The sequence below is a fragment of the Lentzea sp. NPDC004789 genome (assembly GCF_053601075.1).
In genome coordinates this window covers 1-50,280 of sequence record NZ_JBSGBE010000007.1, presented here as the reverse complement: position 1 = coordinate 50,280, position 50,280 = coordinate 1, and the positions used below count along the sequence as shown (strand labels likewise).

Annotated in this window: 54 protein-coding genes; 19 read left to right on the top strand and 35 right to left on the bottom strand. The window is 68.9% G+C overall.

The window, feature by feature from the left end; genetic code table 11:
- Positions 1-796: 796 nt before the first annotated feature.
- From ACWEIJ_RS17780 to ACWEIJ_RS17770, 3 genes are all read right to left on the bottom strand, one after another.
- Positions 797-1,459, bottom strand: a complete 663-nt coding sequence (locus tag ACWEIJ_RS17780; RefSeq protein ID WP_449838256.1) for a hypothetical protein — start codon at positions 1,457-1,459, stop codon at positions 797-799.
- Positions 1,460-1,544: 85 nt separating this feature from the next.
- On the bottom strand, positions 1,545-2,819 hold the full coding sequence (locus ACWEIJ_RS17775) for a DNA polymerase IV (protein WP_449838255.1): 1,275 nt from the start codon (positions 2,817-2,819) through the stop codon (positions 1,545-1,547).
- 32 nt (positions 2,820-2,851) lie between these two features.
- Complete coding sequence (locus ACWEIJ_RS17770; protein WP_449838254.1) at positions 2,852-3,949, bottom strand: amidohydrolase family protein; 1,098 nt, start codon at positions 3,947-3,949, stop codon at positions 2,852-2,854.
- Between the two features lie 12 nt (positions 3,950-3,961).
- Here ACWEIJ_RS17770 and ACWEIJ_RS17765 point away from each other — a divergent pair, with 12 nt between their 5' ends.
- Positions 3,962-5,272 carry a glutamine synthetase gene (locus tag ACWEIJ_RS17765; RefSeq protein WP_449838253.1) on the top strand — a complete coding sequence of 437 codons (1,311 nt, stop codon included), beginning with the start codon at positions 3,962-3,964 and terminating at the stop codon, positions 5,270-5,272.
- Here the strand turns inward: ACWEIJ_RS17765 and ACWEIJ_RS17760 are convergent.
- The 6 genes from ACWEIJ_RS17760 to ACWEIJ_RS17735 form a co-directional block, all read right to left on the bottom strand.
- The gene (locus ACWEIJ_RS17760) at positions 5,253-5,771 is read right to left on the bottom strand and encodes a sigma-70 family RNA polymerase sigma factor (RefSeq protein WP_449838614.1); all 519 of its coding nucleotides are present in this window, start codon (positions 5,769-5,771) and stop codon (positions 5,253-5,255) included. The genes ACWEIJ_RS17765 and ACWEIJ_RS17760 overlap by 20 nt on opposite strands.
- Before the next feature lie 209 nt (positions 5,772-5,980).
- Positions 5,981-6,658: a sigma factor-like helix-turn-helix DNA-binding protein gene (locus tag ACWEIJ_RS17755; RefSeq protein WP_449838252.1), complete on the bottom strand. Its 678-nt coding sequence runs from the start codon at positions 6,656-6,658 to the stop codon at positions 5,981-5,983.
- A 51-nt stretch (positions 6,659-6,709) separates the two neighbouring features.
- Entirely contained in the window at positions 6,710-7,276 is a 567-nt protein-coding gene (locus tag ACWEIJ_RS17750; protein WP_449838251.1) for a sigma-70 family RNA polymerase sigma factor, read from the bottom strand.
- An 85-nt stretch (positions 7,277-7,361) separates the two neighbouring features.
- Entirely contained in the window at positions 7,362-8,078 is a 717-nt protein-coding gene (locus ACWEIJ_RS17745) for a class I SAM-dependent methyltransferase (RefSeq protein WP_449838250.1), read from the bottom strand.
- Positions 8,075-8,644: a sigma-70 family RNA polymerase sigma factor gene (locus ACWEIJ_RS17740; RefSeq protein ID WP_449838249.1), complete on the bottom strand. Its 570-nt coding sequence runs from the start codon at positions 8,642-8,644 to the stop codon at positions 8,075-8,077. Before ACWEIJ_RS17740 ends, ACWEIJ_RS17745 begins: the two co-directional genes overlap by 4 nt.
- Positions 8,645-8,758: 114 nt before the next feature.
- A complete protein-coding gene (locus tag ACWEIJ_RS17735) occupies positions 8,759-9,478 on the bottom strand; it encodes a class I SAM-dependent methyltransferase (RefSeq protein ID WP_449838248.1) in 720 nt (239 codons plus the stop codon).
- Positions 9,479-9,511: 33 nt separating this feature from the next.
- On the opposite strand from ACWEIJ_RS17735, the gene ACWEIJ_RS17730 reads away from it, so the two are divergent.
- The 6 genes from ACWEIJ_RS17730 to ACWEIJ_RS17705 are packed head-to-tail and all read left to right on the top strand — an operon-like array spanning position 9,512 to position 14,544.
- A complete protein-coding gene (locus ACWEIJ_RS17730; protein ID WP_449838247.1) occupies positions 9,512-10,357 on the top strand; it encodes a ParA family protein in 846 nt (281 codons plus the stop codon).
- Complete coding sequence (locus ACWEIJ_RS17725) at positions 10,350-11,111, top strand: DNA-formamidopyrimidine glycosylase family protein (RefSeq protein ID WP_449838246.1); 762 nt, start codon at positions 10,350-10,352, stop codon at positions 11,109-11,111. Before ACWEIJ_RS17730 ends, ACWEIJ_RS17725 begins: the two co-directional genes overlap by 8 nt.
- 32 nt (positions 11,112-11,143) lie before the next feature.
- Positions 11,144-12,394, top strand: a complete 1,251-nt coding sequence (locus ACWEIJ_RS17720; RefSeq protein ID WP_449838245.1) for a cytochrome P450 family protein — start codon at positions 11,144-11,146, stop codon at positions 12,392-12,394.
- A gap of 51 nt (positions 12,395-12,445) precedes the next feature.
- Positions 12,446-13,003 carry an RNA polymerase sigma factor gene (locus tag ACWEIJ_RS17715; protein ID WP_449838244.1) on the top strand — a complete coding sequence of 186 codons (558 nt, stop codon included), beginning with the start codon at positions 12,446-12,448 and terminating at the stop codon, positions 13,001-13,003.
- Positions 13,000-13,524, top strand: coding sequence for a hypothetical protein (locus tag ACWEIJ_RS17710; RefSeq protein WP_449838243.1), 525 nt, complete (start codon positions 13,000-13,002; stop codon positions 13,522-13,524). Before ACWEIJ_RS17715 ends, ACWEIJ_RS17710 begins: the two co-directional genes overlap by 4 nt.
- Before the next feature lie 42 nt (positions 13,525-13,566).
- The gene (locus ACWEIJ_RS17705) at positions 13,567-14,544 is read left to right on the top strand and encodes a quinone-dependent dihydroorotate dehydrogenase (protein ID WP_449838242.1); all 978 of its coding nucleotides are present in this window, start codon (positions 13,567-13,569) and stop codon (positions 14,542-14,544) included.
- On the opposite strand, the gene ACWEIJ_RS17700 is transcribed toward ACWEIJ_RS17705, so the two are convergent.
- The 10 genes from ACWEIJ_RS17700 to ACWEIJ_RS17655 form a co-directional block, all read right to left on the bottom strand.
- Entirely contained in the window at positions 14,525-15,739 is a 1,215-nt protein-coding gene (locus ACWEIJ_RS17700) for a glycosyltransferase (protein ID WP_449838241.1), read from the bottom strand. The genes ACWEIJ_RS17705 and ACWEIJ_RS17700 overlap by 20 nt on opposite strands.
- Positions 15,740-16,025: 286 nt before the next feature.
- Positions 16,026-17,279 carry a uracil-xanthine permease family protein gene (locus ACWEIJ_RS17695; protein WP_449838240.1) on the bottom strand — a complete coding sequence of 418 codons (1,254 nt, stop codon included), beginning with the start codon at positions 17,277-17,279 and terminating at the stop codon, positions 16,026-16,028.
- A gap of 167 nt (positions 17,280-17,446) precedes the next feature.
- A complete protein-coding gene (pspM, locus tag ACWEIJ_RS17690) occupies positions 17,447-18,268 on the bottom strand; it encodes a phage shock envelope stress response protein PspM (RefSeq protein ID WP_449838239.1) in 822 nt (273 codons plus the stop codon).
- A gap of 34 nt (positions 18,269-18,302) precedes the next feature.
- Positions 18,303-19,154, bottom strand: coding sequence for a PspA/IM30 family protein (locus ACWEIJ_RS17685; RefSeq protein WP_449838238.1), 852 nt, complete (start codon positions 19,152-19,154; stop codon positions 18,303-18,305).
- Between the two features lie 357 nt (positions 19,155-19,511).
- Positions 19,512-19,934: a helix-turn-helix domain-containing protein gene (locus ACWEIJ_RS17680; RefSeq protein WP_449838237.1), complete on the bottom strand. Its 423-nt coding sequence runs from the start codon at positions 19,932-19,934 to the stop codon at positions 19,512-19,514.
- A 102-nt stretch (positions 19,935-20,036) separates the two neighbouring features.
- Complete coding sequence (locus tag ACWEIJ_RS17675) at positions 20,037-20,516, bottom strand: CinA family protein (RefSeq protein ID WP_449838236.1); 480 nt, start codon at positions 20,514-20,516, stop codon at positions 20,037-20,039.
- On the bottom strand, positions 20,513-21,091 hold the full coding sequence (pgsA, locus tag ACWEIJ_RS17670) for a CDP-diacylglycerol--glycerol-3-phosphate 3-phosphatidyltransferase (protein ID WP_449838235.1): 579 nt from the start codon (positions 21,089-21,091) through the stop codon (positions 20,513-20,515). The genes ACWEIJ_RS17675 and pgsA overlap by 4 nt, the downstream gene beginning before the upstream one ends.
- On the bottom strand, positions 21,088-22,506 hold the full coding sequence (gene rimO, locus ACWEIJ_RS17665; protein WP_449838234.1) for a 30S ribosomal protein S12 methylthiotransferase RimO: 1,419 nt from the start codon (positions 22,504-22,506) through the stop codon (positions 21,088-21,090). The genes pgsA and rimO overlap by 4 nt, the downstream gene beginning before the upstream one ends.
- A 38-nt stretch (positions 22,507-22,544) precedes the next feature.
- A complete protein-coding gene (locus ACWEIJ_RS17660) occupies positions 22,545-23,021 on the bottom strand; it encodes an RloB family protein (RefSeq protein ID WP_449838233.1) in 477 nt (158 codons plus the stop codon).
- Positions 23,022-23,091: 70 nt separating this feature from the next.
- Positions 23,092-24,465 carry an AAA family ATPase gene (locus tag ACWEIJ_RS17655; RefSeq protein ID WP_449838232.1) on the bottom strand — a complete coding sequence of 458 codons (1,374 nt, stop codon included), beginning with the start codon at positions 24,463-24,465 and terminating at the stop codon, positions 23,092-23,094.
- Positions 24,466-24,609: 144 nt separating this feature from the next.
- Here ACWEIJ_RS17655 and ACWEIJ_RS17650 point away from each other — a divergent pair, with 144 nt between their 5' ends.
- The 7 genes from ACWEIJ_RS17650 (at position 24,610) to ACWEIJ_RS17620 (ending at position 29,649) form a co-directional block, all read left to right on the top strand.
- Positions 24,610-25,110: an amino-acid N-acetyltransferase gene (locus tag ACWEIJ_RS17650; protein WP_449838231.1), complete on the top strand. Its 501-nt coding sequence runs from the start codon at positions 24,610-24,612 to the stop codon at positions 25,108-25,110.
- 61 nt (positions 25,111-25,171) lie between these two features.
- Positions 25,172-26,023 carry a MerR family transcriptional regulator gene (locus ACWEIJ_RS17645; RefSeq protein ID WP_449838230.1) on the top strand — a complete coding sequence of 284 codons (852 nt, stop codon included), beginning with the start codon at positions 25,172-25,174 and terminating at the stop codon, positions 26,021-26,023.
- Positions 26,007-26,795 carry a hypothetical protein gene (locus ACWEIJ_RS17640; protein WP_449838229.1) on the top strand — a complete coding sequence of 263 codons (789 nt, stop codon included), beginning with the start codon at positions 26,007-26,009 and terminating at the stop codon, positions 26,793-26,795. Before ACWEIJ_RS17645 ends, ACWEIJ_RS17640 begins: the two co-directional genes overlap by 17 nt.
- Positions 26,796-26,889: 94 nt before the next feature.
- Complete coding sequence (locus tag ACWEIJ_RS17635) at positions 26,890-27,294, top strand: hypothetical protein (RefSeq protein WP_449838228.1); 405 nt, start codon at positions 26,890-26,892, stop codon at positions 27,292-27,294.
- Positions 27,291-28,445, top strand: a complete 1,155-nt coding sequence (locus ACWEIJ_RS17630; RefSeq protein ID WP_449838227.1) for a YcaO-like family protein — start codon at positions 27,291-27,293, stop codon at positions 28,443-28,445. The genes ACWEIJ_RS17635 and ACWEIJ_RS17630 overlap by 4 nt, the downstream gene beginning before the upstream one ends.
- A 3-nt stretch (positions 28,446-28,448) precedes the next feature.
- A complete protein-coding gene (locus tag ACWEIJ_RS17625; protein WP_449838226.1) occupies positions 28,449-29,102 on the top strand; it encodes a nitroreductase family protein in 654 nt (217 codons plus the stop codon).
- An 82-nt stretch (positions 29,103-29,184) separates the two neighbouring features.
- On the top strand, positions 29,185-29,649 hold the full coding sequence (locus ACWEIJ_RS17620; RefSeq protein WP_449838225.1) for a phospholipase: 465 nt from the start codon (positions 29,185-29,187) through the stop codon (positions 29,647-29,649).
- On the opposite strand, the gene ACWEIJ_RS17615 is transcribed toward ACWEIJ_RS17620, so the two are convergent.
- Complete coding sequence (locus tag ACWEIJ_RS17615) at positions 29,646-30,287, bottom strand: hypothetical protein (protein ID WP_449838224.1); 642 nt, start codon at positions 30,285-30,287, stop codon at positions 29,646-29,648. The two genes, ACWEIJ_RS17620 and ACWEIJ_RS17615, sit on opposite strands and share 4 nt — an antisense overlap.
- 63 nt (positions 30,288-30,350) lie before the next feature.
- Complete coding sequence (locus ACWEIJ_RS17610) at positions 30,351-32,723, bottom strand: DNA translocase FtsK (RefSeq protein ID WP_449838223.1); 2,373 nt, start codon at positions 32,721-32,723, stop codon at positions 30,351-30,353.
- Positions 32,724-32,841: 118 nt separating this feature from the next.
- On the opposite strand from ACWEIJ_RS17610, the gene ACWEIJ_RS17605 reads away from it, so the two are divergent.
- On the top strand, positions 32,842-33,615 hold the full coding sequence (locus ACWEIJ_RS17605) for a lysophospholipid acyltransferase family protein (protein ID WP_449838222.1): 774 nt from the start codon (positions 32,842-32,844) through the stop codon (positions 33,613-33,615).
- Here the strand turns inward: ACWEIJ_RS17605 and ACWEIJ_RS17600 are convergent.
- Genes ACWEIJ_RS17600 through ACWEIJ_RS17590 form a run of 3 tightly spaced genes read right to left on the bottom strand, consistent with a single transcriptional unit; the run spans position 33,512 to position 37,823 of the window.
- Positions 33,512-34,189 carry a hypothetical protein gene (locus ACWEIJ_RS17600; RefSeq protein WP_449838221.1) on the bottom strand — a complete coding sequence of 226 codons (678 nt, stop codon included), beginning with the start codon at positions 34,187-34,189 and terminating at the stop codon, positions 33,512-33,514. The genes ACWEIJ_RS17605 and ACWEIJ_RS17600 overlap by 104 nt on opposite strands.
- A gap of 49 nt (positions 34,190-34,238) precedes the next feature.
- Entirely contained in the window at positions 34,239-35,009 is a 771-nt protein-coding gene (locus ACWEIJ_RS17595) for an alpha/beta fold hydrolase (protein WP_449838220.1), read from the bottom strand.
- Positions 35,010-35,018: 9 nt separating this feature from the next.
- Complete coding sequence (locus ACWEIJ_RS17590) at positions 35,019-37,823, bottom strand: BTAD domain-containing putative transcriptional regulator (protein ID WP_449838219.1); 2,805 nt, start codon at positions 37,821-37,823, stop codon at positions 35,019-35,021.
- 104 nt (positions 37,824-37,927) lie between these two features.
- Here ACWEIJ_RS17590 and ACWEIJ_RS17585 point away from each other — a divergent pair, with 104 nt between their 5' ends.
- Positions 37,928-38,542 carry a class I SAM-dependent methyltransferase gene (locus ACWEIJ_RS17585; protein WP_449838218.1) on the top strand — a complete coding sequence of 205 codons (615 nt, stop codon included), beginning with the start codon at positions 37,928-37,930 and terminating at the stop codon, positions 38,540-38,542.
- A 208-nt stretch (positions 38,543-38,750) separates the two neighbouring features.
- On the opposite strand, the gene atpB is transcribed toward ACWEIJ_RS17585, so the two are convergent.
- The 8 genes from atpB to thyX form a co-directional block, all read right to left on the bottom strand.
- On the bottom strand, positions 38,751-39,548 hold the full coding sequence (gene atpB, locus ACWEIJ_RS17580) for a F0F1 ATP synthase subunit A (RefSeq protein ID WP_449838217.1): 798 nt from the start codon (positions 39,546-39,548) through the stop codon (positions 38,751-38,753).
- A gap of 70 nt (positions 39,549-39,618) precedes the next feature.
- On the bottom strand, positions 39,619-41,298 hold the full coding sequence (locus ACWEIJ_RS17575) for a ribonuclease J (protein WP_449838216.1): 1,680 nt from the start codon (positions 41,296-41,298) through the stop codon (positions 39,619-39,621).
- Positions 41,295-42,191: a 4-hydroxy-tetrahydrodipicolinate synthase gene (dapA, locus tag ACWEIJ_RS17570; protein ID WP_449838215.1), complete on the bottom strand. Its 897-nt coding sequence runs from the start codon at positions 42,189-42,191 to the stop codon at positions 41,295-41,297. Before dapA ends, ACWEIJ_RS17575 begins: the two co-directional genes overlap by 4 nt.
- 19 nt (positions 42,192-42,210) lie before the next feature.
- A complete protein-coding gene (locus tag ACWEIJ_RS17565) occupies positions 42,211-42,822 on the bottom strand; it encodes a TIGR03085 family metal-binding protein (RefSeq protein ID WP_449838214.1) in 612 nt (203 codons plus the stop codon).
- An 8-nt stretch (positions 42,823-42,830) separates the two neighbouring features.
- Positions 42,831-43,232, bottom strand: a complete 402-nt coding sequence (locus ACWEIJ_RS17560; RefSeq protein WP_449838213.1) for a hypothetical protein — start codon at positions 43,230-43,232, stop codon at positions 42,831-42,833.
- Between the two features lie 2 nt (positions 43,233-43,234).
- A complete protein-coding gene (locus ACWEIJ_RS17555) occupies positions 43,235-44,674 on the bottom strand; it encodes a protein kinase domain-containing protein (protein ID WP_449838212.1) in 1,440 nt (479 codons plus the stop codon).
- Between the two features lie 70 nt (positions 44,675-44,744).
- Entirely contained in the window at positions 44,745-45,146 is a 402-nt protein-coding gene (locus ACWEIJ_RS17550) for an ACT domain-containing protein (RefSeq protein ID WP_449838211.1), read from the bottom strand.
- A 5-nt stretch (positions 45,147-45,151) separates the two neighbouring features.
- Positions 45,152-45,871 (bottom strand): FAD-dependent thymidylate synthase, encoded by a 720-nt coding sequence (thyX, locus tag ACWEIJ_RS17545; RefSeq protein WP_449838613.1) that lies wholly within the window; start codon positions 45,869-45,871, stop codon positions 45,152-45,154.
- A gap of 42 nt (positions 45,872-45,913) precedes the next feature.
- On the opposite strand from thyX, the gene ACWEIJ_RS17540 reads away from it, so the two are divergent.
- Positions 45,914-46,426 carry a toxin-antitoxin system HicB family antitoxin gene (locus ACWEIJ_RS17540; RefSeq protein ID WP_449838210.1) on the top strand — a complete coding sequence of 171 codons (513 nt, stop codon included), beginning with the start codon at positions 45,914-45,916 and terminating at the stop codon, positions 46,424-46,426.
- A 5-nt stretch (positions 46,427-46,431) separates the two neighbouring features.
- Complete coding sequence (locus ACWEIJ_RS17535) at positions 46,432-47,331, top strand: DUF4097 family beta strand repeat-containing protein (protein WP_449838209.1); 900 nt, start codon at positions 46,432-46,434, stop codon at positions 47,329-47,331.
- An 87-nt stretch (positions 47,332-47,418) separates the two neighbouring features.
- Here the strand turns inward: ACWEIJ_RS17535 and ACWEIJ_RS17530 are convergent, their stop codons facing one another.
- From ACWEIJ_RS17530 to ACWEIJ_RS17520, 3 genes are read right to left on the bottom strand one after another with little or no spacing between them, the layout of a single operon-like run.
- Positions 47,419-47,913, bottom strand: coding sequence for a hypothetical protein (locus ACWEIJ_RS17530; protein WP_449838208.1), 495 nt, complete (start codon positions 47,911-47,913; stop codon positions 47,419-47,421).
- Between the two features lie 18 nt (positions 47,914-47,931).
- On the bottom strand, positions 47,932-48,540 hold the full coding sequence (locus ACWEIJ_RS17525) for a TetR family transcriptional regulator (protein ID WP_449838207.1): 609 nt from the start codon (positions 48,538-48,540) through the stop codon (positions 47,932-47,934).
- Between the two features lie 4 nt (positions 48,541-48,544).
- The gene (locus ACWEIJ_RS17520) at positions 48,545-49,528 is read right to left on the bottom strand and encodes an aldo/keto reductase (protein WP_449838206.1); all 984 of its coding nucleotides are present in this window, start codon (positions 49,526-49,528) and stop codon (positions 48,545-48,547) included.
- Positions 49,529-49,657: 129 nt separating this feature from the next.
- Between ACWEIJ_RS17520 and ACWEIJ_RS17515 the strand changes: the two genes are divergently transcribed.
- On the top strand, positions 49,658-50,194 hold the full coding sequence (locus ACWEIJ_RS17515; protein ID WP_449838205.1) for a helix-turn-helix domain-containing protein: 537 nt from the start codon (positions 49,658-49,660) through the stop codon (positions 50,192-50,194).
- The last annotated feature ends 86 nt before the right edge of the window (positions 50,195-50,280 follow it).

Sequence of the window (50,280 nt, the reverse complement as noted above, 5' to 3'; positions counted from 1 at the left end):
TCGGGTGCGAGCCAGGCCGGGGTGCGGGTCGGGCTCGGGCACGGGTCGCCTCCTGGGTGCGGGTCGGGTGTGGCGCGGCCGGGTGTGGGCGCGACTTCGGGTGCGAGCCAGGCCGGGGTGCGGGTCGGGCTCGGGCACGGGTCGCCTCCTGGGTGCGGGTCGGGTGTGGCGCGGCCGGGTGTGGGCGCGACTTCCTGGGTACGGGCCCGGTCCTGGGTACGGCTGGGTCTGGCGCAGCTGGGGTGCGAGCCAGGCCGGAGTGCGGGTCGGGGTCCTGGGTACGGGCCGGGGTGATGGATGTGGGCGAGGTCCTGGATGCGGCCGAGTCTGGCGCTGCTGGGATGCGGGTCGGGCTCGGTGCGGGTCGGGTGTGGGCGCCAGCCGGATGTGAACCGGGCCGGGCTTGAGCGCACGCCAGGCTTGGGTGCACGCCAGGCTTGGGTGCACGCCAGGCTTGGGTGCGGATTTGGCTTGGGCAGAGCCTGGTTGAGGATGCGGGCGGAAATTGGTGGCGGGCCGGGTTTTGGTTGCGGGTCAGGGCTTTGAGCTCGGACCGAGACTCGGGATCCGGACCGGCACTCGGGGCGCGGTCCAGGGCTTTGGTTCGGCGGCTTGGTTCGAGGGACAGATCACGATCCTGGGCGGCCTTTTGGCTCGGCCTCGGGCAAGGGCACTCAGGGGCAGCGGTTCCCGCGCGAACCGAGGCGCCTCGGCGCGCGCGTTGGGTCGCGGCCTGGCGCGGGGTGCGCCAGGCGCGCTGTGCTGCGGGGCTGGTGGATGCCTTGCTGGGTAAGGGTTAGCCGACTGCGGCCGGGATGCGGGCGGGCGTGCGGGGTGGTGGGGTTCGGCGTTCCAGCACCGCGCGTTCCAGTTGGCGGGCTGGGGACTCGCCCAGGAGTTTGCGGGCCAGGGCCGTGCCTCGGGGTGGGGCGAGGGCCAGTTCCATGCGCAGGGCCTGGACGCCAACGAAGTGGCTCACCTCCTCCAGGATGGCTTTGGTGTCGGGGATGGACTTGGTTCGGCGGACCGCGTCGATCGCGGCTCGTTCCAGCGGGGCCGTGTGGAAGCCTCGGCGGACCACCGGTTTTGGGAGGCGGTCTGTGTGTTCCACGCGCAGGGCGCCGTAGCCCATGGCTCTGGAGCGGCGTGGGGCCAGGACGTGGATCGGGCCCAGCAGTGGGATCGCCGACTTCATGCCGTGCAGGCAGAGGGCGTCGAAGGCGGTGAGCATGGAGCCTTCGCCCGCGTACATGAGGGCCGCGTGGACCAGCTGGGTGCGGCTGGGGCCCGCTCGGCTCAGGAGCAGGATGCCCGGTAGGAGGCGTTGCCAGGGGCCGCCTGGGCGGCAGCGTTGTTCTACCAGGGGCGGGGTCAGTCCTATGTGGAGCAGGGCGGCTGCCGGGGCCACTCGGTGGTCGAAGAGGGTGCCGAGGGCTTCCAGGTCGATGGGGTGGCGCATGGGTTCATCTTGCGCCGGGTTCGGGTGGGGGAGGTGGGGTGATCCGGAAGCTGTGGACAACTTCCGGGTTGTGGACAAGTCGCGATCACTCGGGCTTGGGTTCGAACTCGGCTGTCCTGTCCGGACTGTTGCCGAGCAGTGACGCCGGGCGGACGGCCAGTGAGCCGAAGCGGGAACGGGCCTGGTCAGCGGCTTGTTCGGCTTCGCGCCAGCCGCGTTCTGGGGCGTCGAAGATCAGTTGCTGGGCGGAGTCTGCGCTGTCAAGACCCTCTATTCGGACGCCGATCAGGCGGACCGCGCCGGGCGGGACCTGGGTGTCGAGGAGCTCGGCGGCGGTGCGGTAGACCTCCTGGGTCACGTCGGTCGCCACCGGCAGGGTGCGTGAGCGGGTGATCGTCGTGAAGTCGGAGAAGCGGACCTTGATGGAGACGGTTCGGCCGCGCAAACCCTTGGCGCGCAACGAACCCGCCGAACGTTCCGACAGGCGCAACAGCTCGCGGCGCAGCAGCTCGCGGTCGTAGTGGTCGACCTCGAAGGTTTCCTCGGCGCCGATCGACTTCTCGCGAGTCACGGGCACGACCGCGCGCTCGTCCACGCCGGCGGCCAGGGCGAAGAGGTGCTCGGCGAGAGCGACGCCGACCATGCGGCGCAGGCGGGGCAACGGGGTCGCGGCGACGTCGGCGACCGTCTCCAGGCCCAGTTCCTCAAGGCGCGCAGCGGTTTTGGCGCCGACGCCCCACAACGCGGACACCGGCAGCGGGTGCAGGAAGTCCAGCGCGGCGTCGGACGGCACGACCATCATGCCGTCGGGCTTGCACATGCCGGAGGCGAGCTTCGCGAGGAACTTCGTCGACGCCACGCCCACCGAACACGTCACCGCGTGCTCGGCGAACACGCGCGACCGGACCAGCTCCCCCACGCCTCCCGGCGTCAGGCCCAGACGGCGAAGTGCACCGCCGACGTCGAGGAACGCCTCGTCGAGAGAAAGCGGCTCCACCAGCGGCGTGATGTCGCGGAAGATCGCCATGACCCCGCGCGAGACCTCCTGGTAGAGGTCGAACTGCGGCGGCAGGTACACGGCGTGCGGGGCCAGGCGGCGCGCGTGCGCGGTGGGCATCGCCGAGCGCACGCCGTACTCGCGGGCCAGGTAGTTGGCGGAGCACACGACACCGCGGCCACCGACACCACCGACCACGACCGGCACCGAGGCGAGCTCGGGTCGTTCGCGGATCTCCACCGACGCGTAGAACGCGTCCATGTCGACGTGCAGCATCCGGCAGCCCGTGTCATCGGGCCAGACGCCATCGCGGGCACGGAACCGATCGCGCAGGCCGCGTGGCAGGTTCGCACTGCGACCCATGAACACCCCCTCGAACGCCAGTTCGAGGAATCCTACAGTTTGTACACGCGCGCCGCGTTCTCCGACGCGATGAGGCGCGCGATCCGATGCGCGTCCTCTTCCAGAAACGCGTCACGACGCAGACCGTCGGACAGGAAGTCGGACAACGCGCGCCGGAACAGCGACGCGCCGAGGTAGTACAACTCGGGCAGGCCGAAGGCGTCCGACGAGAACAGGAACTTGCCGTAAGGCACGATCTCCAACGCCTCCGCCAGCACGCGCGGCGCCTGATGCCCCAGCCCGTGCGTGGCCAGGCCGAGATCGCAGAACACGTGCGGGAACACCTGCGCGAGATACCCGGCCTGCCGGTGGAACGGGTAGTTGTGCAACAACAGGATCGGTACACCCAGACCGGCGGTCGCCCGCAGGAACGGCGTCAGCAACGACGGGTCACATCGGTGCAGATCGATGTCCGAGTCGCCATAGCCCACGTGGAACTGCAACGGCAGCCCGGCGTCCAACGCCTCCCACGCCAGCCACGTGATCACCACCGGATCGGCCAGCCGCCCACCCGGCCACGCCCGCACCGCCGCGAGAACGTCCGCATCGGCCGGCCGCACCCCGGGCAACGCGAGGCCGATCCGGTACGCCGCAACGGATTTCGCCCCGACCGCACCGCCGGAAGCCAGCCGCGCGCGCACCGCCGCCACGAACTCGGCAGGCGCGACCGAAGGCCGCAACGACTCAGCCAGGTGCTCCAGCCGCACGATGTCGTGCGAAACCGCCCCCGCCAACGACGACAGCTCCGCGCCCGACAGCAGCCGATCCGGCTGGAACCCGCCGTCCACCAGGAACGTGTGGATCCCGGACGCCATCAGGAACGTCCGCGACACCTCGGTGATGTGCAGCGAATTCCTCCGTTCGAGGTACGCCGAGGCCGACGCGTGCCGGGGCAGGTCCAGCAGCGGCGCGCACCACCGCCGCACCGCGAACCCCAGCGCCGAGTCGAAGAACGACCCGCCCGACGGTCCCGCGGAGTCGCCCTCCAGGAGCAGCGACTCGAACTCCTCACGCGTGCTGTCGACGCGCAGCACACCGTGGCAGTGGTGATCTATCAGCCCGAGTTCGGCGACGAACGGCAAGATGCCCATAACCTTAGGATCGTGGACTCTGCCGAGCGGGACCAGCGGTTCGACCGGGCGACGGAACTCTTCGACGGGCTGAACGCCAGGGACGTGCGCGTCGTGGCGCTCACCTGGGTCGACAACAGCGGCATCACGCGAACGAAGTCCGTCCCCCTGCGCCGGCTGGCCCACGCGGCGGCGCACGGCGTGGGCGCCTCACCGGTGTTCGACGTGTTCCTGTTCGACGACTGGATCATCCAGGGCCGGTTCGCCGGCGGACCGGTCGGCGACCTGCGCCTGCACCCGGACCTCGACCGCCTCACGGTGCTCGCGGGCCAGCCGGGCTGGGCCTGGGCACCGGCCGACCGCCACTTCCAGAGCGGTGTCCCGTACCCGATGGACCAGCGCCTGCAGGCCCGCAGGGCGCGGCAGAACCTCGCCGACCACGGCCTCACCGCCAAGGCGGGCTTCGAGATCGAGTGGTGCGTCGGCAAGCCCGGCACCGACGACTACGTCCCAGCCACGAGCGGTGCCGCCTATGGACACGCACGGCAGGTAGAGCTGTCCGACTACTGCGTGGACATCCTCACGGCGTTGGACCAGCAAGACGTCGAGGTCCTCCAGTTCCACCCCGAGTACGCGGCGGGCCAGTTCGAGGTCTCCACGGCACCGGAAGACCCGGTCGCGGCAGCGGACACCGCCGTACTCGTCAAAGAGACCATCCGCGCCATCACGATCCGCCACGGCATGCGCCCGTCGTTCTCCCCCAAGGTGGTCAACGGCGGCGTCGGCAACGGCGGCCACCTGCACCTCAGCATCTGGCGCGACGGAACGAACCTCTTCGAGGACTTCCAGGACGAGGCCAGGCAGTTCAGCGCGGGCGTCCTCAACCACATCCGCGCGTTGTGCGCTATTGGTGCTCCCTCTCTCGCGAGCTACCTCAGGCTCGTACCGCACACGTGGTCGGCACCGTTCGTGGCATGGGGCGAAGAGAACCGCGAGACGGCACTCAGGCTCATCCGGGACAACCTCGAGATCAAGTGCTTCGACCTGACCGCGAACCCGTACCTGGTCGTCGCGGGCGTGATCGCGGCCGGTCTGGACGGCATCGCCACGCAGGCCGCGCTCCCGGAAGGCCTCAACGTCGACCCGGCGCTGCTGGACGGCGTGCCGAGACTGCCGACGTCGCTCAGGGAGGCGGTCGAGGAGTTCGAGAAGGACTCAGTGCTCACCGAAGCGCTCGGCAAGGAGCTGGCGGGCACGATCGCGGACGTGCGGCGCGGCGAGATCGAGCGCTACAAGGACGCCAGCCCGCAGGGCATCGCCAACGTCACTCGCTGGCGCCACTGAGCTCCTTGCGCAGCCGCGTCAACGCCCGGTGCTGAGCCACCCGCACCGCACCGGGCGTGGAGCCGACCGCCTCGGCCGTCTCCTCCGCCGACAACCCCACCACCACACGCAGCACCACGATCTCGCGCTGCTTCTCGGGCAACACGCGCAGTAGAGCAGCCATCTGCGCGGACAGCTCCCCTTGCACCGCAAGCTGCTCCGGTCCGGCCTCCGCGTCCACCGACTCGGGCAGCTCGGGCACGGGCTCCGCGCGGTTCCTTGTGAAGCTCCGGTACGAATCAGCCACTTTGTGCGCCGCGATCCCGTACACGAAGGCCAGGAACGGCCGCCCCTGGTCGCGATATGACGGCAAAGCGGTCAACACGGCGAGGCACACGTCCTGCGCAACGTCGTCCGCCGACGCGAACGACCCAACGCGCGCACGGCAGTACCGCACGACCAACGGCCTGATGGTCCCGAGCAACCGGTTGATCGCCGCACGATCCCCCGCCACGGCCAGCGCGACGTGGCTGTCCGCCGCCTCGGGACGGTGGGAGTAGTAGGAGGGCGCCGGCGGGTCGACCGGTTCCTGGCCGCCCACGCCCGTCGTCCGCTCGACCAACGAGTCGAGCGTCTCCTTCGACACGTCGACCGCACCTCCCACGGACGAGTGCTGAACGGCCTCCGCGGGGACCTTGCGATGCAGACCGGGTGTGAACTCCACGCGGATCACCATTCCTCGTCCGTGTGCTGGCGTGCGGTGAGGCGTGCGCGCCGGAGTCGTCCCTCGACGGCACGCGGGGTGAGCCGCGTGAGCTCGGCGATCTCGGCGTGCGAGTAGCCCTGCTCGTGCAGGATCAGCAACCTGCGGCTGTCCTCGCTCAGCGCCGCGAACGCCGCGTTGGCCGCCTGCTGCTCGACGACCGCGTCCTCGGGGTTCCCCTCGGCCACGACCTGTTCGAGCGAGGCGAACGAGTCCAGCAGGTCCACGTCCCGCCAGCCGCTCATGCGCGTCTGCCAACGCCGGTAGACGTTCGGGAACGCCAGCACGCACGCGTTGACGAAGTACTCGTTCAACGGCTGCCCGTGCTCTACCGACCACTCCCTGCCGAGCAGGCCGCGTTCGCAGAAGATCACGAACCCCTCGAAGACCGCGTCGCTCGCGAGCTCCTCGGCCTCGTCCCGCGGAATGACCTGTTGGTGCAGGTACCGGCCGTGACGGCCGCAGCGGGCGAACATCGCCCCCGACCGCACGAGCTTTGTAACGATCGTCAGTCCGTGCCCGAGAAGCTGGCGGTGGAACTGGTCCCAGCGCGACCCCGTCAGTCCTGACTCGCGGAAGTGCTGCACGAGCACCCCGTCGACGCGCAGCCGTTCGGCGGCGTGCGCTGGGTCAGAACTCCTCATGCCCTTAGGTATGTCGTTTGGATGCATTTAGCCCACGCGCCCAAACGAGATTCACCCGATCGGGACACTGGCGGCGACGATCTCCTTGCGCAAACGCCCCAATGCCCGGTGCTGAGCGACCCGAACGGCGCCCGGCGTCGACCCCACCGCCTCGGCAGTCTCCTCGGCGGAGAGACCCACCACCACGCGCAGCACGAGGATTTCGCGCTGCTTCTCCGGCAACATCCGCAACAGCTCGCCCATGGTGCCGTTCAACTCGACCTGAAGCGCGAAGTCCTCCGGCCCGGTGCCGCGCGACGGTTGGTCGGGCACCTCGGCCATCGGCTCGGCACGGTTGCGGGCGAGAGCGCGGTGCGCGTCGGCGACTTTGTGCGCCGCGATGCCGTAGACGAACGCCAGGAATGGCCGGCCCTGCTCCCGGTAGTTCGGCAGCGCCGTCAGGACGGCCAGACAGACGTCCTGCGCGACATCGTCCGCGGTTGTCGCAGAACGCCCCACACGTGCGCGACAGTACTTCACCACCAACGGGCGCAGGTAGCGAAGTAGCTGGTCAATGGCCCTGCGATCGCCCTGCACGGCCAGGTTGACCAGCTCCGCGGATAACGCCGAACTTTCCATTCGAAGCTTCCCCTCCTCGACATCCCGAGGGAGAGACGTGCGGAACGTCACTCCTTATGCGGAAAGTAGGGAGAAGCTTCAAACGTCACCCGAACGGAGCAACCATCAGCGGTTGGTAATAGGCGTGGAGCGACCACTCCGTGTAACCGAAACCGGCGCGTTCCGCCAATTCGGTGAGTTCATGACGGGTAATCGCCCAATATCGTGCCTTGCTCACCACAACGCGCCACGAATCGGCCTCGTGCAGCTGGAACATCTCCAGCTCGTACTGGTCGCCGTCCCAGCGCCAGAGCTGGAACGACACGACACGACCAGGCCCAACAGACGGTGGCGTCGACAATGGCCGTTCGCGCCGGATCGTGTCGTAGTCGCGCGTCGAGATGATGAGCCGACCGCCGGGGCGCAATACCCGCCGCATCTCTCGCAGCGCCGCGAGGACGTCATCCGCAGTCAGCAGGTGGGGCAGCGCGTTGTCCGCGGCGAGCACGACATCGAACGAGGCATCGGCGAACGGCAACGCGCGCATGTCCGCCGCGAACGCGGGCAACGACACCCCACGCGCGGCAGCCTCCACAACGGCCCGAGAAGCCGCCTTGCCACTGAGATCCGACCCGACGACGGAGTAGCCGCGCTGAGCCAGACCGATCGCCTGCGTACCGATGCCGCACGCACAGTCCAGGACGCGCGCGCCGGACGGGATGAACTCCGAGAGCTGCGCCGCCTGCCGGGCCATCGACGCGTCCCAGTCCGGGAACATCAGGTCGTACGTCCCGGCCAGCCCGTCGTAGAAGGCGCCGGTCAAATCAGCTCCTCGACCCCCACCGACGACCGCAGCTTCGCCAGCGCCCGGTGCTGAGCCACCCGCACGGCGCCCGGCGTCGACCCGACCGCCTCGGCCGTCTCCTCGGCCGACAGCCCGACCACGACCCGCAGCAGCAGGATCTCGCGCTGCTTTTCCGGCAACCCGTTCAGCAGCCTGCCCAGCCGCACCGAGAGCGACCCGAGCAGCGCGTTCTCCTCCGGGTCGACGGCCAGCGACGGCCCGTCCGGCACCTCGGCGACGGGCTCGGACCGGTTGCGCGCCGAGACCCGGTGCGCGTCCGCGACCTTGTGCGCGGCGATGCCGTAGACGAACGCGAGGAACGGCCGGCCCTGGTCGCGGTACGTGGGCAGGGCTGTCAGCACCGCCAGGCAGACCTCCTGCGCCACGTCGTCGGCCGACGCATACGCCCGTTCGTTGCGACCTACGCGCGCGCGGCAGTACCGCGACACGAGCGGTCGCACGGACGCCAGCAGCCGTTCGACGGCACGCCGGTCCCCCGCGACGGCCTCGTTCACGAGCGAGGCCAGCAGGTCGGAGCTCTCCATGGCGTTGGTCCCTACTTCGGCAGCGGAGCCACCAATCTTTCGCCGCAAAGTCGTTTGGGGCCAGCCATCAGGACCACAAAAGTCCCGACTGCAAACCCAAATGATCAAACACGGTCAGGCGGTGCGGCGGGCCAGTACGTGCAGTCGAGCGGCCACGTCCCGCAGCGGAGACCGTGTGGCAGCAGCCAGTTCCAGTTCGGCGAGCGCGTCGGCGGCGCCGGGGTTCGCGTCCAGCACCACGCCGGGCACGAGGTCGGACACGATGCCATGACCTTGCAGGACCTCGACGGAAAGTCCCGCTTCCAGGACCAGCTTCTCAAGTCCTGGAACGTCGAACCTGCGTTGCAACGGATCACGCGTGCCCGCGAGCTGACCCGCGTCGTCGTCCAGCAACCGCCGAGCGTCGACGATACGGCCTGCGATCGCGCGGTGCAGGATCGCCGCGAACCGGTTCGCGACCAGCACCGACACCGCGCCGCCCGGCGCGACGGCCGCGGCCAGCGAGGTGAGCGCGGCGGGTGCGTCGTCCACGACCTCCAGCAGGCCGTGCGCGAGCACCAGATCGGCCTCACCAGCGGGAACACCGAGGGAGTCGGTGTCGCCCTGGACCGCGTTGATGGTCACCCCGGCCTCGCGCGCACGGGTGTTCAACGTGGCCAGCGCGTTCGGCGACGGCTCGACGACCGTGACCGCGCAGCCCGCCGCGGCGAGGGGCACGGCCCAGACACCGCTGCCACCACCCACGTCGAGGACGCGCGGAGGTTCGCCGCCACGACGTGTGCGGGCGGCGGCCAGTTCGGCGTCGAGCACCCTGTGTACGGCGTCCGGTCGCATGGCAGTAAGAGTAGGAGACCCTAGAGTGGGTCTGTGCATACGGTGTCCGTGCTCAGCCTCAAGGGAGGCGTCGGCAAGACGACGGTGGTCCTCGGCCTCGCCTCGGCCGCGCTCCGTCGTGGCGTCCGCACGCTGGTGATCGACCTCGACCCGCAGTGCAACGCCACGTCGACGCTCGAACCGGAGGAGTCCAAGGCGAGCATCTACGACGTCCTGCAGGACCCGTCCGAGGAGAACCTGGAGCAGGCGATCCGCCCGAGCAGGTGGGGCGACGGCATCGACGTGCTGTCCGGGTCGGAGGACGCCGAGCTGCTCAACCATCCGGACCCGAACGAGTCGCGGCTGCACCGGCTGAAAGACGCGTTGCGCACGTTGCGGGACATGTACGACGAGTTCCCGTACCACCTGGTGCTGCTCGACTGCCCGCCGTCGCTGGGCCAGCTGACCCGCTCGGCGCTGGTGGCCGCGGACCGTGCGTTGCTGGTCACGGAACCGACGATGTTCGCGGTGGCGGGCGTGCAACGGGCGTTCGAGGCGGTGCAGAACGAGCGCGAGCAGAACAACGCGGACCTGCAGCCGCTGGGCGTCGTGGTGAACCGGGTGCGGCCGCGGTCCCACGAGCACCAGTTCCGCATCGACGAGCTGCGCGACATCTTCGGCCCGTTGGTGATGCCGGTGGCGTTGCCGGACCGTCTGGCCGTGCAGCAGGCACAGGGCGCGTGCATGCCCATCCACGAGTGGGGCACGCCGGGCGCGCGCGAGGTGGCGCTGGCGTTCAACCTGCTGCTCGCCCGCATCCAGCGCATCTCCCGCAGCCGGCGCCGCGCGGTGCACCAGGACTTCGACGACGACGAGATCCAAGAGGCGGTGGATGCCTGAGGGCGACACCGTCTTCCTGGCCGGGCACCGCATGCACGAGGCCCTGGCCGGGAAGACGCTGCGGCGCGGCGAACTGCGCCACCCCCGGCTGTCCGCACTGGAGCTGGCCGGGCTCGACGTGCTCGGGGTGCGCACCTACGGCAAGCACATGTTCACCCGGTTCTCCGACGGGAACAGCCTGCGCAGCCACTTCCGGATGGACGGCGCGTGGCACCTCTACCGGCCGGGCGAGCGCTGGCGGCGGCCCGCCCACCAGGCCCGCGCGGTGTTCGAGGTGGACGACCGGCAGGCCATCGGTTTCGCGCTGCACGACCTGGAGTTCGTGCCGACCGCGCACGAGGATCGGCTGATCTCACATCTCGGGCCCGACCTGCTCGCACCGGACTTCGACGCCGCTGAGGCCGTTCGGCGGTTGACCGAGGACCATTCGCGACCTGTTGGTCTCGCATTGCTGGACCAGCGGATCATGGCCGGTGTCGGGAACCTGTACCGCGTCGAAGTCTGTTTCCTGTTGCGGGTTTCGCCGTGGGCGCCGGTGTCGTCGGTCGACGCGGAACGCGCGGTTGCGTTGTCCCGCAAGCTCTTGCAAGCCAACCAGTGGCGGCCGGAGCAGATCACGACGTCTGATCCGCGGGTCAAGAACTGGGTTTTCGAGCGCACCAGCAGACCGTGCGTGCGTTGCGGCACAAGAGTCCGATCGGGCGATATGGATGCCAGAACTGTGTACTTCTGCCCCAATTGCCAATCCGTTTGAACCGCGGCCGTGTTCTGTTCGTGTCCTCGAACATGGCGGTCAATCTGGATGCTCTGCGCCCCGGTTTCACCGAGGACCCGTACGCGGTGCTGAAGGACCTGCGGGAAGCAGGCCCCGTGCACCAGATCGAGGTCTTCGGCATGTCCATGTGGCTGGTGACCCGCTACGCCGACGTGCGCGCCGCGCTGAACAACCCGTTGCTGGCCTCTCACGGCTCCGCAGCGGGCCCAGTACCGCGCACGTACCCCATGGTGGCCGCCGGGTGGTTCAGCGACGTTGCGGACCACATGCTGATGAGCGACGTACCGGACCACACGCGCCTGCGCCGTGCCGTGTCGCGTGAGTTCACCCCACGCCGCATCGCCGCGCTGCGCCCACGCATCGAGCAGGTCGCGTCGTCGTTGATCGACTCGTTCGTGCACGACGGCCAGTGCGACCTCATCTCGTCGTTCGCCTCGCCGCTGCCGGTCACGGTGATCATGGAACTGCTCGGCGTGCCCGAGGTCGACCGCGAGAACTTCAAGTACTGGGCCGACGTCGTCACCGGCGTTAACGAGGGCGACCACGAGCTGGTCGCGGGCATCCACGAGGAGGCGTCCGGGTACCTGCGCGACCTGGTGGCGTGGAAGCGGACCTCCGGCGACACCGACCTGATCGGGTCACTGGCCCGCGTGACCGGCGAGGACGCGCTGAACGACCGCGAGCTGGTGTCGTTGGCGTTCCTGCTGCTCGTGGCCGGTTACGTGACGACGATCGACCTGATCGGCAACGGCACCCTGGCCCTGCTGCGCAATCCCGAACAGCAGGAGCTGCTCGCGCGGTCGCCGTCGCTGCTGCCGGGCGCGATCGAGGAGTTCCTGCGGTTCGACCCGCCGACCTCGCACGCCACCATGCGGTTCGCACGGCCGGGCCTGCAGATCGGCGGTGTGCCGATTCCGCCGGGCGACGTCGTGCTGCTGTCGCTCGCTTCGGCCAACCACGACGCGGCGCGCTACCCGCGGGCCGACGTGCTGAACATCGAGCGGGCCGACCGGCAGCACCTCGCCTTCGGGCACGGGATCCACTTCTGCCTGGGCGCGCCGCTCGCGCGGCTGGAGGGTGAGATCGCGTTCCGGACGTTGCTGCAACGGTGCCCCGGGCTGGTGCTGAACCCGGACGAGCCGCTGGCGTGGCGGGTGTCGGTCAACATCCGCGGGTTGAAGTCGCTGCCGGTGCGGTTCCGGACCAAGCCGGCCATGCCGCTCGACGAGCAGGCAACGATCAAGGTGCCCAAGCTGTCCTGACTCGCGTAACGGCATTGCCGGAAGTCGGCAATCATCAACGTGAGCCAGCCGATGACCGTCCCAGTTCCAGTCCACCCTCCACCACGCGCCCCCGCGGCACGGGCGTTCGAGGCCGTCTACCAGGCCGAGTTCGACGTCGTGATGGCGTACTTCGCCCGGCGCACCGCCGACCCGCAGACCGCCGCCGACCTCACCGCGGACACGTTCGTCGCCGCCATCACGTCGTTCGGCGGCTTCGACTCCTCTCGCGGTACCGCGCGCGCCTGGCTGTTGGGCATCGCCCGCCGTGTGTTCGCACAGCACTGTGAGGCCGTCACGCGCGGCCGCGACGTCGTCGTGCGAATGACCGGTCGTCGCGCGCTGTCCGGTGACGAGATCGACGATCTGGTGGGTCGCATCGACGCCGAACGCGCGGGCCGCGACCTGGTCGCCGCCCTGTCGGCGTTGCCGGCGCTGGACCGCGAAGTGATCGAGTTGGTCGACGTGGTCGGCATGACACCGAAGGAAGCCGCGGCGGTGCTGGGCGTCTCGTCCGGCGCGGTGCGGATCAGGCTTTTCCGGGTGCGCGGCAAGATCCGCGACCTGGCTGCGGGCGGGGGACAGCGATGACTTTCAAGGACAACCTCCTGGACGACCTGATGAGCGAGCACGGTGCGGCGCTGGTCGACGTGCCGGAGCAGCGCAGCAGGTCCGTGCGGCCGTTGCTGGTGGCGGCGGCGGTGCTGGCGGTCGCGGGCGCGGCCACGGTGGCGATCACCACGAATGGCAACGCTCCCGAGGCCTGGGCGGTCACCAAGAACGCCGACGGCAGCGTCACGGTGACCATCCGGGACGTCAAAGGAGTCGACCAGGCCAACGCCAAGCTGCGCGAGTACGGGATCGGCGCGAAAGCGGTGCCGATGTCGAAGGACTGCGCTCCTCTCGACGAGAGCAGGCTGGACCTCCTCGGCGGCTACAAGATGCCGCGCATCGGTGAGGACGGCTCGGTCACGATGAGCCCCGGCGACATCCCGGCCGGCTACACGGTGCTGCTGGGCGTCTCGAACATGCCGAACCGCGCCACCGGGCTGAGCTTCACCGGTCCGCACCGCGACCCGGCGCCCGACTGCCTCGCCGAGGTCGGCAGCTGAGGTCCACGCGCCCACCCTGAACTGGCGTTATAGGGTGGGCGCGTGGTTTACAAGCAGGTGGTTCGCAGGGCGTTGTTCGGGATGCACGGCGGCGACGCGGAGCGGGTCCACGAGACCACGCTGAACGTCATGGCCCGCCTCAGCCCGCTGGCCAGGTTCGCCCGCAACCAGAACAACCCGCGCACGGTGTTCGGCGTCCGCTTCCCCAACCCCGTCGGGCTCGCGGCGGGCCTGGACAAGGACGGCAGGGCGCTGCCGGCGTGGGCCGCGCTGGGGTTCGGGTTCGTCGAGGTCGGCACGGTCACCTGGCACGCGCAGCCGGGGAACCCGAAGCCGCGGCTGTTCCGGTTGCGCGAGGACGAGGCGATCATCAACCGGATGGGCTTCAACAACGCCGGAGCCCAGGCGCTGGCGCGGAAGCTCGACCGGACGACGCTGCGGGCGCCGCTCGGCATCAGCCTCGGCAAGTCCAAGATCACGCCGGTCGAGGACGCCGTGCAGGACTACCTGAACTCGCTCGAAGCGCTCAGGGACCACGGCGACTACTACGCGATCAACGTCAGCTCACCCAACACGCCCGGTCTGCGCAGCCTGCAGGACAAGGGGGCGCTCACCGAGCTCGTGCAGGCCCTCACCGCGGCCACGGACAAGCCGATGCTGGTCAAGATCGCGCCGGACCTCACCGACGATGCCATCGAAGAGGTGATCCAGGTGTGCGTGGACAACGGCATCAAGGGCCTCATCGCCACGAACACCACACTCAGCCGCGAGGGCCTCAAGAGCGTCCATCGGAGCGAGACCGGTGGCCTCAGCGGCCGGCCGCTCACGCACCGGGCGAACGACGTCGTCCGGTTCATCACCAAGAACAGCGAGCTGCCGGTCATCGGGGTCGGCGGCATCGCGACGGCCGACGACGCCAAGCGCATGATCGACGCCGGGGCGAGCCTGGTGCAGATCTACACCGGGTTCATCTACGAGGGGCCGGGGCTGGTCAGCCGGATCAACCGGGCCCTGAGGTGAGCGTGCGCTCGACGTGCTCCCAGCGGCCGACCGGACGGCAGCCGCGGAGCACCGTCAGCAGTGAGCGCACCACCGCGACGAAGTCGACGAACACGATCACCATCAGCAACGGGTAGGCCAACGGCACCAGCGCGAGCAACGGTGTCTTGGCCCGCCACGGCTCGGTCAGGTCGCCGACGATCGTGAAGAAGGCGACGCCCGTGTACAGGGCGCACAACAGCAGGATGCCGGTGAACCAGCCGGTCTGGAATGTTGCGCTGACGACGACGTACACGAAGAGCGGCTCGAACAGCACCAGGACCTCTGCTGCTGCCGTGTACGGCAGGTGCAGCCACGAGAGAAGGCGCGAGCAGGACGTGCCGAAGAAGAGCGAGCGGTGTTTGTAGAACGCTTGCAGACGGCCAAATTTCCAGCGGAACCGTTGCCGCAGCAGTCCGTGCAGTGACGGCACGGCCTGCGTGTGGGCGATGGCGTCGGCGGCGAAGATGATGCGCCAGTCGTGGTTGCCGCGCACGGACAGGATCTTCATGGAGAAGTCGATGTCCTCGGTCATCGTGTCGGTGTCGAAGTAGCCGCACGCACGCACGATCGACGTGCGGAACATCGAGCCGACACCGCCGATCACGTACTCGCAGTTGAACACCGTGTAGCCCTGCTTCAACCGGTGCACCACGGCGTATTCGAGCCGCTGCACCCACCCCAGCACGCCCCGCGGGCAGGCGATCTTCACGTTGGCCGCGGCGGCGAGCACCACCGGGTCGGCGAAGTGCGCGACCATCCGCGAGACGGCGGTCCTGGACAACGTCGAGTCCGCGTCCAGCACCATCACCAGCCCGTCGCCGACGAGGCGCATGCCGGTGTTGATCGCCGCGGCCTTGCCCGCATTCGGTTGCGAGACCACCCGAACGCGCGCGCCGAAGCCCTGCAGCGCGGCGACCGTGCCATCGCTCGAACCGTCGTCGACGACGATCACCGACACGTCGGCGTAGGTGCTGCCGAGGACGGACCGCACCGCGCGAGCGACGCACAGCTCCTCGTTGCAGGCCGGGATGACGACCCACACCGGTGGCGCGTACGGCACCGGACGTGCGCGGTGCAACGACAGGTCGTAAAGATCAGCCGCGACCAGGACGACGCACACCCGCACCACGCCGATCGTCGCCAACGGCACCATGAGCCATGTCAGCGAGGTCATCGGCGGTACCGGAGCAGGAGGATGCGGGACGCGACGAGACTGCCCGCGATGACGGAGCAGGCGAGGAACAACACCACGTAGTACGCGGCGACCATGACGGAACTCCCTCCGTGGACCGGAAGGAGGATCGGTCCGAAGTGGAGGGACGAAAACCACACAAAGGTGTGGCCACTAGTGGTGTGGCTCGGAACGTTGCCGGGGGAATTCGCGGTCAGACGGGTGCATCGTGGTGCCGCGAGCGCCCTGCTGAGCGTGGATTACCTCGCCAATGTTCCGAGACGCGCCACTAGTTACGACGTGCTGCCCTCAGCCAGCGCATCACCGGGTGCAGGATCACGACCAGCAGCGAGCCCCAGACCATGCCGCCCATCTGCAGGTCACCGATCTCGATGGTCAGGTCGCCGACGCCCGCCACCAGCGCCGCGCCGCCGACCATCGCGTTCGCCGGGTTGGCCAGGTCCACGCCGCGGTCCATCCAGATGCGGACGCCGATGAGCACGATCAGGCCGTAGAGCACCAACGTGCAGCCGCCGAGCACACCCGGCGGGATGGTGCCGAACAGCGCGATGGCCTTCGGGGAGAACGCGAGAGCAGCGGCGAACACACCGGCGAACGCGAAGGCCGCCGTCGAGTAGACACGGGTCACGGCCATGACGCCGATGTTCTCGGAGTACGTCGTCGTACCGGCGCCGCCACCGAGGCCGGACAGCGCGGTCGAGAGGCCGTTCGCGATGATCGCGTCACCGGCGCTGCCGTCGAGGTTGCGGCCGGTCAGGGCCGCGACCGCCTTCACGTGCCCGACGACCTCGGCGACCAGCACGATCACCACGGGCAGCATCAGCAGCACCACGGACGGGCGCAGTTCCGGCTGGTAGAGCTTCGGCAGGCCCACCCACGCGGCGGCGCGCAGGTCCGCGAACTTCGAGTCCGGCACGGCGCCGAACACCACGCCGCCGAGCCAGATCGCGACGAAGCCCACCAGGACCGAGAACCGGAACAGCAGACCGCGACCCAGCACGCCGGCCAGCAGGATCACCACGGTGGTCAGGGCGGCCAGCAGGGGCTGCGCGGCGAAGTTCGAGGTGGCCTGGTGCGACAGGTTCAGGCCGATGATGATCACGACGGCGCCGCTGACCACCGGCGGCATGACCGACTCCAGCAGGCGGACGCCCAGCGCCTTGACCGCGATGCCGACGACGATGACCAGCAGGCCCGCGGCGACGACGCCACCGAGCTGGGCCGCGGTGCCCTGTTCACGGGCGGCCACGAGAGGTGCGACGAAGGCGAAGGACGAGCCCAGGTAGCTCGGGACGCGGTTCTTGGTGATCACCAGGAACAGCAGCGTGCCGAGGCCGGAGAACAACAGCGTGGTGGCGACGGGAAGACCGGTGATGGTGGGGACGAGCACGGTCGCGCCGAACATGGCGACCAGGTGCTGCACACCGAACCCGATGGTGAGCGGCCAGCTCAGCCGCTCCTGCGGTGCGACGGTTTCACTGTCGGTGATCCGACCGTCCCCGTGCACGGTCCACAACGCCAACGCACTGCCTCCCGGCAACCCAGCCGGACTTCCCGCAGACCGGCCCCGGAATCCTGCCACGCCATGTAGTGGCTACGGCTAGATAACGGTCTGATAATCACACGATCGCCGTAAAGATCTCTACAGGGAACCGCCGAATAGCGGCACGCAACTACAGAGCGTGAGGCTCAGTACGCTCGATAGCCTGACACGTCTCGCATTGCAGACGCGAGACCGGCCATGTGGTCGGTGGCGTCGTCGAGCACCTGACGCGGGTCCTGGAACGCCGTGCTCGCCGCCAGCGCCTGACCGGCGGCCGCCACCAGCGAACAGTAGCGGTCCACGCCGTCCGCGAGTTGGATCCTGAGCACGCGCACACCCTCGACCAGCGGTGCGCGCTCCAACGGCGGTGCGGTGTTGCGCGCCTGTTCCACGGCCTGGAGCTGCGCGGACACCGCGCGGATGGCCGCGGAGGCCTCCTGGGCCGTCTGCCGGGCGTGCTGCACGGACTCGGTCGGCATCGACGTGAGCGTCGGCGAGTCGAGCTGCCGCAGCAGCTCGTGCATCGTGTCCTCGGCGCCGTGCAGCTTCTCCATCGGGATGCGCGCGGCCGAGATGTGCGCGGGCAACGGCGGCCGGACCGCGGGCGGTGGCGTCAGTTCCAGCCGCTGCTTCGAGGCTTTGAGCTCGCGCAGCTTGAACCCGCTGCGCACGGCGAGCAGACCGGGCAGCGCCGCGCCGATCGTGCCGCTGACGGTGGCCCACGTGCCGAGCACGCCGGTGAAGCCGAAGACGGCCAGCGTGCCGAAGATGGTGATCAACGCCAGCCAGAACGTGAGCACGGCGTTGGTGCGCTTGCGCTTGCGTTCCAGCTTGGCGCGCGGGTCGTTCCACTTCTGCAGGCGGTAACGCGCCTGTTCGGCCAGCGGGTGGCCCTGGAGCGACGCACCCAACTCGTTGACGACCTTGCGGACGATCTCGTTGTTGGGACGGTTTCTCCAGGGCTCCATGATCACCTGCTGACTCCTCCCCCGTGGCGCAGCGTCAGTGCTGAGCCGGCGGGACCTGCTGCTGCGTGGTCTTCTGCTCCTGCTGCACGCGCTGCGCGATCTCGGCCTGGATCTGCGCCGCCGCGCTGTTGCCCGCGGTGACCTGCGGCGGCGTGCTCGACGCACCGCCGGACATGGACGCGCGGATCTGCTCCAGCCGCGAGGCGCCGGCGAGCTGCGTGGTCGAGGCCTGCACCTCGAGCATGCGGCCCTGCACCGAGTTCTGGGCCAGCTCGGCCGACCCGATCGCGGTGGCGTAGCGCTTCTCGATCTTGTCGCGGACCTCTTCGAGCGACGGCACGTTGCCGGGCGCCGCGAGCTCGCTCATCTGGGTCAGCGACGCGGAGACCTGCTCCTGCATCTTCGCCTGCTCCAGCTGGCTGAGCAGCTTCGTGCGCTCGGCGAGCTTCTGCTGCAGCATCATCGAGTTGCGCTCGACCGCCTGCTTGGCCTGTGCGGCGGCCTGCAGCGACTGGTCGTGCAGCGTCTTGAGGTCCTCGATGCCCTGCTCGGCGGTGACGAGCTGGGTGGCGAAGCCCTGCGCGGCGTTCTCGAACTGCTGGGCCTTCTGCTCGTCACCCTTCGAGCGCGCCTCGTCGGCGAGCACGAGGGCCTGGCGGGCGGAGGCCTGCAGCTTCTCGACCTCGCCGAGCTGCCGGTTCAGCTTCATCTCCAGCTGGCGCTGGTTGCCGATGACGGCCGCGGCCTGCTGAGAGAGCGCCTGGTGCTGACGCTGCGCCTCCTCGATGGCCTGCTGGATCTGCACCTTCGGGTCAGCGTGCTCGTCGATCTTCGACGAGAACGATGCCATCAGGTACTTCCAGAACTTAACGAACGGACTGGCCATCTCCTACGCCTGCCTTCTCGGTGCCGGTGTTGGATCCATCGTCTCAATTGTGCGTCGGCGGTTCCACCAACCTGGGGAGATATCCGGGAAGACCCCGACCCTCCCCGGGACTTTGGAGTGAACGCCCGACGGCGCCCAATCCTGCCCGCACCCGCGCCCCGAGACGCGGTGACCCAACGTGCTGTGGCCAAGCCGTTGCCTGCCGCCCAGCGTGCTGGCGTCGTTGTTGAGTTGAACGTGCGAACGGGCAATCTTGTTGCAGACCGTCACGTGGCGGGGACCACAGCCCGTCGACGTTCACCCGAATGCCAGCGACCCCGCCCACTCGAACGTGGACGGGGTCGGAACGACATGGGATTACGCCGCGACGACTGCCTTCGGCGTCTTGCCGATCTTGCTCGTGAGCCGGTGACTGAGCATCGGCTGCAGGCGCAGGTCGGACAGGTCGTCCGAGAGCGTGGTCGGCAGCACCCGGCCGCCTTCCAGCTTCCCGCGATCCGAGCGGCCGTCGGGGACGGTGTCCGGCACCGTGTCCGGCGTCTGCGAGACGGCGCCGATGTCGGAGGCGACGTGGTGCAGCAGTTCGGACAGCGGCAGCTCTAACGCTTCACAGATGGCCGCGAGGAGCTCGCTGGACGCCTCTTTGCGGCCGCGCTCCACCTCGGACAGGTACCCCAGGCTCACGCGGGCGGTCCGAGAGACCTCGCGCAGCGTGCGGCGTTGGTTGGTGCGGGCATGGCGAAGCCGATCACCGATCGCCTCGCGCAGCAGCACGGTCATCGCGCGCCTCCTTCCGGCCGGCCGTGTCCCTACGTTACCGATCGACACCGACAACGGGCAGTGACTTCCGAACACGTCCGCCAAGGGCGAACGAACGCGGAGTCATCGTTTGTTCCCGTCCTCGGTCACCAGCAGGTAATCCGACAGCAGGACCAGCGCTTTTTCCACGGCTGTGAAACGCACCGCTTTTCTGTCACCACTCACCGTGATGGTCCGCACTGTGGACACTCCAGGCCCGCTCAAGCCGATGTGGACCGTTCCTGGAGCGACACCGTCCTGCGGATCAGGTCCGGCGACGCCGGTGAGTCCGATTCCCCAGTCCGATTTGCACCGGTTCCGGGCTCCCTCAGCCAGTTGGATCGCAACGTCGGGGTGCACGGCTCCGTGCTCGTCGAGCAACTGCTGGTCCACGCCGGCGAGCTCGTGCTTGAGCTCGGTGGCGTAGACGATCAACCCACCGCGGACCACGGCACTCGCCCCCGGTGTGTCGACGATCGTCGCGCACAGCAGACCCGCGGTCAGCGACTCGGCGGTGGCAACGGTCTGCCCGCGCGCCTTCAGCAGTCCGACGACGTTCGTCACGCCACCGCCCTACCCGCGCGAGCCTTCAACTTAAACGCGCGGACGACGTAGTCGATTCCCGTGACGACGGTGAGGATCAGCGCGGCGGCCATGATCACCCACGCGATGACCTCGATGACGTCGTTCTGCGGCAACAGGAACAGCCCGATCGCGATGACCTGCAGCAACGTCTTGGCCTTGCCGCCGCGGCTGGCCGGGATCACGCCGTAGCGGATCACCCAGAACCGCAGCAGCGTCACGCCGACCTCGCGCACGGCGATCACGATCGTGATCCACCACGGCAGCACGTCGAGGATGCTCAGGCCGACCAGCGCCGATCCGGTGAGCGCCTTGTCCGCGATCGGGTCGGCGATCTTGCCGAAGTCGGTGATCAGCCCGTGCTTGCGGGCGAGCGTGCCGTCGATGTGGTCGGTGAAGCTCGCGACGGCGAAGATGCCGAACGCGACGAGCCGCCACGTGGTGTCGAAGCCGCCCGCCGCGAACAGTGAGAGCAGGAAGACCGGAACGAGTGCCATCCGCGCCATCGTGAGGACGTTGGCGACGTTGAGCAGCGGGACCTTCCTGGCCTCCGTCATGTCCCCAGCACCTCGACCACTTCCACGACCAGGTCCACGCCCTCGGAGTCGACCACGCGGCACCGCACGAGGTCACCGCGCTTGAGGTCCTCGCCTTCGAGCACGATGCACTCGCCGTCGACCTCGGGCGCCTGGTGCTCGGCCCGGCCGACGCAGTCGCTCTCCTCGTCCTCCTCGTGCTCGATCAGCACGACGACCTCGGAACCGACCCGGTCCTCCGCGCGCTGGCTGGTGAGCTCCTCGACGAGGTTGCCGATGCGCTGCACCCGTTCCGCGATGGTGTCGGCGTCGAGCTTGCCGTCGAGGTTCTCGGCCTCCGTGCCGTCCTCGTCGGAGTAGCCGAAGATGCCGACCGCGTCGAGCCGCGCCTCGGTCAGGAACCGCTCCAGCTCGGCCAGGTCCTCCTCGGTCTCGCCGGGGAAGCCCACGATGAAGTTGCTGCGGATGCCCGCCTCGGGCGCGTGCTCGCGGATCTGCCACACGAGCTTGAGGAAGCTGTCGGTGTCACCGAACCGGCGCATGCGGCGCAGCACGTTCTCGCTGGAGTGCTGGAACGACATGTCGTAGTAGTTCGCGACCTTCTCGGTCTTCGCGATGGCGGCGACGAGGCTGGGCTTGGTCTCGGCCGGCTGCAGGTAGCTCACGCGCACCCGCTCGACGCCCGGGATGCTCGCGAGCCGCGGCAGCAGCTGCTCCAGCGCACCCTGCTCACGCGGCAGGTCCTTGCCGTAGCTGGTGCTGTTCTCGCTGACGAGGAACAGCTCCTTGACGCCGTTCTCGGCGAGCCACATGGCCTCGGAGACGATCTCGTCGGGGTGCCGCGACACGAACGCGCCGCGGAAGCTCGGGATGGCGCAGAAGCTGCACCGGCGGTCACACCCGGACGCGATCTTCAGCGGTGCCACCGGGGCGTCGTCGAGGCGCTTGCGGGGCGTCTTGGTGGGGCCCCAGCCGTGGCCGGGCACCTGGACCGAATCCTTGGCGTCCTGGCGCTTCACCGGCGTGATCGGCAGCAGCGTGCGGCGGTCCACCGGCACGTGCGACTCGACCGGCTTGCCGTGCAGCACGTCGTTGAGGCGCTCGGCGAGGTCGTTGTACTGGTCGAAGCCCAGCACGGCCGCGGCCTCGGGCAGGCTGTCCGCGAGCTCCTTGCCGTACCGCTCGGCCATGCAGCCGACCGCGACGACCTTGGCACCGGTGTCGGACGCGGCCAGCAGCGTGTCGACCGAGTCCTTCTTGGCCTGCTCGACGAAGCCGCAGGTGTTGACGACGACGACGTCCGCTTCGGCGCCCTCGTCCACCAGCTCCCAGCCGCCCTCGCCGAGGCGTCCGGCGAGTTCCTCGGAGTCGACCTCGTTGCGGGCACAGCCCAGGGTCAGCAGCGACACGCGTCGCGGAGTGGTGGGAGAAGACACGGTGCTCAGCGTAACCGGGTGGGGTGCCGTGGCTTTAATCAGCGCTGCAACAGCACCTCGACGAGTCGCCACATGTCCGTGGACGGGTTACCCGGTCCCAACTCCTTGGCGCGCTTGATCGCCGACTCGACTCCCTCGTCGAACATCGCGTAGTCGACCTTCGTCTTGTCGTAGTCGGGAACGTGCCTGGTCAACAGCTTGCAGCACGCCTTGCCGTTGTCGACGTGCGCGCGATGATCGGCGAAGTGAAGGATCAGCCAGATCTCGAAACAGGGGTTGGACACGACCAGTTCAACGCCCAGACGTTCAGCTGCCGAACGAGCCGCCTGCACGTCGAACTCATCAACATCGACAACACACCAAACGCCGTCGTACTCGTCGGCGGTGAAGATGCGTTTCGCATACCTCACCAGGTTCTCGGGCGAGTCGGTCCTGGATCTCACTTTGATGCGGGCACGGCGGGCCTGAGCCAGCCCGTTGAGGTAGGCAGGCTCAGTTCGTTCGCCGCCGGTCACCACGAGAACGTGGCCAGGACGCAGTGCACGCGTTCGACCACGTCGCGACTGCGTGTTCTCCCGTCTTCTGTCACGCTTCGCCACGACCACCTCTGACGATGTGCGTGAACCTGTCTTCGAACAGCTCCGGTACGGCCCCATAACGCCCAGCGAGATAGCGCCGTTCAAGATTGTCCTCGCTGCGGGGTTTGAAGTCCGTCAACGGGTACAGCGTGCTGGCCCCGGTCGACTTCTCCTTCTCGACGAACCAGACCTCGTCCCTCGCGAGCACCTCTTCGTCGAATGGCGCGTGCAGGAGCGTGGCGTCGTGCGTGGTGAAGATCAGCTGGCCACCCGTCGGATTCACGCGATCATTGTTGAAAAGCGAGATCAGGCGCATGGTCAGCAGGGGGTGGAGACTCGCGTCGATCTCGTCGATGACGAGGCAGCCGCCGTCCCGCAGCACCGAGAGAACAGCAGGTAGAACACCCAGCCAGGACCTCGTACCCGCCGACTCCTCGTCGAGCCGAAACGGTTCCGCACCGCCGCGGTGAACTAAGAGAACGCCTGGCTTGCGCGACATCAGTTGACCATGACCGCTGATGAACAGACGGTTCGCCGAATCCAGCAACCGAGCGGTTCCCGCACCATCGACGACCTGCGAATGCGGCACAACGACGAACCCGTCCGGCGACTTGAAGGACGACCAGTCGTCGGCAGCCCACAACCTTTCGCCACCTCTGAGCAGAACGAAATCTTCACGCGCGTCACTGACAATTATGTCGTTGATTCCGACATCTGCCGCACGCACAAGTTCGACCAGCTCACCCTTGAGCTCCGGCCGGGCGTGCAGGAATTCTGCGATCTCCAATTCAAGTGCCCGTCCCCCTACCGGAGACTGGAACCGCATGGAGTTCACGAACCAGCGGTATACCGGCAGCACCCAGGAAACCTTGAGCTGAGCGGCAAGGCTAACCAGAAGCGCATTCGGCCGGAGCATCGTTTCCAGGACTTCCAGCGCGGACTTCGAGTCGTCGAGCGTGCTCCCGAACTTGATGTCGTCACCAACACGCTCGAACAGGATCCGCTTGCGCTTCTCCGGATAGCTGTACAGCCACTCCTCCCGAACGCGTGCGTCGTCCACCTCAACGCCGTAGGTGTACCGCACGCCGTCCTGGATCAACTCGACCACGTACATGGACGGCTCAGCACGCTTACCCGCATCAAGCTTGAACGAGCGACGACCGACCACACCTGCGTCAGGCCCCCACAAGGCGAACGAGTCCCGCACCGCGTCCGCCATGAACTTCAGGCCGTCGAGCAGGTTCGACTTACCAGAGGCGTTGGCACCATAGATCGCCACGACCGGCAGGGCATCGCGTTCCTTGACGTACGCAGGCATGAGCAACAACTCGTGCTCGTCGCGGAACGAGCGATGATTCTCCAGCCGGAAGCTCCTGAGCACCGAAACCACCTCCGCCAAAGCCTTTCAAGCCGTCTTGTGCAAGTAAACCGCACAGAACGACCCCTAGCTTGCTCCAGCGACAATCCCGCAAGCAAGCACACCGCCGCGCACCGGTCACGAGGGGCCAGCCCATACTTGACGGTTGTGACCAGTGGGGTAGTCGTGCGGCGTGCCCGCACCAGCGATGTGCGCGCCATGAAGGCGTTGATCGACGGGTACGCGGGGAAGGTCCTGCTCGCCAAACCGCTGGTCACCCTGTACGAGGCGGTGCAGGAGTTCTGGGTGGCCGAACAGGACGGTGAGCTGCTCGGCTGCGGCGCCCTGCACGTGATGTGGGAGGACCTGGCCGAGATCCGCAGCGTCGCCGTCTCCCCCATGGCGCTGGGACGCGGCGTGGGTCACCGGATCGTGGCGCAGCTCGTCGCCCTGGCGAAGGAGCTGGAGCTCAAGCGGATCTTCGTGCTGACGTTCGAGACCGAGTTCTTCGGCAAGCACGGGTTCGTGGAGATCGAGGGCACGCCGGTGAGCCCCGAGGTCTACGAGGAGATCATGCGGTCCGTCGACGAGGGTGTCGCCGAGTTCCTCGACCTCAGCTACGTGAAGCCCAACACGCTCGGCAACAGCCGGATGCTCCTGGAGCTCTAACTATTCGAGTAATCACTCGAATAGTCTTGACTCGACGAACGGCGCGGGCCATGATCGGTCCGTGCCCGAGTCGCTGACCATCGACGAGCTCGCCGCCCGGATCGGCCTGCCCAGCAGCACCATTCGCATGTACCAGACGAAGGGTGTGCTGCACGCGCCGAGACGGCAGGGGCGCGTGGCGTACTACGACGCCTCGCACGTCGAGCGGTTGACGTTGGTGCAGCGGTTGCAGCAGCGGGGGTTCTCGCTGCCCGCGATCGCCGAGCTGATCTCGGCACGGGAGAAGGGCGAGTCGGTCGCCGCGGTGCTCGGCATGGGCGAGACCGAGGGGCCCGACGACTGGGTCCGGATCAAGGTGCGCGACATCAAGCACCTGATCCCGATGGGAGACGTCCAACCGCGACTCCTCCTCCGGGCAATGCGGTTGGGCTTGGTGCGGTGGAAGTACGGCTGGCCGCACGCGCGTCGCTGGGCACTCGAAGCGGGCGGCAGGCTCGCCGGCCTGAGGGTGCCCAGCGATGACGTCATGGACAGCTTCACCCGCCTGCGCACGGCGACCGACGCGATCGCGGCGGACTTCGTGCGGTTGTTCGAGCAGCAGTTCTGGCCGGAGCTCGCGCGCAAGGCCGGCGACGAGAACCAGTTGGAGAACGTCCGCGCGTTGCTGGTCGAGCTGACCTACACGGCGGAGACCGCGGTGGTGGGGACGCTGCGGGAGTCGATCCGCGACGCGGCGGAGGAGTTCGCGTCCCGGCACGGGCTGCTGCCCAGCGACGACTTCCAGCCCGCGTGGGCCGAGCAGCCGTTGCCGCCGATCGCCGAGAACATCGTCGACCCGGCCGGTGACCTGCCCACCGAGCAGGAGATCGAGAACTTCCTGGCGAGGGGGGACGAGGATGAGTCTGGTCGCTGATCCCGCGTGGCACGCCCAGGTCAGAGACGAAGGCCTGGTCGTGTACGCGGGGGCTGACCTCGCGTATTTGATTCCGGACCTGCCCAGGGCGGTGGCCGTGGCGCTGGCGGGACTGTTCGAGCCGGTGTTGAGGGGAGTGGCTCGAACGGTCGACGAAAGCCGGTTGGGGGAACCGGTGCGCCGGCACGTGGCCCAGCTGAGGACCCTGGGCGCTCTCCGCCCGGCGCGGTTGCCCGCGGACGAACGCAAGCCGATGGGGATCGGCACGCGGTTCGTCGGCGAGGCACCCGCCGGGCTGGTGGAGCGGTTGCCGCACCACGAGAATCCGGATCTCCTGCTCGTGGTGCGGACGACCGGCACGTTGGTCGACCTCGTCGAGGTGGCTCGCGAAACCCGTGTCCCGCACCTGTTGCTGGACCTCGCGTACCACCACACCGCCGCGATCGGGCCGTTCGTGGTGCCCGGTGCCGGCGCGTGCCTGGCGTGCCTCGCGGTGCGGGCGGGACGGCGGTGGGGGGATCCGCCGCCGCCCCCGCATCCGGCGGCGATGTCGTCGGACTTCCCGATTTCCCTCGCCCTGCAAGCTGTCCAGAACATCCGCGACGGCTCGCTGGCGTTGCTCGACGCGGTCGTGACCGTCCACCTCGACGAGTTCACGACGACGCGCGAGAGCGTGCTGCCCGCCGCGGACTGCGAAATCTGCCCGAAGGTCGAGTTCGGGCGCGTGTCCTTGCCTTGGGGGAACGATGACCACAGCGGTTCGGTTACCTGACCAGTTCTCACCCGGTGCGGCCGCCGCGAACGCCGCGACGCCCACCTGTTGCTGTTGTTGTTGCTGTTGCGCGGTTTCCTCGGTCGGCGCGGCCGTGCACATCCCGGCAGCGCTGCACCAGGACACCGAAGAGCTCGAACGCCCGCGCAGCGCACTCGTGCTGCCGGCCGCGCTCTACCCGCTCCTCCTCGTCGTGCTGCCCTTCGTCACGATGGGCGCGATGTTCGACGTGCACTGGGGCTGGTGGGCCGGCGGCTTCGCGGTCGCGCTGGCGTGGGCGCTCGCGAGCGGGTTCCTCGCCAAGTCGCCGAAACCGTTCATGAGCGCGGTGCGGTTGCTCGGCTGGGCGGTGTTGTGGTGCCTCGAACCCTTCGTCGTGTATTTCACGCTCGGCCCGATCGCCGCGTACACGCACATCGCGGTGGCACTGGTGATCTACGGTGCGGCGACGCTGGCGGCCGGGTACGCCGTGTTCCGGCACTACCGGAGGAAGCGGTGAAGACCGTCGCCGAGGCGCTGATCGAGCGCGCGGTCGGGTGGCGGCAGGGTGTGGTGTCGCAGCTGCACCCCGTGCCGCGCAGTCTGTCCGATGTGGACCTTGAAGGCTGGGCCGCCGTGCCGGAGCCGTTCGCCACCGGCGGCACTTCCGGTGGCACGACTCGGGTTGCGGCACTGGCCGAGGCATTGGAACGACATGCCGCCGCACGGGCCCGGCTGGAGATCGTCACCGACGGCGAGTGCTGGCCGTTGGAACACTTCAGCCTGCACACCGTCGAGCAACGCGTCCGCGGCGACTACCGCTACCGCAAGGGATACGTCGACACCCCGTACACCCGGGCGTGGACGTTGCCCGGCAACTCACCGATCCGCGTGCCGGCCGGGCTCGTCGGCATGGACGCCGGTCACGGGCTGCCGACGACCTCCTCGGGGCTGGCGGCCGGACCGTCGACGACGAGTGCGTTGCTGAGGGCCACGCAGGAGCTGATCGAGCGCGACGCGTTCACCACCACGTGGCTGCACTCCATTGCACCGCAACGGTTCGCGGCCGATCTGCCGCACGGCGCCCAGGCGTTCGACCTCACCCCCGCCTACAGCCCGCACCCGGTGATCGCGGTGGCGGGGTCGCTGCCGATCGCCGGCAGGCCGCGGCCGACCCTCGGTCTCGCCTGCCGCGCAACGGTCACGGACGCGCTGCGCAAGGCCTGCGAGGAGTGGGTGCAAGGCACGGTGTTCATCGAGGTCTGGCTGGCGCGCAACGGCGATCAGCCCGTCGACGAGGTCACCGACTTCGACGAGCACGCCGTGTACTACGCGACGCGCCCGGACGAGTGGGATGCGCTGCCGTGGTTCAACGGCATCGAGACGGATCCGCCGCGCGACGCCGAATCCGTTGGTGTCGAAGCGGAACTGACCGAACTGGTGCACGCGCTGGACCGCGCGGGCATCCGGCTCGCCTACCGCGAGCTGACCACACCGGAGCTGTCCGCGGTCGGGCTGCACTGCGTCCGCGTCCTGTCCCCCGACCTCGCGCCGCTGCACTCCGACCACCGCTGGCCCCACCTCGGCGGCCGCGCCCGTGAGCTGGAGTGGCGCTACCCGCACGCCTCACCGGGCGTGTTCCCCAATCCCGCACCGCATCCGCTGGGGTGAGAAGTGTTCGACGACTTCTGGGCCGCGAGCCGGTTCTCGCCGCTGCACCAGCGCAGGCTGGGCGAACGGCTGCGCGACTTCCGGCCGGAACCGCCGTTGGTCGATCCGTTGGAGCTGCCGTCCGCACCGACACCGCTGCCGCGCCCGAAAGACCGGCTGCAGAAGCTCTTCCAGGCCCGGCGAAGCACGCGGGAGTTCGCGGCGAAGCCCTTGACCGACAAGCAGCTCGGGACGGTGCTCGGTGCGCTGGGGGACAACAGCTACCCGTCCGCCGGCGGTCTGCACCCGTTGCGCTGCTACGCGTTCCGGAACGGTCGCGCGGTCCGGTACGACATCCGCCGGCACGCCCTGCAGGACATCGGCCCGGCACCGGAGGACCTCGCGGAGATCCTCGGCACGCCCGAGGTGCCGCCGCTCGCGATCGTCCTGGTCCTCTCCGACGGCGAGGCGTTCGAGAAGTACGGCGAACGCGCGGGCCGGTTCGGCCTGATCGAGGTCGGTGCCGCGGCCCAGAACATCTGCCTCCGCCTGGCGCAGCAGAACCTGGGCGGCTACCTGCTCGGCGGCGTTGCGGACAACGAGATGCTTCACTCGCTCGGACTACCGCGGACTCTTCGGGTGGCCACCGCGATCGCGTGCGGTCACATGATCACCTGACGTTCATCAGATCGTGTCTACCTAGGCGCACCGATCCCCGCTACAACATGGCGAGACCCTGCTCACACCCGAGGAGCTCGCCATGTCGAAGACCCTGCGTTCGGCATTCGTGGGTACCGCCGCGTCCGTGGCCCTGATCTTCACGGGCGCCCCGGCCCAGGCCGTGGACATCGCCGCGGTGACCGACGGCTACCTGTTCTCGACGACCCTCAGCCAGTTCGAGACACTGCGCGCCCAGCAGCCCTACGCCGACCAGCTCGACTGGTCGTCCGACGGCTGCTCCTACTCGCCGGACAACCCGTTCGGCTTCAAGTTCCTGCCGGCCTGCCACCGCCACGACTTCGGCTACCGCAACTACAAGCGGCAGTCGCGGTTCAACGAGACCACCCGGCTGCGCGTCGACAACAACTTCAAGTCCGACATGTACAACCAGTGCGGCGGCAACTGGGCGTGCAAGCGGACGGCCGACATCTACTACAAGGCCGTGCGGGAGTTCGGCGGCACCGCCTCGTCGACCGCGACGAGCATCCAGCAGGCCGGCGTCTAACGCCCCTGCCAGGTGGTGTAGTCGAAGTCCAGTCGCTTCGACACCTTCGAGGGCACGTGGGTGAGTCGCAACACGCCCAGGTTGCCGTCGGTGGTGATCACGCAGACGCGTTCGCCGATGCGCATCTTGTAGAGGTCGTAGATGGTCTTGTCCCAGACGGCAGGTGCAGTCGCCGAGCACGCGGCGTAGGCCCTGCCGTCGATGGGGCCTGGATCCGGCAGGGTGGCCAGCTTCGGCGTGCCGTGGGTCATGGCGTTGATGACGACCGCATCGCCGCCGGGACTGATGTCGACGCCCTGGACGTTCTCACCGGTGACCTCGCCGGTGTCCATGTCGAGGCCCTGGTCGGGGACGAGCTCGTGGTGGCCGGACCGCAGCACAGGTGGCGCGGCCGGGCCGGCCACGAGGAAGTGCCATGCGCCGTATGCGATCGAGCCGCACACAGCGACGGCGGCTACCACGGCGATGAGGCGCTGTTTGCTCGACAGCCGCCGCTTCGGCGGCTTCTTCGCCAACGGGTGGTTGTCCCCGTTGGCGAAGAAGATGTCGCCGTGGACGGCCCGGGCCTGCACGATGCGGTCCACGTTGGTGCCGGTCGCGGTGTTGGTCTGACTGCCCGGCTCGTCGGCGGAGGTCATTCTTCAGGCTAGCGTCGGACGGCCCCGAACAAGCTCTGCTTCAGCCGATGAGGTGACAAACCGCTAGTCCTCGTCGGCGGGGCCGCCTCCGCGCATCAGGTAGATCACGGACTCGAGCTCGTCCGGCTTGATCAGCACCTCACGTGCCTTCGAGCCCTCGGACGGCCCGACCACGCCGCGGGTCTCCAGCAGGTCCATGAGGCGCCCCGCCTTCGCGAACCCGACGCGGAGCTTGCGCTGCAGCATCGACGTCGAGCCGAACTGCGACGTCACGATCAGCTCGGTCGCCTGCACGAGCAGCTCCAGGTCGTCGCCGATGTCGGCGTCGATCTCCTTCTTCTCGCCCGCCTTCTGCGCCGTGACGCCGTCGGTGTACTCGGGCTGGGCCTGGTTCTTGGTGAAGTCGACGATCTGGGAGATCTCTTCGTCACCGACGAACGCGCCCTGGATGCGCACCGGTTTCGAGGCGCCCATCGGCAGGTACAGGCCGTCGCCCATGCCGATCAGCTTCTCGGCGCCCGGCTGGTCCAGGATGACCCGCGAGTCCGTCAGCGACGAGGTGGCGAACGCCAGCCGGGACGGCACGTTCGTCTTGATCAGGCCGGTGACGACGTCGACGGACGGGCGCTGCGTCGCCAGCACCAGGTGGATGCCGGCGGCACGCGCCTTCTGCGTGATGCGGACGATCGCGTCCTCGACGTCGCGCGGCGCCGTCATCATCAGGTCGGCGAGCTCGTCGACGATCGCCATGATGTACGGGTACGGCCGGTAGACGCGCTCGGAGCCGGGAGGCGCGCTGATCTCACCGGACTTCACCTTGCGGTTGAAGTCGTCGATGTGGCGCACCCGGTTGACCTGCATGTCCTGGTAGCGCTGTTCCATCTCCTCCACGAGCCACGCCAGCGCCGCCGCCGCCTTCTTCGGCTGCGTGATGATCGGCGTGATCAGGTGCGGGATGCCCTCGTACGGGGTCAGCTCGACCATCTTCGGGTCGATCAGGATCATCCTGACCTCGTCCGGCGTCGCGCGGGCCAGCAGCGACACCAGCATCGAGTTGACGAACGACGACTTGCCCGAACCCGTGGAACCCGCGACCAGCAGGTGCGGCATCTTCGTGAGGTTCGCGGTGACCATGTGGCCCTCGATGTCCTTGCCGAGGCCGATCACCATCGGGTGCGTGTCCTTCAACGTCGACGGCGCGCGCAGCACGTCGCCGAGGCGCACCATCTCGCGGTCGCTGTTGGGCACCTCGATGCCGACCGCGGACTTGCCGGGGATCGGCGCGAGCAGCCGGACGTTGTCGGTGGCGACCGCGTACGCGATGTTCTTGGTCAGCGCGGTGATCTTCTCGACCTTCACGCCGGGGCCGAGCTCGACCTCGTAGCGCGTGACCGTCGGGCCGCGGGTGAAGCCGGTGACCTGGGCGTCGATCGAGAACTGGTCCAGCACGCCGGTGATGGCCTCGATCATCTGGTCGTTGGCCTTGCTGCGGGCCTTCGGCGCGTCGCCGTCCTTGAGGATCGTCGGCGGCGGCAGCTGGTAGTCGCCCTCGACCGCGCGCACGGCCATGTCCTGAGCCGGTGCCTTCTTCGGTTCCTTGACGGGCTTCGCGGGCGCGGGTTCCGGTTCCTCCAGCGCGAGCTCGGCCTGCGGCTCCTCCTCGACCGGCGCGGCGGCCTGGCGGCGGCGCGACGGGCGGCGCAGGCGAACCGGCTTGGGCTCTTCCTCTTCCTCGGTCTCGTCGACCGGTTCCTGCGACGGCTCGCGGTGCACGAGTGCGCGAAGTCGCTGCGGCACTTCACGAACCGGCCAGTGCAGCACGCAGAGCAACCCGAAGGCGAAGATCAGCACGAGCAGCGGACCGGCGACCCACGGCGTGAGGCCCTGCGCGAGGAACCCGCCGGCCAGGTAGCCCAGCGCGCCACCAGCGTCCCGGCGCGCCAGCGGATCCATCGGCAGACCGCCGATCAGGTGGAACATGCCGAGCACGCCGATGCCGATCAGCACGCCGCCGACGACCAGCCGGAACCGCTCCTCCGGCTTCGCGTCCGTGCGCATCAGCGTCACGCCGATGCCGAGCAGCACGACGGGGACGATCACCGCGGGGAAGCCGACCGAGCTGCGCACTGCGACGTCGACCCACTGACCGACCGGACCGCCCGCCTGCCACCACACGCCCGCGCCCGTGATGAACGCGAGGGCGATGAGGAACAGTCCGATGCCGTCCCGCCGGTGCTCGGGATCGAGGCCCTTGGTGCCGGTGATCGCGCGGACCACGGTGCCGACACCACGTCCGATGCCACCCCACACGGCGCTGATGGCGCCGCCGCTCCTGCGCGGAGCGGGTTTCCTGGACGCGGCGGATCGCGCCCGCGGCTTGGCAGGTGCTTTACCGCGTGACGTGGTCTTGCGTGAAGTCCCTGTACGCCCGGCCATGTGTATAAGGTAGTCCCTCGCGTCTCACCAGCCCCGTTTGCAACTGGGACGCGTGCGTTTCCTCATGGTTCCCCGGATCCTGCGTGGTGTCGTTCCGACACGCCGTACGCTGCCCCGCGTGTCCACACCGCTCTTCTGGCGCGTGCTCATGGCTCTCGACCGTGGCTTCGTCGCGCTGACCGGCAAGCTCGAGGTGTCCGGGGACGTGCCACCGGAACTGCTCGGCAAGCCGTTGCTCCTCGCTTCCAACCACATCGGCAACCTCGACCCGTTCGTGCTCATCGCGGCGTGTCGCAAGATGGGCGTCAACCCGCGCTTCATGCTCGCGGGCGGGTTGCTCGACGCGCCGATCGTTGGACCCGCGCTCAAGGCGTGCGGCCACCTGCGCGTCGACCGGGCGTCGGCGAACGTCGGCGAGGCCATGCACCGCGCGGTCGAGGCGTTGGGGAAGGGCGGCGACCCGATCGCCGTCTACCCCGAGGGCAAGATCACGCTGGACCCCGGCATGTGGCCGGAGCGCGGCAAGACCGGCGTCGCGCGGATGGCGCTGGGCGGCGGCATCCCGGTGATCCCCATCAGCCAGTGGGGCGCGCACGAGGCGGTGTACTGGGGCAACCTGCACGTGAGCGGTTGGAAGGACTTCCTGCCGTACCTGACGTCCTGGCTGTCCGCGATCCGCCGGCGGCCCACGTTCAAGGTGCACTTCGGCAAGCCCGTCGAGCTGTCGGACCTGTCCGCGGAGACGATGGGCGACGCCCGGCGCGCCCACGAGCGGATCATGCGCGCGATCACCGAGGGCTTGGTGCCGTTGCGCCTCGACGAGCCGGACCTGCCGCGGTTCCACGACCCGACGCGTCCGACGACCGGCCGTTCCCCCTGGCGGCCCGCCTGATCGTGTAGGCGATCACCGTGACCAGCATGAACGCCGGCATGGGGTTGCCCATCCACAGGCTGAGCGCGAAGTCGGCGGCCGGGACGACCAGGGCGAGCACGAACGCCGGGGCGCTCGCCATGGGCAGCTTCTGCGAACCTGTCCACGGCGTGCGGCCCCACGGCTTCGCGACACTGAGCCACGCCTGGAAGGCGATCGCGCCGGCCATCAGCGCGGTGCCCACCGGCATCCACACCGTCACATGGCCGTTCACGGCGGCTTCGAGGTTCTTGCTCAGGACGAAGATGCCGAGGTAGAGCTGGCTGACGGTGATCGTGAACTTCGCGAGCACCCACCAGTGCCGGAAATAGCCCCACGGCGTGGTGGCGCTGAGCATCATGCCGGTGAACGCGCTGATGTTGGCCATGATCGCGAGCACGTCGTGGTCGAGGACGCGGGCCATCCGGAAAGCGTTGGGGTCACTCGTCTTCATGCCGTGCAGGAGCAGGGCCAGCAGCGCCACGGCCTGGCTGAGCCAGCCGACGGACGTGACGACGTGCAGCCACACCAGCAGGGTTCTCGCGCGCTTCGCCATGACATGTAGTGTGCCTACACGTCATGGCGCCGCGCATCAGGGATCGCCCCTACAGAGCAGCCCGATCGAGCCACTCGCCCATGAGCGCGTTGAACAACACCGGCTGCTCGATCTGCAGGTTGTGCCCGGCGGTGTCCAACACGGCGAACGACGCGTACGGGTAGTGCGGCAGCAACGCGTACACGTCCTCGTACCCGGTGACGTTGTCCTGGCGTCCGGTCAGGAACAGCGCCGGTCGTTCGTAGACCCCCAGTTCCGGACCTGCCGAGAGCTCCCAGGCGAGCTGGATCCGCGCCATCGCGGCGCGGTCGGCGAGTTCCAGACCTGGCAGGATCTCCTCGGCGAACCGGCGGGCCGTCTCCGCCGTCCGCACCACGGCCATGCCGTCGAACTGCGCGGCCAATTCCGGGTCCAGCACAACGCCGTCCGACCGCCGCACCTCGAACTCCGGCACGGTCCGTTCCGCGGCCGGCAGCTTCGTCCCGGTCGGGCAGATCAACGCGAGCCCGCGCACCTGGCCGGGCCGGCGATTCGCCACCGCCCGCGCGAGGTAGCCGCCGTAGGACTCGCCGATCACCAGGAACGGCTCCGCGCCGATCTCCGCGTCGATGAACTCCTCAAGCACCGCAAGGATGTCGTCGGTGGACCGCACGTCGTTCGCCGGCGACTTCCCCATCGCCGGCAGATCCGGGTACAGGCGGCGGTAGCCGGGCCTGGCGGCGAAGAGCGGTTCCAGGCAACCGAGCATCAGGCGGTGGTCAGGGGTCCAGCCGTGGACGGCGAGCACCGGAACGCCCGCACCGTGTTCAACGAAATGCACGCCGCATTTCTACGCGAGCTCGTGCAACCGTGCCCGCACTTCGGGGATGAGCGGGTGGTCGTAGTCCTCGTAGATCGCCAACGCTTCCAGCAGGTGCGTGCGCGCCACCTCCGGCTGGCCGGAGCTCACCTCGCCCAGGCCGTGCAACGCCTCCGCGAGGCTCTTGCGGTCGCCGAGCACCCGCAGGAACTCCAGCGCGTGCCGGAACGAGTCGCGCGACTCGACCCGCTGGCCCAGCTTGAGCTGCGCCCAGCCGATGCTCACGAGCGCCATCGCCTTGCCGTGCACAGCGTCGTGCGAGTCCATCAGCTCGAACGCCGTCCGCGCCGAGTCCAGCGACGCCTCGTACTGCCCGGCCAGGCGCAGGATGTCGCTCAGGAACAACCGGGTGCCGCCCAGCCCGAACCACGACTCCGCCTCGGCGTGCCCGTCCAGCGCCTCGCCGAACCTGTCGACGGCGAGGTCGAACTGGCGCAGACCGCCGTACGCCATGCCCAGGCCGGTCAGGCTCCACGCGGCGCCCACGCGATCACCGATGGCACGGCGGATCGACAGCGCGCGGTCGAAGAGTTCGAGGGCGTCGGCGAAACGCTGGCCGCGGAAGGCCGCCAGGCCCTGACCGTGCACGGCCCACGCGCGCGCCGCCTGGTCGCCGTCCCGGGCGGCCGAGCGTTCGGCGACGCGGTAGGTGCGCGTCCACTCGTCCAGAGCGCTGGAGACGACGAAGTAGTTCCACAGCGCGACGGGGATCTGCCAGGCCGCGGGTGAGTGCTCCTCCTCCGCCAGCCGGCTCACGGCCAGCAGGTTCGAGGACTCGGTGCGGCACCAGGTGAAGGCCTCGTCGTGCGAGGTGAAGTCCTGAGTGGACAGTGCGGGCAGCAGGTACGACGGGTGGTCCGGTGGCGCGATGACCGCGCCGGCGGCGTTCGCCGTGTCGCAGTACCACCGCAGCAGGCGGGAGATCGCCTCGGAGCGGCCCTCCGCGGACTCCTCGGTCGCGCTGAGCTCCGTGGCGTACAGGCGAAGCAGGTCGTGCAGGCGGAAGCGTCCGCGAGCGACCTCCTCCAGCATGTGGCCGCCCGCCAGCACGTCGAGCAGCGTGCGCGCGCGTGCCGCAGACACGCCGGTCAACGCGGCCACGGCGTCGAGGCTGATCTCGGCGCCGGGATGCAGCCCGATGAGCCGGAACGTCCTGGCCGCGTCGGGTTTCAGGGCCAGGTACGACCACGAGAACGCCGCGCGCACGGCCGTGTCCTCGTCGTCGCCGGTCGCGAGCACGTTCAGGCGGTCGCGTTCGTCGGCCAGGTCGCCCGCGAGATCGGCGAGCGTCAGGTGCGGGCGGGTGACGACGCGTTCGGCCGCGATCCGCACCGCCAGCGGCAGGTGGCCGCACAGCTCGACGAGCTTGGCCGCGGCCTCCGGTTCGGCGGCGACGCGGTCCGGCCCGACCGCGGAGCTCAACAACGCCAACGCTTCGTCGCGGGTCAGCGTCGACAACGTCACCGAGTGCGCGCCGTCGCGCGCGACCAGGCCACCGAGGTGGTTGCGCGACGTCACCAGCACCATCGACGACGACCGGCCCGGCAGCAGCGGACGGACCTGCTCGGGCAGCCGGGCGTTGTCGAGCAGCACCAGCACCCGTTTGCCGGCCAGCACACTGCGGTACAGCGCGGACTTCGCGGGCAGGTCGTCCGGGATGCGTTCGGCCGGCACGCCCAGGCTCTGCAGCAGCTGGTGCAGCGCCGCGGCGGGCTGGACCGGCGGCGACGACGCGTCGAACCCGCGCAGGTCGACGTGCAGCTGCCCGTCGGGGAACCGGGACGCCATCTGGTGCGCGAACCGCACGGCGAGCGCGGTCTTGCCGATGCCACCGGTACCGGTGATGGCGACGAGCACCGGGGAGTGGTCGTGCGGAACGATCTCGGAGAGCTTCGCGAGCTCCTTGGCACGGCCGGTGAAGTCGCGGATCTCGTGCGGCAGCTGGACGGGCACCAGCACGGGTGCCGCGGGCTCCGGCTGCGGGTCGTGCCGGCCGACGAGCAGTTGTTCGTGGAGCTGGCGGAGCTCGGGCCCGGGCTCGATGCCGAGCTCCTCGATGAGCAACCTGCGCAAGTCCGTGTAGACGGCGAGCGCCTCGGCCTGCCTGCCGCCGCGGTACAACGCCGACATCAGCAGGCCGTGCAGCCTCTCGCGCAACGGATGCGCGGTGACCAACGTCGTCAGCTCCCCCGCCACCTCCGTCTCACGACCGACGGAGAGCATCAACGCCGCACGCTGCTCCACGGCCGTGAGCCGCAACTCGGCGAGGCGCGCGCGTTCCACCGCGGCGAACGGTCCGGGCACGCCGTCCAGAGCTATGCCACGCCACAAGCCCAAAGCGGCGTCGAACGCGGCGATGGCCTCGGCCGGTCGGGTGCGCAGCCGTCCCGCCTCGTCCAGGTGGGCGCGGAACATGGCGACGTCGGAACTACCGGACGGGAGCTTCAGCAGGTATCCAGCGTCTGTGGAGAGCAGCACGGAACTCGGTGCGCGCGAAGCCCTCTGCGGTTCGAAAAGGCGCCGCAGACCCGCCACGTAGGTGTGGATCCCGTTGTCCGCGCTCGCCGGCGGCTCATCGCCCCAGACGGCGTCGATCAGCTCGCTGCGCGACACGACGTGGTTGGCGCGCAAGGCGAGCACCGCGAGCACAGCTCTCTGCCGCGGCGGACCCAGGGTGAGCTCCTGACCGTCCACCGTCGCCGCGAGCGCGCCCAGCATGCTGACGCGCAACTCGTTCTGCACCCTATGTCCCACTTCGTCGCTGTCCGCAGTCATCCAGCAACCTACCGTCAGGATCCGTCCAGAAGCCATCCAGAGTCCGTGCAGAGGGCTTCTCCACACTTCACATCAGGTGGATTGGGCCGAAATGAGGGGCGGAGATGAACGCGGCCGAGGTCTTCGACACGCTCGGACTGGAGTATCAACGCGCTTGGTCGCACCAGCCCGCACTGCACGGCACCCTCGCCTGGTTCGCCGCGACGCAGCCCTCCGGCTCGCGCGTGCTGGACCTCGGTTGCGGCACGGGCGTTCCCGTGGCGCGCACCCTGGCCAAGGCGGGCATGAAGGTCACCGGTCTCGACGTCTCGCCGGTCATGGTCGACATCGCGACCGCCCAGGTCCCGGACGCGACGTTCCACAAGATCGACATCCGCGACTTCGAGTCGCCCGCCGGTTCGTGGGACGTCATCTGCGCCGTCTTCTCCCTGCTGCAGATGCCGCAGGCCGAGATCATCCAGACCCTCGGCCGCATCTCGGCGTGGCTGCGGCCGGGCGGCCACTTCTTCCTCGCCACCGTGGCGATCGACGCCGAGCAGGTCACGTTGCCCTGGATGGGCCAGGAGATCGAGGTGTCGTCGTTCTCCGAGGAGAACTTCGAGTCGCACCTCGGTGACGTCGGCCTGCGGGTCGTGCGCCGGAGCCGTCCGGTCTTCACCCCCTCCTACCCCGGCGCCATGCCCGAGGAGTCGCTGCACCTGGTGTGCCAGCGCCCCTAGCGCCCACCGAGTCCCTCTGGCGCCGCACGGTCCACGCGACCGCCTGCTGCCGTTCATCGGTCAGCACGAAGAACCCGACCGGCCGGTCTCCGTCGGAATCCACGAGCCGTGCCAGCTCGGTGACCTGTTCGCGCAGCCAGCCGACGGACGACTCTGCTCGGGCACGAACTCGAGCCGGCCCCGCACACCGACGTACACGCCCATGGCCTCAGTGCTGCTCCGCCAGCGCACGTCCGATGAAGTGCGCCGACAACAGGGCGAAGATGTAGGCCTGCAGCACCTGCACCAGCGCCTCCAGGCAGATCAGCGCGAGGGCGAGCGCGAACCCCAGCACCGACACCGGCTTCAGCCAGAGCGGGGCGCTCAGCAGCAGGAACTCGCTGCCGAGCGTGAACACCAGCACCAGCAGGTGACCCGCGAACATCGCCGCGAACACCCGGATCGCGAGGTTCACCGGGTCGAAGAAGAACTTCAGGATGACCTCGGTCGGGATCAGCAGCCCCCACAGCACCGGCTTCGGCACGTCCGGGATGACGAACTGGTTGCGCAGATAGCCCCGCAGACCGAACTTCCTGATGCCCACGTAGTGGTAGAGCGGGAAGATGATGATCAGTGCGATCGCGGCGGGAAAACCGCTGTGCGTGAACGTCGGGAACTGCACGAACGGGATCAACCCGTAGACGTTGTTCACCAGCACGAAGCAGAAGATGCTGACGATCAACGGCACGTACGGCGCGAACTCCTTGGCGCCGATCTGCTCCCGCGCGATCGTGTTGCGGCCGAAGTCGTAGACCGACTCGGCGGCGAACTGCCAGCGCGACGGGATCAGCTTGAGATTGCGCGTGGTGGTCAGGAAGAACGTCACCACGATCACCACCGACAGGACCAGCAGGACCTGCGGTTTGGTCACCGAGAAGTCGAACGGAAGCCCGAGCGGCTGGTGCCAGGTGAAGATCGGCGGCAGCAGGATGTCGTCTTTACCGGGCGGGACAAAAACATCGGCCATGAGGCGACCCCCTCGTCCATGGTCTGGAGCTAGACCTTATCGGACGAGGGGGACGCAGATCACAGCAGGGTCACACCGGGATGACCGTCGGCACGATCATCGGACGGCGCCGGTAGGTCTCGGCCACCCAGCGCCCGACCACGCGGCGCACGGCCTGAGCGACCCGGTGCGTGTCGGTGATCCCCTCGGCCTCGGTCCGCGCCAGCTCCATCTCGACCAGCGGCACGACCTGGTCCAGTGCCTTGGGGTCGTCCGAGAAGCCGCGCCCGGAGATGGTCGGCGACGACATCGCCCGCCCGGTCGCGGTGTCGATGGCGACGGAGATCGAGATGAACCCGCCCTCGCCCAGCACCAGTCGATCGGACAAAGTGGACTCACCGACGTCGCCGACGGACAGCCCGTCGACGTAGACGTGGCCCACCACAACGCGTCCGGAGACAGCCGCCTTGCCGTCCACCAGGTCCACGACGACGCCGTCCTCGGCGATCACGACGTGGTCCTCGGCGACACCGGTGGCGACCGCGAGTGCCGCGTTCGCGCGGAGGTGCCGCCACTCGCCGTGCACCGGCATCACGTTGGACGGCCGAACGGCGTTGTACAGGAACAGAAGTTCGCCGGCCGGCGAGTGGCCGGAGACGTGCACCTTGGCGTTGCCCTGGTGCACGACGGTGGCGCCGAGCTTGGCCAGGCCGTTGACGACGTTGAAGACCGCGTTCTCGTTGCCGGGGATCAGCGACGACGCCAGGATCACCGTGTCGCCCTCGCGGATCGAGATCTGCCGGTGGTCGCCGCGGGCCATGCGCGACAACGCCGACAGCGGCTCGCCCTGCGAACCCGTCGACACGAAGAGGACCTCGTCCTCCTCCATCCGCATGGCCTCGTCGAGGTCGACGAACAACCCGTCCGGCACGTTCAGGAAGCCCAGGTCCGAGGCGATGCCCATGTTGCGCACCATCGAGCGGCCCACGAACGCGACCTTGCGCTTGTACTGCACCGCGACGTCCAGCACCTGCTGCACGCGGTGCACGTGCGAGGCGAAGCAGGCGACGATGACCCGCTGGCGGGCCTTGCGGATCACGTTCTCCAGCACCGGGCCGATCTCGCGCTCCGGCACGACGAAACCGGGCACCTCGGCGTTGGTCGAGTCGACCAGGAACAGGTCCACGCCCTCGTCGCCCAGACGGGAGAACCCGGCCAGGTCGGTCAGGCGGCCGTCCAGCGGCAGCTGGTCCAGCTTGATGTCACCGGTGTGCAGCACCAGGCCGGCGGAGGTGCGGATCGCGATGGCGAGCGCGTCCGGGATCGAGTGGTTGACCGCGAAGAACTCCAGCTCGAACGGTCCGAACGAGCGCCTTTCGCCCTCGCGGACCTCCACCAGCTGCGGGTTCTGCCGGTGCTCCCGGCACTTGGCGGCCAGCAGCGCCAGCGTGAAGCGCGAACCCACGACCGGCACGTCGGGGCGCAGCTTCAGCAGGAACGGCACGGCGCCGATGTGGTCCTCGTGCCCGTGCGTCAGGACGATGGCGTCGATGTCGTCGAGCCGGTCCTCGATGGCGCGGAAGTCCGGCAGGATCAGGTCGACGCCCGGTTGGTCGTCCTCGGGGAACAGAACGCCGCAGTCGACCACGAGCAGCCGGCCGGCGTGCTCGAAGACGGTCATGTTGCGGCCGACCTCGCCGATTCCGCCGAGTGCGACGACCCGCAGGCCACCTTCCGGCAGAGCGGGCGGGATTTCGGTCGATTGGGTCACGCGTTGACTCCCAGTTCGGCCGCGATGGCCTCGATGTCTTCGGCCGCGGCCGGCACGAGCGGCAGACGGGGGTCACCCACGTCCAGTCCGCGCAGGCGCAATGCGGCCTTCGTGTACGTCACGCCGGGAACCCGGCGGAAGGGTCGCAGCAGCGGCAGCAGCGACTCGTGGATTTGCTTCGCCCGGACCACGTCTCCGGCTTCATACGCATCAATGAGATCCCGCAGGCGGTCCGCGGCCAGGTGACCGATGACGCTCACGAACCCGACGGCGCCCACGGACAGCCACGGCAGGTTCAGCGGGTCGTCGCCCGAGTAGTAGGCGAGGTCGGTGTTCGCCATCACCCGGCTGCCGGCGTGCAGGTCGCCCTTGGCGTCCTTCACGGCCAGGATCCGCGGGTGCTCCGCCAGCCGAAGGAGGGTGTCGACCTCGATCGGCACGACCGCGCGCGGCGGGATGTCGTAGAGCATCACCGGCAGCCCGGAGGCGTCGGCGACGGCGGTGAAGTGCGCCAGCAGCCCCTCCTGCGGCGGCCGCGAGTAGTAGGGCGTCACGACCAGAACGCCGTGCGCGCCCGCCTTCTCGGCCTGCTGCACCAGGTGGATGCTGTGCGCGGTGTCATAGGTGCCCGCGCCCGCCACCACGGTCGCCCGATCCCCCACGGCCTCCACGACGGCCGTGATCAGCGCGGCCTTCTCGCGGTCGGTCGTGGTCGGGCTCTCCCCGGTCGTGCCGTTGACGACCAGGCCGTCGTTGCCCAGGTCCACCAGGTGTTTCGCCAGCTCCTGCGCCTTGGGCAGGTCGATCTCGCCGCGCGAGTCGAAGGGCGTGACCATGGCGGTGAGAACGCGGCCGAACGGGCGGTCCGGCCCTGCGCACGGGCTTGCAGGCATGCGCAGAAACTACCCGAGATCAGACACTTCGGTTCAACGACCGCACCCGTTGCACCGCGTCGGCGTCACCGCTGTATTCCACCCGAGCCTCATCACGCCCGAACGCGAGCATCACCAGCTCCGAGACCTCGCCCGTGATCACCACGCCGTTCGCCCCCGGCTTGGCCACGATGTGCTCGCCGTCAGGCCGCACGAGCGTGACGCCCACCGGCGACGACTTGTACGTCATGCGCGCCGTGAACGGCAGCAGCTTCCACAGCGCCTTCTCGCGGTGCTCGTCGTACGGCCGTGGTTCCCAGTCGGGCTGTGCGCGGCGCACGTCCTCGTGGTGCACGAAGTACTCGCCGGTGTTCATCAGGTCGTCGACCGGCTGGATCCAGAACGGCGGCGTGCGCACGAGGTCGAGGAGTTCGCTCCACGCCTTGTGCGTGTAGTCCTCCTGCACCTTCTCGGTCCACTTCGCGAAGACGGGCAGCACGATGCCTGGCGCGGTGTCCGGGCGCCGTTCGCGGATCGCCAGGTGGGCGGCGAGGTCCTTCGTCGACCACGTGCCGCACAACGTCGGCGCGTCGGGGCCGAGCTCGGTCATGAGGTCGACGAGCGCCTTGCGCTCGTCGCGGGCGAGACCCACGTGTGCTCCTAGGACTCGTTCGGCTGGTAGCAGCTGGTGAAGCCGTCCGGCTTGGCCGAACTGCCGGCCATCAGCTTGACCACCTGGTCGCGGGTCAGGTTCTCCGGGTAGCCGGGCCAGTCCGGTTCCTGCCCCCTGACGTGCAGTTCGTCCAGCCAGTAGCCGGACTGGCCGGAGATCTTGGCGAACTCCAGGTCGCAGCCCTTCACCCGCACCATCACCTCGATCGTGCGCTGCTTGGACTTGACCGTGCGCTTGCCGATCTTCTTGGACTTCGTCTCGGTCTCCGTGCTGGGCGCGCCGGGGTTGGTGAACCCGGCGGCCTTGAGCTCGGAGACGAACTCGTCCTCGTTGCTCGCGCAGGCCGTGCCACCGAGGAGCAGCAGGACGGCGATGATCGTCCTCCTCACCCTCAGCTGCCCTTCTTCGCACTGATGGTGCTGCTGAGCTGGCTACCGTCCTTCTTACTCGCCACGCAGTAGATGCGGCGCTGCGCGTTGTCGTTCTTGTCCTTCTTCCACGCCGACGCGGTGGGGACCAGGGTGGTGAGCTTGAGCTTTGCGCCGTCCTTGACCCACTGTGATTTCAGCGTCAATTCACAGCGGGAGACACCGAGGGTCGTCAGGGTCTCGACGCCGGGGTAGGTCGCGTCGGGCAGGTTCGACTGCACCGGAAGCGTCTCCACGGCCTCGTACACCTCGAAGTCGTGCGGCTTGTCGCAGTCCTCGTGGGCCTCCGAGTCGAGCTGCTTGGTGGGCGCGACCTCGCCGGTGCCGCACGTGTTGTCGGAGAGGCCGAAGACGGGGACCTCGCCGCCTTCGCCGTAGGTCAGCGCCTGGCTGCCGCTGCCGCCGGGCGCCGTGAACCAGCTGTGCGCGTAGATGCCGCCGGTGAACGCCAACGCGGCGATGAGCACGGCACCGACGATCGCGAGGATGCGGTTGCGCTTCTTCTTCGCGGGGTCGACGGCGGCAGTCTGCTGGTACTGCTGCGTCTGGGCCGGCGGAATTCCGGTGGGCGGCGTCGGCTGGTTGCCGATGCTCGACAGCATCGCGCGGGCCTGCGGGCCGGACAGCCGCGCGTTCGGGTCGGCGATCAGCAGACCGGTGATCACCGCGCCGAGCACGCCGGTGGCACGCGTCAGCCTGGGCGTCTCGCTCATGATCGCGTGCAGCGTGGACGCCGTGGACGAGCGCTCGAACGGGCTCCAGCCCTCGACGGCGTAGCAGAGGGTCGCGCCCAGGGCCCACAGGTCGGACGCGGGGCCGGCCTCGTGGCCGTGGATGCGTTCCGGCGCCATGTACGCGGGCGAACCGATGAGGCTGCCGCTGGTCGTGAGGCGCGGGTCGTCGACGGCCTGGGCGATGCCGAAGTCGGTGAGCTTGAGCTTGCCGTCCGGGCGGACCATCAGGTTGCCGGGCTTGACGTCGCGGTGCACGATTCCGGCCTGGTGCGCGGTCTCCAGCGCGGACAACGCCTGCAGCGCGATCGACACGACCTGGTTCGGCGGCATCGGGCCGTGGGTGCTGATCAACGTCGACAGCGTCGCCGCCTCGACCAGCTCCATGACGATGTACGTCGTGCCGTGCTCGTTGATGGCGTCGTACACGGTCACGATCGACGGGTCGTTGAGCTTGCCCGCGGTGCGCGCCTCACGCAGAGCGCGCTCTTCGAGCACACGGCGTTCCTCATGCGCGATGCCGTCGGGCAGGTGCAGTTCCTTGATCGCGACGAAGCGTCCGATGTGACGGTCCTGTGCACGCCACACAATGCCCATGCCACCGCGGCCGAGCTCGGCCACCAAGGCGTACCTGCCGGCGATTACGCGCGGTTCGACAGCCTGTCCGTGCAACGTGCTCTCCTACCAGAGGAACCGGGGGGCGTTGACGGTACTTCAGACCCGCCACACAGGTGATCGGTTCCTAGGCTTCCGGTGCTACGACCAGTTCGTGACCCGCGGCGCGCAACGCCAGCACGGCACGGCCGAGGTCCGAGTGCTTCACCAGCAGGTGGTCGGTGTCGTAGCTGGACAACGCGAACAACGAGACGCCCGCCGCCGCGAGCTCGCCCGCGAGCGCGGCCATGATGCCGGTGAGCGTGAACTCCAGCGGCCCGCGCACGGTGAGCAGCCGCCAACCCTTCTCGGCGTTGTCCGCGGGCAGCGCGAACGACGACGGCGCGATGACCGACATCTCGTCCGGTGTCCTCGTCACGGACACCAGCGCGTCGGTCGGATCGAGCAGCCCGGAGGGGACCGGAGCGTCCGCTGCCAGGCGCGTGACCGTGTATTCACCAGGCCGGACGTCCACGATGAGCCGCTTCATGGACGTCAGCCTTCAACCACCAGTGGGCTCGAAGCAACTTCTGTGCCGTCCGGGAGTGTCGAGATGACGAAGTCCGCGAACGCGTTGGGCGCGGCCTTGGTCAGTTCCCTCAGGCAGGCCACCGCCAGCTCGCGCAGTTCCACGTTGATGTGCTCGGTGGCGCGCATCGCGATGAAATGCCGCCACGAGCGGTAGTTGCCCGTCACGACGATCTCGGTACCGGTGGCGTTGGGCAGCACGGACCGTGCGATCTGCCGCGCGCGCCGCCCGTTGACCGTCTGCTCAAGGCTCTGCACGAGGTCCTCGTACGCCTTGAGGCTCGCCTCGGTGGCGGCGACGAACCGCGCGTGCAGCTCGGGGTCCTGCGCGATCAGGTCGGGCTCGACGACGTCGGTCGGGTCGGTGCGCTGGGACAGCTGCGAGTACGAGAAGTGCCGGTGCCGGATCAGCTCGTGGGTGAGCGACCGGGGCAGCTCGGTCAGGTAGAGCGTCGCGCTGCCGTGCTCGAACGCGGCGAGGTGCCCGACGTCGAGCAGGTGGTGCAGGAACGTCGCGTTGGTGTTCGTCATGGGGTTCGAGCGGTCCCACGACTGGTAGCAGGCCCGGCCGGCGAACTCGACGAGCGCCGCGCCGCCGTCCGCGTCGGTCGTCCACGGCACGTCGTCCGGCGGGATGAACTCGGTTTTCGCCACCAAGCGCACTCTCGGCATAGCCCGAGACACTATCCGATGGTTGCGCGACACCAGATGTGACGTCATAGTGGTGTCATGGATCTGTCGCCGTACATCGCGTCACTGCGCGAGGACCTGGCGACGGCCGCATCAGCGGGGGACGAGAACACCCGTCGAACGGCCGCCGCGTTGTCCGCAGCGCTCGAGCCAGCCGCGCGACTGGCGATCATGAATGCACTGTCGGACCTGGCCGCCGAGGTCACCGCCTCGCTGGAAGGCCAGGTCGTGGAGGTCCGGCTGGCCGGCCGGGACGTCCAGGTGGTCGTCACCGGGTCCGCCGAACCGGAGCCGGAGCCCGCCGGTCAGCAGGAGGCGCCGAACTACGCCGCCGGTGACACCACGGGTGACATCAGCCGCATCACCCTGCGCATGATCAACGAGCTCAAGGCGAAGGCCGAGGCCGCCGCGGCCGCCCAGGGCGTGTCGCTGAACTCGTTCATCCAGCAGGCCGTCGGGGGCGCGGTGCACAGCAAGCACAAGCATCAGCACAAGGGGTGGCACGGCAACGCGGGCTCCGGTTCGCGCGTGCGCGGATGGGTGCAGGGGTGAGCGAGATGACCGAACCGTCAGAACAGGCAGGCGTGGTCCGGCAGCAGAGCTTCGAGTTCGCGGGCATCGCCGAGATCGACATCTCGCTGCTCAGCGGCCGGGTGCAGGTGCACCTGGTGGACGCGCCGGGCGTGCACGTCGAGGTGCGGCACGACCCGGCCGCGGGCAACTCGTGGACCGAGGGCCTGTCCAGCGTGCTGAGCTGGGTCAGCGGCCAGTTCGGCCCGGACAAGGGCACCGGTCCGGCCGGTCCGGAGGAGGCCGTCCGCGAGGCCCGCGTCGAACTGCTGGGCAACCGTTTGCGCATCGAGTCGTCCAAGGCGCTGCCGTTGCGCGCGGTACCGCTGTCCGTGGCCGTGACGGCACCTGTGGGGTCGCACGTGACGTCACGGACCGGCGCGGCTGACGTCATCGTGACCGGCGGGGCGGGCCGCCTCGACCTGAACACCGGCACGGGCACCGTGTCGGCGGACCGGGCGACCGGCGAGGCCAAGGTGAACTCCGGCGCGGGCACGGTCCGGCTGGGCACGATGCTGGCGGGCCTCAAGGCCAAGACCGGCAGCGGTGACGTCGAGGTGTCGTCGGTGGGCGGCAACAGCACGTTGATCACCGGCACCGGCGACGTGTGGCTGGGTGCCGTGCAGAGCGACGTCATGGTCCGCACCGGCAGCGGCGACCTGACCGTGGCCGACGCGGCCGCCGGCGAGATCCAGCTCGCCACCGGTTCGGGCAACATCCGCGTCGGCATCCGCCAGGGCACGCTCGCGCGCATCGACCTGGTGTCCACGTCCGGCAACGCCCGCAGCGACTTCGACGTCTCGTCCGAGCCGCTGGGCGAGGCCTCGCTGACGGTCACGGGCCGCACGGGCAGCGGCACCGCACTGGTGACCGCCGCCGCAAGCTGACCGGGGGGTCGGAGGAAAGGCACGCGGGGCGCCTTCGTGCGCTCAGAGAGTACGAAAGCTCCCCGCGTGCACTTGAAAACGCCGCCGTCACGGCTCCTGGAACGGCTTGGAGCCGCCGGGGACGTCGTCCGGGAAGATCGGGCAGCGGATCTCGCCGGTCAGGAACTTCCTGGTGAAACTGGAGAAGTTCCCGTCGTACGACCAGCTCTGGCGCAGATCGGTGATCACCACGGTCCACTCGTCCGGCTCACCGCGGGTGTACCAGAGGCAGTGCTCGCCGCCCGGGGTCGTGCCCCACGGCAGCAGCCCCGGCACGTCCGGGTGCACGCGGAGGCCGGGTTGCCTGCGCAGCGCCCGCAGGAGCTTGGGCGCCTGCGCCATCCAGTTCATGAACCCCGCACGGGCCGTGGGATGCAGGATCCGGATGTAACCGCCGACGATCAGCGGTGGATAGGCCTCCGCGAGGTGCACGTAGTCGGTCGGCAACGCCGTGCCGGCACGTGCCACGACCGCGTCCCAGTCGACCGGGTCCGGACGCCTTTCGGGCGCTCCCAGCAGATCGATCCACTCGTCAGGCGGCACCGCTCACCTCCGTGACCCTCAAGCATCGCCTGCGGCACTCGGGATTCGGTTGTACCGCAGTCCAGCGATGACCAGTGAGACGACGGCGTCGAACGCGTCCTGAATGTGAGGATCCCCCCACTCCCGGGCGTGGGACGGGTGGTGGAACATGTCGGTCGCGTCCCACACCGCCTGTGCCGTCCTCCGCACGTCGTCGGTCACGAACTCCTGGGTTTCCACTCCCGCCGAAATGATGCGCGCGACCTGCCCCACCAGGTGGTCGACGTGGTACTCGAGGATGGTGCGACTCTCCCTGACCAGCACCAGGTACGTCGCGAACAACTCGGGTTCGTCGACGTGCGAGCGCCTCTTGCGGTCGAAGAGCTTCTGCAGCCAGGCCCTGAGCGTCTCGGCCGCGGTGAGGCCCTGGTCGAACGCCGGTTCCATCGCCACGTGCTGCGCGTCGAGCCAGCGCCGCGTCACGGCCTCCCGCAACGCGGCCTTGGTCGTGAAGTGGCGGTAGACGCTGCCGTGGCTGACCCCGAGCGCCTTGGCGACGTCGACCACCGTCGCCTTGGCAGGGCCGTACCGTCGCAGCACCTCTTCGGTCGCCACGAGGATCGCCTCCGACGTCAACGCCTCCGCCACGTGCTCACCTCTCGCTGTCCAGCACGGCCATCTGCTCCGCGGCGTACCGCGTGCCCGCAGCGGCCCCGACCGGAACAACGGCCTCGATCTCCTGCAGTTCCCGCTCGGTGAACGTCACGTCGACGGCACCGATCGCCTCGTTCAGCCTCGCACGCTTGGTTGTGCCGACGAGAGGCACCACGTCCTCACCGCGCGACGCGACCCAGGCGATGGCCAGCTGCGCGACCGTGACGCCCTTGTTCGCGGCGATCTCGTCGAGCTTCTCGACCAGCGCGCGGTTGCGGGTCAGGTTGTCGCCCTGGAACCGGGGCGTGTGGCCGCGCCAGTCGCTCTCGCCGATGGTGAGCGGCGTGGCCGAGATGAGGCCGCGCGACAGCACCCCGTACGCGGTGATGGAGATGCCGAGCTCGCGGGTGGTCTGGAGGATCTCCCGCTCGACGCCGCGCTCCAGCAGCCCGTACTCGATCTGCAGGTCGACGATGGGGTGGACCGCGTGCGCCCGGCGGATGGTCTCCACGCCGACCTCGGACAGGCCGATGTGCCGGACGCGGCCCTTCTCGATCTGCTCGGCGATGGCGCCGATGGTGTCCTCGATCGGCACGCTCGGGTCGAGCCGCGCCGGCCGGTAGACGTCGACGTGGTCGGTGCCGAGCCGCTGCAGCGAGTACGCCAGGGAGTTGGCGACCGCGGCAGGCCGGCCGTCGAAGCCGAGGAACGCGCCGTCGGCGTCCCTCATCCCGCCGAACTTGACGCTGAGCTGCACCTCGTCGCGGCGGCCCTTGATCGCCTCCGCGATGAGCAGCTCGTTGTGGCCCATCCCGTAGAAGTCACCGGTGTCGAGCAACGTGATGCCCGCGTCCATGGCCGCGTGGATCGTCGCGATGCTCTCGTCGCGGTCGGCCGGACCGTAGGCGTTGGACATGCCCATGCAGCCGAGGCCGATGGCGGACACGACCGGGCCGGTGGTGCCGAGCTGACGCTTCTGCATTGCCGAACTCCTTCGTCTCTTCGGTGAGCCCCACCCTGCCCGATGGACTGACAGATTTCAATATCTGTCAGTCGTCATCTGTTCCGAGGATTGACAAAAGACTTTTGAACGTTCAAAGTTGTTTTTGCGATGAGAGACGTGATCTACCTGGACCGGATGGAGCAGGCCGAGACCCTGCTCAAGCCGCAGCGCGTGGAAGTGCTGCGGCAGCTCGCCGCGCCGCGCTCGTGCACCGAGGTCGCCGAGGTGCTCGACCAGACGCCGCAACGCGTGCACTACCACGTGAAACAGCTGGTCAAGGCCGGTCTGGCGAGCCAGGTCGCCGAACGCAAGGTGCGGGGCGTGCACGAGGGCCTCTACCAGGCCGTGGCGCGCTCGTACTGGTTGTCGCCGCGGCTGGTGGGACGCATCGGGTCGCGCGACGAGCTGGCGCTGGGTCACCTCGTGGACCTGGCCGAGCAGGTGCAGGCGGACGTGGCCGCGCTGGACCGGTCGAGCGAGCTGCCGTCCGTGGGCGTGTCCGGCGAGATCCGGGTGCGACCCGAGGAACGGCAGCAGTTCCTGGCCGAGCTGCAGACGACGTTGCAGGACCTCTTCACCCGATACGGCGGCGCGGAGGGGGATGCGTTCCGCATCGCGTTCGCCTGCTACCCGAAGGGAATCTGAATGATCGTGTCAAGCCGCAGCGGTAGCGGGTTGTGGTGCGGTTGCTGTGAAGGTTCGACCGTCGCGCAGCAGTGCCCACAGCACGT

Bases quoted from the DNA above. Each gene is read 5' to 3' on its own strand.
- ACWEIJ_RS17755 (WP_449838252.1), bottom strand. From the start codon at position 6,658: ATGAGGAGTTCTGACCCAGCGCACGCCGCCGAACGGCTGCGCGTCGAC.
- ACWEIJ_RS17710 (WP_449838243.1), top strand. From the start codon at position 13,000: ATGACTTTCAAGGACAACCTCCTGGACGACCTGATGAGCGAGCACGGT.
- ACWEIJ_RS17680 (WP_449838237.1), bottom strand. From the start codon at position 19,934: ATGACCGTGCTGCTGCGCGAGGCGATCGGTGATCGGCTTCGCCATGCC.
- ACWEIJ_RS17735 (WP_449838248.1), bottom strand. From the start codon at position 9,478: ATGCGACCGGACGCCGTACACAGGGTGCTCGACGCCGAACTGGCCGCC.
- ACWEIJ_RS17700 (WP_449838241.1), bottom strand. From the start codon at position 15,739: ATGACCTCGCTGACATGGCTCATGGTGCCGTTGGCGACGATCGGCGTG.
- ACWEIJ_RS17515 (WP_449838205.1), top strand. From the start codon at position 49,658: ATGAGAGACGTGATCTACCTGGACCGGATGGAGCAGGCCGAGACCCTG.
- ACWEIJ_RS17725 (WP_449838246.1), top strand. From the start codon at position 10,350: ATGCCTGAGGGCGACACCGTCTTCCTGGCCGGGCACCGCATGCACGAG.
- ACWEIJ_RS17590 (WP_449838219.1), bottom strand. From the start codon at position 37,823: ATGACTGCGGACAGCGACGAAGTGGGACATAGGGTGCAGAACGAGTTG.
- ACWEIJ_RS17610 (WP_449838223.1), bottom strand. From the start codon at position 32,723: ATGGCCGGGCGTACAGGGACTTCACGCAAGACCACGTCACGCGGTAAA.
- ACWEIJ_RS17740 (WP_449838249.1), bottom strand. From the start codon at position 8,644: ATGGAGAGCTCCGACCTGCTGGCCTCGCTCGTGAACGAGGCCGTCGCG.
- ACWEIJ_RS17770 (WP_449838254.1), bottom strand. From the start codon at position 3,949: ATGGGCATCTTGCCGTTCGTCGCCGAACTCGGGCTGATAGATCACCAC.
- pspM (WP_449838239.1), bottom strand. From the start codon at position 18,268: ATGGAGCCCTGGAGAAACCGTCCCAACAACGAGATCGTCCGCAAGGTC.
- ACWEIJ_RS17775 (WP_449838255.1), bottom strand. From the start codon at position 2,819: ATGGGTCGCAGTGCGAACCTGCCACGCGGCCTGCGCGATCGGTTCCGT.
- ACWEIJ_RS17685 (WP_449838238.1), bottom strand. From the start codon at position 19,154: ATGGCCAGTCCGTTCGTTAAGTTCTGGAAGTACCTGATGGCATCGTTC.
- ACWEIJ_RS17780 (WP_449838256.1), bottom strand. From the start codon at position 1,459: ATGCGCCACCCCATCGACCTGGAAGCCCTCGGCACCCTCTTCGACCAC.
- ACWEIJ_RS17540 (WP_449838210.1), top strand. From the start codon at position 45,914: ATGGATCTGTCGCCGTACATCGCGTCACTGCGCGAGGACCTGGCGACG.
- ACWEIJ_RS17550 (WP_449838211.1), bottom strand. From the start codon at position 45,146: ATGAAGCGGCTCATCGTGGACGTCCGGCCTGGTGAATACACGGTCACG.
- ACWEIJ_RS17715 (WP_449838244.1), top strand. From the start codon at position 12,446: ATGACCGTCCCAGTTCCAGTCCACCCTCCACCACGCGCCCCCGCGGCA.
- ACWEIJ_RS17585 (WP_449838218.1), top strand. From the start codon at position 37,928: ATGAACGCGGCCGAGGTCTTCGACACGCTCGGACTGGAGTATCAACGC.
- ACWEIJ_RS17520 (WP_449838206.1), bottom strand. From the start codon at position 49,528: ATGCAGAAGCGTCAGCTCGGCACCACCGGCCCGGTCGTGTCCGCCATC.
- ACWEIJ_RS17620 (WP_449838225.1), top strand. From the start codon at position 29,185: ATGTCGAAGACCCTGCGTTCGGCATTCGTGGGTACCGCCGCGTCCGTG.
- ACWEIJ_RS17535 (WP_449838209.1), top strand. From the start codon at position 46,432: ATGACCGAACCGTCAGAACAGGCAGGCGTGGTCCGGCAGCAGAGCTTC.
- dapA (WP_449838215.1), bottom strand. From the start codon at position 42,191: ATGCCTGCAAGCCCGTGCGCAGGGCCGGACCGCCCGTTCGGCCGCGTT.
- pgsA (WP_449838235.1), bottom strand. From the start codon at position 21,091: ATGACGGAGGCCAGGAAGGTCCCGCTGCTCAACGTCGCCAACGTCCTC.
- ACWEIJ_RS17640 (WP_449838229.1), top strand. From the start codon at position 26,007: ATGAGTCTGGTCGCTGATCCCGCGTGGCACGCCCAGGTCAGAGACGAA.
- ACWEIJ_RS17600 (WP_449838221.1), bottom strand. From the start codon at position 34,189: ATGGCGAAGCGCGCGAGAACCCTGCTGGTGTGGCTGCACGTCGTCACG.
- ACWEIJ_RS17615 (WP_449838224.1), bottom strand. From the start codon at position 30,287: ATGACCTCCGCCGACGAGCCGGGCAGTCAGACCAACACCGCGACCGGC.
- ACWEIJ_RS17720 (WP_449838245.1), top strand. From the start codon at position 11,144: ATGGCGGTCAATCTGGATGCTCTGCGCCCCGGTTTCACCGAGGACCCG.
- atpB (WP_449838217.1), bottom strand. From the start codon at position 39,548: ATGGCCGATGTTTTTGTCCCGCCCGGTAAAGACGACATCCTGCTGCCG.
- ACWEIJ_RS17750 (WP_449838251.1), bottom strand. From the start codon at position 7,276: ATGGAAAGTTCGGCGTTATCCGCGGAGCTGGTCAACCTGGCCGTGCAG.